This is a genomic window from Photorhabdus sp. RM96S (assembly GCF_042879335.1).
Classification (GTDB): domain Bacteria; phylum Pseudomonadota; class Gammaproteobacteria; order Enterobacterales; family Enterobacteriaceae; genus Photorhabdus; species Photorhabdus kayaii.
Map to the genome: position 1 here is coordinate 1 of NZ_JBHFKT010000036.1, position 53,239 is coordinate 53,239.

Genomic DNA, 53,239 nt, shown 5'->3' on the forward strand with positions numbered 1-53,239 from the left:
GGTCGAGTCGGATGGGAACGACTTTGGGAAGGTTGGTTTCGGCTGCAAACCCTGATAGACGGCTATTTGCTGGCTAAATCAGTTGATTTGGAGATCTGATCAAGAGACAGGGTATAGACCGGGTCCAACGGCACATAGGCCCCGCCGGCTTTCAGTATTGCCAATACTCCCACGACCATTGCCGGTGAACGTGACACACAAATCGCCACTCGCTGATCGGGCACGACACCCAATGCGATAAGCTGATGGGCTAACCGGTTAGCGCGGGTATTTAATTCAGCATAACTGAGAGCCTGATCTTCATGCACTAACGCTATCGCGTCAGGGGTTTGCTCCACTTGCTGTTCAAACAATCGATGAATACACAATGTCTCAGAATAGGCGGTTTCCGTCGCATTCCAAGTTTTCAGCAACAGTGTGCGCTCCGTTTCCGGCAGAATGCTCAATGTCCGTACCGGCGTTTCCGGGGCCTGTTCCAACGCGACTGCCAAACTCTCCAGTGCCTGTTGCATATAGCCGCATACCCGTTCCGGCTCAAACGGCTGGGCAACTTGAACGGTCAATCCCAAGGATTCACCAAAATCCTCCACCGACAGCACTAACGGATAATTGGTTCGCTCCTGCGCATCAAGAAATTCAATACCGTTTACAAGTTCATCCAACGTTGCTGAAAATGCATTATGCCGATAATTCAGCAAGCTACTAAAGAGAGGGATCTCACCTTGCACGCCACTGCAACGCTGAGCCAACGCCAGTGAAGCATGTTCGTGTTCCAGTAATCCGGCCAGCCGGGTATGGGCGGCCAGTACACTCCCCCGTACCGGGGTATCATCGATGTCCAGCCGCAGAGGCAAGGTATTGATAAACAGCCCCATTCCGTTGTCAGCCCCTTCTCCCGCCGCCATGCGCCCAAACAGCACGGTGCCGAACACCACTTGCTCTTGATCGCTGGTGTGCGACAACACCTGCGCCCAAGCCAAATGACACAACGCCGCCAGACTGACCCCCAAACGCCGGGCCTGACCACGCAGACGGTCATTCAATTCTGGCGCCAGCATCCAGTGAGATTCCGTTACCTGTGAACCATCACGATGCACCTCCGTCAATCCGAATGGCAGCGTGGGTTCGTCCACCTCCGCCAACATCTCGGTAAAGAAACGGGTATGTTCCTCCTCACTCATCCCCAACCGGGCTTCAGCCACTAAATTACGGAAAGAGACCGGGGAAGTCAGGCTGTCTTCCCGTTCGGCAAGATACGCCTGAACCTCGCCATTCATCACGTCCAACGTGGTATGGTCGCCAATCAGATGATGCAACAATTGCAGTACAGTCCAACGACCATCAGTCTCCCGCGCCACCACAAACCGCATCAACGGTGCTTCGCTCAGATCAAGACTGTAACGACGAGGATTAAAACGTTGAGCCAGTTGTTCACCAATCGGCTCATCCGCCGGGTCTAAATCCAATTCAGTCACCGATAAAGGCGCCTGACGCCAGACCACCTGAGCCGGCACAGACAACTCTTGCCAGATAAAGGCGGTACGCAGAATATCGTGGCGATCAACCACCCGTTGCACCGCCACCAGATAACGGTCTAGCAGAGTCCGATCAGCGAAGACCATCTGGCCGGCTAACAAATAGGGATCGCCTTCGTTTGCCAGTAAGTGGTGGAACAAAATACCGTCCTGCAACGGCGATAGGGCATAGATATCCTGAATATTGTTCACCCCGCCCGGCACTTGCCTGACGATGCGGTCAATGTCGGCTTGAGTCAAATCAATCAGCGGCAACATTGCCGGCGTCAACGCTGTCGTTGTCGGCGTAATGACGTTAGGCGGCACGATCACAGCTTGATGCTGCCCTAACGTTTGCGCCAAGTCTGACAACTTCGGCGACTGGAACAGATCACGCGCCGTCAGTGACAATCCCAAGTGACGCAGGCGCTCAACCATCCGTATCGCGAGCAACGAATGCCCCCCTAGGGCAAAAAAGCTGTCATAGCGACTTATCTTCTCAATGCCCAGTAATTCACGCCAAATCGCCGCCAGCGCGATTTCTGTTTCTCCCTGAGGCGCGGCGTAAACTTGGTGGACAAAGGCGTCATTGTCCGGTGCCGGCAACGCTTGATGATCCAACTTACCGTTAGCCGTCAATGGAAAAGCGTCCAGCCGTACAAAAGCTGACGGCACCATATAGTCAGGCAAAATAGCATTCAGATGAGCACGCAAGTTGTTCACCAGCCCCTTATCCGCAGGTGCCGCCACATAGGCCACCAGCCGTTTCTCCTGCCCTTCGCCACGTGCCAACACCGCCGCTTCACGCACCGTTGGGTACTCGGCCAACCGGATCTCAATTTCCTCCGGTTCAATACGGAAACCACGGATCTTAACCTGCTGGTCATTACGGCCCAGGAATTCCAGATTGCCATCCGGCAGATAACGCGCCAAATCCCCGGTGCGGTACATGCGGGCATCCGGTTGATCACTGAACGGATCAACAAGGAAACGTTCGGCGGTTAATTCAGGTCGATTAAGATAACCACAGGCTACCCCATCGCCACCCACATAAATCTCTCCGGTCACCCCCAACGGCACCGGCTGACCATACTTATCCAACAGATAAACCCGCGTGTTGGCTACCGGCCGACCGATAGGAATGCGGGCGGCTCCCGATGTTAATGCAGTGATACGGTATGTGGTCGTAAAAGTGGTGCCTTCACTTGGCCCATAGCCATTTAATAGCCGTTGTGGCGGATTGGTGTTCAGTACCCGACCGATAACATGGGGATCAAGGGCATCTCCGCCGACAATCAGGAGCTTTATCTGTGGAAGAATCGGAAGCAACTCCGTTGCTAGCTGGTTAAACAATCCGACACTCAACCACAGAACGGTCATTCGCTGACCCCGTAGAGTCTGTACAAACGCCTGCGGCGTCAACAAAGTGGCGTGATCGATAACCACTAACGCGCCACCATTGAGCAATGGCGCCCAGACTTCAAACGTACTGGCATCGAACGCCGGATTAGCGGCAAAAGCTACCCGATCCTCCGGCCCAATTTCTGCATAGCCATTATTAATAACCAACCGAACCACCGCACGATGCGGCACCAAAACCCCTTTAGGTGTGCCGGTAGAACCGGAAGTGTACATAATATACGCTAACTCGGTGCTGGAACGCGGTAAGTCAAGGTTGCGGCGATCTTGCTCATGAACCGTATCTGCCTCATCCGAGAGACGAAGCAGCGGCACAGTCAAGTTAGCCGGAATATCCGCCTGCGTATCGGTAAGCAACAACTTGGCTGAACAATCACTGATCAGCCAGTTTTTCCGCTCATCCGGCACACTAGGATCTATCGGCACATAAACGGCGCCGGCTTTGAGAATCGCTAATTGGGCTACCACCAGTTCCATTGAGCGTGCTAGCAAGAGCGCAACATAATCACCGGAATACACCCCTTGTTCAATGAGCTGACGAGCCAACCGGTTAGCGCGGGCATTTAATTCGGCATAACTGAGGGTCTGTTCGTCATACACTAATGCTGTCGCGTCAGGGGTTTTCTCCACCTGTTGTTCAAACAACTGATGAATACATAACCTCTCAGGATAGACGGTTGCCGTGGCGTTCCAAGTTTCCAGCAATAACGTGCGCTCCGCCGGAGAAAGGAGATCAATTTCCCTGACCGACTGTTGAGGGTTAGCCACCATCGCTTGCAGTACCGCATGCAGATATCCCACCTGCCGTTCCATCGTCGCCAAATCAAACAGGGCGGTGGCATAATTCAACGCCCCAACTATCCTGCCCTCCTCTTCTGACAAGCCCAGTTCAAGATCAAACTTGACAACATCAACGACTTGATCGACTGGTGAGACGGCCAGCTTCGGCAGTTCCCAGTCCGTGCTTTCATTGTTTTGCCAGGCAAATATCACCTGGAACAACGGCGTATGCGCCAACCGGCGCGGCGGCTGTACAATTTCCACCACCTGTTCAAACGGTAAATCTTGATGCTCCTGGGCCGCTAATGCGGTTTGTCGAACTCGCGCCAGCAACTCAGTCACGGTCAGATCACCCGATACATCCATGCGCAATGCCAGCGTATTGACAAAGAAGCCAATCAACGGCTCCACTTCCTGACGACTACGGCCCGCGCTCGGTGTGCCAATCACCACATCGTCCTGACCTGACAAACGTGACAGAACCACCACCCAGGCTGACAACAACGTCATAAATAAGGTGACGCCCTGCTGCTCACTCAGACGTTTCAGGGCCGTTGTTAATTCCACATCCAGATCAACCAGCACGGCATCGCCGGCAAATGACTGCTCCAGCGGGCGAGGCCGATCCGTAGGCAAATCCAACAGAACCGGCGCGTCAGCCAACATGGCACGCCAATAGTCAGATTGAGCCTGAATACGCTCAACCGACAGCCACTGACGCTGCCAGGCAGCATAATCCGGGTATTGAATCGCCAACGGCGGCAAGGGATCGGGTTGTCCGTCCATAAACGCCATATAGAGCGTGTTCAGTTCCTGTATCAGCACATTGGCAGACCAGCCATCGGAAATAATGTGGTGCAAAGTCAGCAAAAACTGATATTCGTCATCGGTGATCCGGATGAGAGCCGCGCGGATAAGCGGGCCACTTTCAAGATCAAATGATGCATGAGCCTCTTCCACGCTCAAACGCTCAAGGACTCTATCAGCATCTGGAATCCTACGCAGGTCATATTGAGATAACAGTAAGCCGTTATCCGGTTCCAACAACCGCACTTGCGGCTGACCATCAATAGAGATAAAGACAGAGCGTAACGCTTCATGACGGGCAAATAAGGTATTCAGCGCTTTTTGCCAAGCCACGATATCCAGTTGTCCAGATAAACGCAGGGCCATCGGGATATGATAAGTTTCACTGACCCCCTCAAGCTGCGCCAGGAACCACAAGCGCTGTTGCGCAAATGACAACGGTAATTCCCCTTCACGGGATATCGGCAGAATGGACGGCAGGAGCGTGTCCGACTGCCCCATCCGGGCCTGCATGACCTCCGCAAAATCCCTTAATGATGGAGATTTAAACAGGGTAGTCAGCGGCAGTTCAATACCTAAAGCAGTTACCCGATTCACCACTCGCATCGCCAGTAACGAGTGACCGCCCAAGGCAAAGAAATTATCATGCCGGCTAATCTGTTCAACGCCCAGCAACTCACACCAGACAGCCGCCAGCATCGTTTCTATCTTCCCTTGCGGGGCTTCATAGATCTGACGGGCAAACGCCTCTTCCCCCGGTGCCGGCAACGCCCGACGATCCAACTTGCCATTTGGGGTCTGCGGTAAAGTCTCCAGCCGCACAAAGGCTGCCGGGACCATATAGTCAGGTAAAACCGCACTCAAATATTCACGCAAACGGGTTGCCAACCCTTCATTCGCTTCTGCCGCCACATAGGCTACCAGCCGTTTGCCCTGCTCATCTTCCCATACCAGCACTGCCGCCTCTTGCACCGCCGGGTGTTCTTCCAACCGGGTTTCAATTTCCCCTAGCTCAACCCGGAAGCCGCGAATTTTGACCTGCTGATCGTTACGACCCAGAAACTCCAAGTCGCCATCCGGCAAATAGCGGGCCAAATCCCCAGTAACATACATCCGTGCGCCGGGTTCTGAACTAAAAGGATCGGGTATAAAACGTTCCGCGCTCAATTCCGGCAGGTTAAGGTAGCCTCGCGCCACACCCACGCCGCCAATATACATTTCGCCAACGCCGCCTAACGGGACTAACTGACCGTATTTATCCAACAGGTAAACGCAGGTATTTTTAAGCGGTCGGCCGATAGAGCAATCATCGGCTGGGGATAAAACCTCCTTACAAGTCGCCGTTACGGTATTTTCCGTCGGCCCATAGGCGTTCAACAGTCGGGGCCGGTGGACTTCCCGTACAAACCAATCCTGAATGGCGCTCTTCTTAACCGCCTCTCCACCAATGATAATGAGTCGGAGACAATCCGGTAGCGGTAATGCCTTGTTGTCTCTGGCAATCAGTTCGGACCAGAATAATGCCGGCAGAGACATCACTGTGATACGGTGCTGCCAGGCTAAGCCAATAAACGCCGACATAGACGCCAGCCAACTGTCATCACGCATGACCAACGTGGCGCCATTGCATAATGTCGAGAAACATTCCTCCACTGAAACGTCAAATGCAAAAGAAGCAAATTGCAACATCCGATCTTGCGCCGTCACCGTATAGGTCTCATTAAAGCCCAAATGACGCTGATACACCGCCTGATGTTCCACCATCACCCCTTTCGGCTGCCCGGTTGAGCCGGAGGTATAGATGATGTAAATCAGGTGTTGTGGCGTCAACGCAGCTACCTGCGGATTGTAGTCCGACTGGTCTGGCAAGGTATTCGGATCAAATACCGTCAGCCCGCTCAACGCTTCATCACCTAATGTCGCCCGTCCAGTCGCATCAGCCAACACCACTGACGGCGTTGTATCATTCAGGATATACGCCAAACGTTCTAACGGATAGGTTGGGTCCAGCGGCACATAGGCGCCACCGGCTTTCAATACCGCCAACAGCGCTACCACCATGACCGGTGAACGCGACACACAAATCGCCACCGGCTGGTCAGGTACGACACCCAATGCGATAAGCTGATGGGCCAACCGGTTAGCGCGGGCATTTAATTCGGCATAACTGAGGGTTTGCTCCTGATACACCAGCGCCGTGGCCTTTGGAGTTTTCTCCACCTGTTGTTCAAACAGTTGGTGAATGCATAACGCCTCAGGATAGGCGGTTTCCGCCGCGTTCCAAGTTTCCAGCAATAGCTTGCGCTCCGCTGGGGCTAGGATATCAATTTCCCCGATCGGCTGTTGAGGGTTAACCGCCATCGCTTGCAGCACCGCATACAGATATCCCACTTGCCGTTCCATTGTTGCCGGATCAAACAGGGCGGTAGCATAACTCAGCTCCCCAACAATCCTGCCCTCCTCCTCCGACAAGCCCAGTTCAAGATCAAACTTGACAATATCAACGGCTTGATCGACCGGTGAGACGGCCAGCCCCGGTAATCCCCATTCTGAGTTCTCATTGTTCTGCCAGGCAAACATCACCTGGAACAACGGGGTATGCGCCAACCGGCGTGGTGGTTGCACGATTTCCACCACCTGTTCAAACGGTAAATCCTGATGCTCCTGCGCCGTCAATGCGGTTTGTCGGACTCGCGCCAGCAATTCACTCACCGTCAGCTCACCCGATAAATCCATGCGCAACGCCAGCGTATTGACAAAGAAGCCAATCAACGGCTCCACTTCCCGACGACCACGGCCCGCGCTTGGCGTGCCAATCACCACATCGTCCTGACCTGACAAACGTGACAGAACCACGGACCAGGCTGACAACAGCGTCATGAATAAGGTGACGCCCTGCTGCTCACTCAGGCGCTTAAGGGCTGCCGTTAATTCCACATCCAGGTTAACCGGCACGGCATCGCCGGCAAACGACTGTTCCGGCGGGCGAGGCCGATCAGTGGGCAAATCCAGCAGAACCGGCGCGTCAGCCAGCATTGCACGCCAATAGTCGGATTGAATATGAACCCTTTCAGCCGACAGCCACTGACGCTGCCAGGCGGCATAATCCGGGTATTGAATCGCCAATGACGGTAACGAAGCCGGTTGCCCGGCTATAAACGCGGTATAGAGCGTGCTCAGTTCCTGCATCAATATATCGGCAGACCAGCCATCGGAAATAATATGATGCTGCGTCAGTAAAAATTGATATTCGTCATCGGTGATCCGGATGAGAGCAGCGCGAATAAGCGGGCCACTTTCGAAGTCAAATGACGCGTGGGCCTCCTCCGTGCTCAGGCGCTCAAGGACTTCATCAGCATCCGAAACGCCGCGCAGGTCATATTGAGATAACAGTAAGCCACTATCCGGTTCCAACAGCCGCACTTGTGGCTGACCATCAATAGAGATAAAGACAGAACGCAATGCTTCATGACGGGCAAACAAGGTATCCAGCGCCTTTTGCCAGGCCGCGATATCCAATTGACCAGACAAGCGCAGGGCCATCGGGATATGATAAGTTTCACTGACCCCATCAAGCTGCGCCAGGAACCACAAGCGCTGTTGCGCAAATGACAGCGGTAACGTCTCCTCGCGGGATATCGGCAAAATATTATCCGGTTGACCAGACCGAGTCTGCATAGCCTCAGCAAATACCCTCAATGAAGGGGACTTAAACAGGGTAGTCAGCGGCAGTTCGACGCCTAAAGCGGCTACCCGGTTCATTACCCGCACCGCCAGCAACGAATGGCCGCCCAAGGCAAAGAAATTGTCATGCCGGCTGATCTGTTCAACACCCAGAACTTCACGCCAAATCGCCGCCAGAGCCATTTCCATTTCTCCCTGAGGCGCTTCATAAACCTGACGGGCCACGGCTTCATTGTCTGGCGCCGGCAGCGCTTGACGATCCAGTTTACCGTTCGGCGTTAATGGCAATGCATCCAGCCGTACAAAGGCCGTCGGCACCATGTAATCAGGCAACTGAGCGCCCAGATGTTCACGTAAGCTATTAATCAACCCTTCATGAGCTTCCGCCACCACATAGGCCACCAGCCGTTTTTCCTGCCCGTCACCTTGTGCCAATACCACAGATTCACTCACCGCCGGATGTTCCAACAACCGGGCCTCAATTTCCCCCGGTTCAATGCGGAAACCGCGAATTTTAACCTGCTGGTCGTTACGGCCCAGAAATTCCAGATTGCCGTCCGGCAGGTAACGGGCTAAATCCCCGGTGCGGTACATGCGGGCATCCGGTTTATCACTAAACGGATCGATAAGGAAACGTTCCGCCGTCAAGTCAGGGCGATTGAGGTAGCCACGCGTCACGCCCGCTCCCCCAATATAAATTTCCCCCACCACGCCCAACGGCACCGGTTGACCATACTCGTCCAGTAAGTAAAGGCTGGTGTTGGCTATCGGACGCCCGATACTTTCAATAATCCGGTCACCTCGCTGTATCGGCAACCAGGCAGAATAGGTTGTCGTTTCAGAAGGCCCATAGAGATTGCATAGCCGCTCTATTTGTGTTTCCTGGAAAATCTGTTTAATTAAAGCGCCTTTAAGCGGCTCTCCCGCCAGATTGACAGTATGGACCGACGCCATCAGCGCCTGAGCTTGCAATAACGGTTTCATCGCAGACGGCACGGAGTTGATCAAGGTCACCGGCAGGGCATGCTGCATCAATGACAGCGCATCTTCCACCAGATAAATCGCCGCGCCACGGGACAACGGCATAAAACATTCGAAAATGGACAGGTCGAAATTCATCGACGTTGAGAAAAGCACCTCGCGGATCGCTTCCGTTTCAAAAGCCTGCTGTGCCCAGTGCAGGAAGTTAACCGTATTACGGTGCTCAATCATCACCCCTTTGGGTACTCCCGTGGAACCGGAGGTATAAATCACATAGGCCAGATGCCGCGAAGTCAGCGCAGATACCTGTGGGTTACTGTCCGGCTGTTCAGGCAAGGTATTCGGGTCCAGCACCACGAGTCCGGTCAGCGCTTCCTCGCCCAGTGCAACCCAGCCAGCCTTATCCGCCAGCACCACAGCTGGGGCAGCATCATGCAAAATATGCGCCAGACGCGCGCCGGGATAAGCCGGGTCTAGCGGCACATACGCCCCGCCCGCTTTCATGACCGCCAGCAATCCCACCACCATCGCCGGTGAACGTGACACGCAAATCGCCACTCGCTGGTCAGGGACAACACCGAGTGCAATCAACTGATGAGCCAGCCGGTTAGCGTGGGCGTTTAATTCGCCATAACTGAAGGTCTGCTCTTCATACACTAACGCTGTCGCGTCAGGGGTTTGCTCCACCTGTTGTTCAAATAATTGATGAATGCACAACTGGTCAGGATAAGCGGCTTCCGTGGCATTCCAAGTTGTTAACAACAAGGTACGCTCCGCTTCCGGCAGAATTTCCAACTGTCGTACCGGCATTTGCGGGGCCTGTTCCAGCGCTGTCACCAAACTCTCTAGCGCTTGCTGCATATAACCGCACAAGCTTTCCGGCTCAAACGGCTGCACTACTTGAGCCGTCAGCCCCAGAGCATCACCAAAATCTTCTACCGATAGCATTAACGGATAGTTGGTCCGCTCCTGTGCGCCAAGAAACTCAATACCGTTCATCAAATCATCTGACGTTACCGGCAAAGTATTGTGCCGATAGTTCAGCAAGCTGTTAAAGAGGGGGATCTCACCCTGCACGCCGCTGCAACGCTGGGCCAGCGCCAGTGATGCGTGTTCATGCGCCAATAATCCGGCCAATCGGGTATGGGCAACCTGCACACTCTCCCGTACCGGGGTCTCATCCATATCCAACCGTAACGGCAAGGTATTGATAAACAGCCCCATGCCATTGTCAGCCCCGTCTCCCGCCGCCATACGCCCAAACAGCACCGTGCCGAACACCACTTGATCTTGCCCACTGGTACGCGACAACACCTGTGCCCAAGCCAGATGACACAAGGTCGCCAGACTAACACTCAAGCGTCGGGCCTGACCGCGCAAACGGTTATTTAGCTCAGGCGCCAGCATCCGGTGAGATTCAGCCACCTGCGAGCCATCACGATGCACTTCCGTCAACCCGAACGGTAACGTGGGTTCATCCACCCCGGCTAACATGTCAGTAAAGAAACGGGTATGTTCCTCCTGACTCATCCCCAACCGGGCCTGCGCCACCAGATTACGGAAAGGCGCCGGTGTAGGCAGGCTCTCCTCCTGACCTGCCAGATACGCCTGCACTTCACGGTGCATCACTTCCATCGTTTCATGGTCGCCAATCAGGTGATGCAGCAGTTGCAACAGAATCCAACGGCCATCAGTTTCTTGTGCCACCACAAAACGTAATAGCGGTGCTTCCCTCAAATCAATACGATGCGGTCAATATCAGCCTGAGTCAAATCAATCAGCGGCAACATTGCCGGCGTCAACTCTGTGGTTGCTGGCATAATGACGTTAGGCGGCACTTTCACAGCCTGATGCTGTCCTAATGTTTGCGCCAGATCTGACAGCACCGGCGACTGGAACAGATCACGCGCCGTCAGTGTCAATCCCAAGTGACGCAAGCGTCCAATCATGCGTACAGCGAGCAACGAATGACCACCCAAGGCAAAAAAGCTGTCATACCGACTTATTTGCTCAATGCCCAATAATTCACGCCAAATCGCCGCCAGCGCTATTTCTGTTTCTCCCTGGGGCTCAGCGTAAACCTGACGGGCAACAATTTCATTGTCCGGCGCCGGTAACGCCCGATGATCCAACTTACCGTTTGGCGTCAACGGAAAAGCATCCATCCGCACAAAGGCCGTTGGCACCATATAGTCAGGTAAAATAGTACTCAGGTGAGTATGCAGGCTGTCCACCAGCCCGTTATCCTCTGATTCCACCACATAGGCCACCAGCCGTTTATTCTGACCTTCCCCCTGTACCAACACCGCCACTTCACGCACCGTTGGGTGATCGGCTAACCGGGCCTCAATTTCCTTTGGTTCAATGCGGAAACCGCGGATTTTAACCTGCTGATCATTACGGCCCAAGAACTCCAGATTGCCGTCCGGCAGATAACGCGCCAAATCTCCGGTGCGGTACATACGGGCATCCGGGTTATCACTGAACGGATCGACAAGGAAACACTCGGCGGTCAATTCAGGCCGATTAAGATAACCACAAGCCACCCCATCTCCACCTACATAAATCTCTCCGACCACCCCCAGCGGCACCGGCTGACCATAAGTATCCAATAGATAAACCCGCGTGTTGGCTACCGGTCGGCCAATCGGGATGTTGGTCGCTCCCGGTGCGACTGCATTGATACGGTATGTGGTCGTAAAGGTGGTGCCTTCACTCGGCCCATAACCATTTAATAGCTGCTGTGGCGGACTGGTGCGCAATACCTGACCGATGACATGCGGATCAAGGGCATCTCCGCCGACAATCAGGAGCCTTATCTGCGGCAAAACAGGAGACAATTCCTCTGCTAGCTGGTTGAACAATCCGACGCTCAACCACAGAACAGTAATTCGCTGAACTTGTAAAACCTGTACAAATTCTGGCGGCGTCAGCAAAGTGGCGTGATCAACAACCACTAACGCGCCACCATTAAGCAACGGCGCCCAGACTTCAAACGTGCTGGCATCGAAAGCCGGGTTAGCGGCAAAGGCCACTCGGTCATCGGGTTCGATTTCAGCATAGCCATTGTTGATCACCAGCCGGACCACCGCACGATGCGGCACCAATACGCCTTTAGGTATCCCGGTAGAGCCAGAGGTGTACATGATATACGCTAACTCAGTGCTGGAACGCGGTAAGTCAAGGTTAAGGCGATCTTCCTCGTTGTCCGTATCTGTCTCATCTGAGAGACGAAACAGCGGCACAGCCATATCCGCCGGAATATCCACCCGCGTATCGGTGAGCAGTAACTTGGCTGCACAATCACTTATTAGCCAGTTTTTCCGCTCATCCGGCACATTGGGATCTATCGGCACGTAAACAGCGCCGGCTTTAAGAATTGCCAACTGGGCCATCACCAGTTCTACTGATCGAGCGAGCAAAAGCGCGACATGATCACCGGGACATACCCCTTGTTCGATGAGCTGACGAGCCAACCGGTTAGCGCGGGCATTTAATTCGTCATAACTGAGGGTCTGTTCTTCATACACTAATGCTATCGCATCAGGCGTTTTCTCCACCTGCTGTTCAAACAACTGATGAATACATAACGCTTCAGGATAGGCGGTTTCTGTGGCGTTCCAAGTTTTTAACAACAACGTATGTTCCGCTTCCGGCAGGATTTCCAATGCCCGAACAGCCATATCCGGGGCTTGCTCAAGGGCCTCCACCAGACTTTCCAGCGTCTGTTGCATATAGCCGCATACCCGTTCCGATTCAAACGGTTGCACGACCTGCGCGGTCAGTCCCAGTGCATCGCCAAAATCCTCCACCGACAGCACTAACGGGTAGTTAGTTCGCTCCTGTATGCCAAGGAATTCAATACCGCCAATCAGTTCATCTGATGCTGCCGATAAAGCATTATGCCGATAGTTCAGCAGGGCACTAAAGAGTGGCGTACCGCTGGCAACCCCGCTGCACCGCTGAGCCAGCGCCAATGACGCATGCTCATGCGCTAATAATCCGGCCAATCGGGCATGGGCAGCCTGTACACTTGCCCGTACCGGGGTTTCATCGATATCCAACCGCAATGGCAAGGTATTAATAAATAACCCCATGCCGTTGTCGGCGCCATCTGCTGCCTGCATACGCCCAAACAGCACGGTGCCGAACACCACTTGTTCCTGACCACTGGTACGCGACAACACCTGTGCCCAAGCCAAATGACACAATGCCGCCAGACTGACCCCTAAACGCCGAGCCTGACCACGCAGACGGGTATTCAACTCAGGTGCCAACATCCGGTGGGATTCCGTCACCTGTGAGCCGTCGCGGTGCACCTCTGTCAACCCAAATGGCAGCGTCGGTTCATCAACGTCTGCCAGCATCTCGGTAAAGAAGCGAGTATGTTCCTCCTGACTCACCCCCAGTCGGGCCTGAGCCACCAGATTGCGGAAAGGTACCGGAACAGGCAGGCCCTCCTCCTGACCCATTAGATATGTCTGGACTTCGCGGTGCATCACTTCCATCGTTTCATGGTCGCCAATCAGGTGATGCAGCAATTGCAGCAGTATCCAACGGCCATCGGTTTCCTGCGCCACCACAAAACGCAATAACGGCGCTTCGTTCAGGTCGAGACGATGATGACGCGGATCAAACTGCCGGATTAACTGCTCACTGACCGGACCATCAACCGGGTTTAATGTCAGTTCAGTCACCGATAAAGTGGCCTGACGCCAGACCACCTGTGCCGGCACTGACAATCCTTGCCAGATAAAAGCGGTACGCAGGATATCGTGGCGATCAACCACCTGTTGAACCACCGCCAGATAACGATCCAACAGCGCCCGATCAGCAAAGGCCATCAGTCCTGTCAACAGATATGGGTCGCCTTCGTTTGCCAGTAAGTGGTGGAACAAAATACCGTCCTGCAACGGCGACAGAGCATAGATATCCTGAATATTAGCGATCCCGCTCGGCACCTGCCCGACGATGCGGTCAATGTCAGCCTGAGTCAAATCAATCAGCGGCAACATCGCCGGAGTCAGGGCCGTAGTTGCTGGCGTAATAACGTTAGGCGGTACGATCACAGCCTGATGCTGTCCCAACGTTTGAGCCAGATCTGACAGCACCGGCGATTGGAACAGATCACGCGCCGTCAGTGTCAATCCCAAGTGACGCAGGCGTTCAACCACCCGTATCGCGAGTAGCGAATGACCACCCAGAGCAAAAAAGCTGTCATACCGGCTTATCTGCTCAATTCCCAGTAATTCACGCCAAATCGCCGCCAGCGCAATTTCTGTTTCTCCCTGAGGCGCTTCGTAAGTCTGACGGGCAAAGGCTTCACTGTCAGGCGCCGGTAGTGCACGACGATCCAATTTACCGTTCGGCGTTAACGGAAACGCATCCAGCCGCACAAAGGCTGACGGCACCATATAGTCAGGCAAAATAGCTTGCAGATGAGCACGCAGACTGTTCGCCAGCCCGTCATGGGCTTCCGCCACCACATAGGCCACCAGCCGTTTATCCTGCCCTTCCCCTCGTACCAACACCACCGCTTCACGCACCGCTGGGTGCTCTGCTAACCGGGCTTCAATTTCCCCCAGTTCAACGCGGAAGCCGCGGATTTTAACCTGCTGATCGTTTCGGCCCAAGAATTCCAGATTGCCGTCGGGCAGATAACGCGCCAAATCTCCAGTACGGTACAGGCGAGCATCCGGGTTATCACTGAACGGATCGGTAAGGAAATGCTCGGCGGTCAATTCAGGCCGATTAAGATAACCACAGGCCACCCCATCTCCACCCACATAAATCTCTCCGACCCCCCCTAACGGCACCGGCTGACCATAGGCATCCAGCAGATAAACCCGCGTGTTGGCTACCGGTCGACCGATCGGGATATTGGTCGCTCCCGGTGCGACTGCATTGATTCGATATGTTGCCGTAAAGGTGGTGCCTTCACTTGGCCCATAGCCATTTAATAGCTGTTGCGGCGGACTGGTGTTCAGTACCTGACCGATAACATGGGGATCAAGGGCATCTCCGCCGACAATCAGAAGCTTTATCTGCGGCAAAACCGGTGACAGTTCTGCTGCCAGCCGGTTAAACAACCCGACACTCAACCACAAAATCGTTATTTGCTGAATTTGTAAAGCTTGTACAAACGCCTGCGGCGTCAGCAAAGTGGCGTGATCAACAACCACTAATGCGCCACCATTCAGCAACGGCGCCCAGACTTCAAACGTGCTGGCATCAAACGCCGGATTAGCGGCAAAAACCACCCGATCATCTGGTCCGATTTCAGCATAGCCATTATTGATAACCAGCCGGACTACCGCACGATGCGGCACCAAAACTCCTTTGGGTGTCCCGGTAGAACCGGAGGTGTACATGATATACGCTAACTCGGCGCTGGAACGCGGTAAGTCAGGATTGATGCGATCTTCTTCGCCGCCCGAGTCTGTCTCATCCGAGAGACGAAGCAGCGGCACAGCCAGGTTAGTCGGAATATCCGCCTGTGTATCGGCGAGCAGCAATTTGGCGGAACAATCACTTATCAACCAGTTTTTCCGTTCATCCGGCACACTGGGATCTATCGGCACGTAAACAGCACCGGCTTTGAGAATCGCCAATTGTGCCACGACCAGTTCCATCGAACGCGCTAGCAGAAACGCAACATGATCACCGGGACACACCCCCAGTTCAATGAGCTGACGAGCTAACCGATTGGCGCGGGTATTCAGTTCCATATAACTGAAAGTTTTATCTCCCGCTATCAGTGCCATTGCCTCTGGGGTTTTCTCCACCTGTTGTTCAAACAACTGATGAATGCATAACGCCTCAGGATACGTGGTTTTAGTAACGTTCCAGGTCTCCAGCAACAACCTACGTTCAGCCTCAGGCAACAAATTAAGCTGCCCCACGGGGGTTTCATCACTCATCCTTTTTGATGACGCCAGCACCTGCAAATGTTCATTCATCCGCAGAATAACTTCTTGGCTCAGGCGATTTTCATCATAGATCCAACGAAAACCGCCCTGCGAATTTATCTGGAACGTCAATAATTCGCCGGCTACCGTCTGATCACAGGGTTTGTCATCCTGTATCACAGAAATGGCGATCTGCCACGGTCGGCTTGTTCTTAATGCCGGGATAGACCGCAGTGAAGGAGAACGGGAAAGAAGATCACGACTAAATGTGCGGTGCCGCGCCAATCGGACAAGCTCGTTATCAATCCAGTCAGCTGCCACAGACCACGGCTTATCAAACGCCACCTCAACAACCATCGGCACCACCGATGACAACCCGGTCAATATATTTGGTTTATCTTCTGCCCCATCCACACACCAGCCGATTTGGAGTTCAGTCTGCTGAGTCAAGCGCGCAAGATAGATAACGAATACCTGCAACAGTGTCTGTAATGGATCTTCTCCAGCATTTTTTAGCCATGGAGGCTGCCAAGGGCTGATTCCCCATCGGGGTTCTGCTTGTTTCCCCATCATTTCAAAAGGCAACTGGAGTGGTTGCAACGAGGCAAGACGCTCATACCAAAATGGTTCACTGGGTGCGAGTGTTTGAAGGGTATTTTTTACATTCTGCGCTTGTTGTGAGGAGAGCAAAGGAAGCTGTTTGCCTGGCCTAAGTTCCGATATATCGGCAAGTTCTCTGGCAGACAACAAATGACCTTCAAGGGTGGCGAATCCCCCAATCTGCACATCCTCACTACCAGTCGTCACCTGCCAGGCATCCTCCTCCACACTAATCAACGTACCGGGTCCCCCCTCAGAGCACGTGTTCAACCGCTGAAGCCAGGAAATTTGTACCGGGCCCTGCCTCAGTAACAGTTTCGGGCAACCCAATGGATTTAAATAATTCTCCCCAAAATCTAATGCCCGCACTAAAGCTGACAGAACTTCTCCCGACTGCTCCCAACATAAATATCCCCCCCAGTCGGGGCGACGTGACTGAGCATAAAAACTCCGTTGCGAAAGATCCTGAAGGTAAGTCACCAGTGCGTCGCGCCCCAGATTCTTCAGTAGTTCAACAAATCCTTTCTGAGCAGCTTGGTAACATTTCAGATTCAACGAGAAAGCATTATCCTGTTCTTCAATCGATACCGGCCATTGCACGGCAATATCGCCGACATCCACACCGCCTTCAATACAGTGCCAGGAGATAGCGTAATGTGTTTCCCTCGCTAACAACGCCCAAGAGGTTGCATGACTGCCCGCATAGCGTGGCAGGGGACTATTATGATAATTAAAAGCCCCGCCACGAATTTGTTCAATGAGCGACATCGGCAGGATGATTGGGTTGACGATTGAGAAAAGCCAATCGACAGGCTGTAATGTGATTTGTTCCTGTAATGCATCAACCGAGTTCACACAAGCAATCCCTTGCTGGGCAGCCCACGTTTGTAGAACAGTATCAGTAGGTAGCACTGCTTGTATGGTATGTCCAGCCGCCAGAATTTGCTCGGCGCAAAACACCGCCAGGGTTGTTCCTCCTACCACAACACATTCTCGTGATGGAATCGATGTATCATACTTATTATGAGTTATATTTTCACATGACATCTGAGAGAGGACTTCGTCTTTAAGAACATTTCCATCTGTAGCAATGTTACCTTTCATCTATTACCTCAACGAATTTGTTAGAAATTTGAAAACTGTCATACCCGACAGCCATCACCAATATTTCTTTCTTACTTCTTACCCCAAAAAAAATAAATACGGACGTATCCAACATCAATTCAAAATATTAAAAAACCGTGCCATCGCTCGATTAACAATGACCAATTAGTCATTTTTTATGCTAATTCCCCTAATAACCGAACAAATAATCAATCTTAATTAAAAAAAATAAAACACCCTATCCTTGTTCCTATTAAGGACATTATTATATTCAATTACCGTAAAGAAACATTACAACGTACAATTAATATCACCACATATTATTTCACAATAATAAAATAATGTGACATATATAATAATTAACCCAATAAGATATTGATTGTAACGAGATGTATTCAAATTAGATCGTTTTGTGATGTTATTTTTCTGACGCCAAGCGATATTTACCAACACCTGGTGCAAACTGGGATAAAGCTTAATATTATTCAATTACATACTCCTCCCAACATATATCCGTCATCTTTCAAGTTGCCTCTTTGTTGGCTGCACTCACCCCGGTCACATAGTTCTCTATGCTCCCGGGGATTCGCTCCCTTGCCGTCGCGATGCATCTTGAAATCCATAGGGTATATACCCGTCATCTTTCAAGCTGCCTCTTTAGTTGGCTGCACTCACTCACCCCGGTCACATCGTTATCTATGCTCCCGGGGATTCGTTCCCTTGCCGTCGCGATGCAACTTGAAATCCATAGAGTATAAACAATTACCTCTAAACAATTACCCCTAATAAGTAAGGCTTTTAATTATCACAAGCCTTTAAAATAAACTCAATATATTCTAAAGCGAGCTCATGAAATTAAGGCTAATTAAATTAGCCTATATCACCACCCAAAAACACATTACCATGATCACATCTTCAATTATCTTCTCATAATTATCTATTACAATAAATATTCCCAATAATAATGGCAAAATTAAAAATATAATTTTGATACCAAAGCAATCAACAAAACAAAATAAAATCAACAATAAAATCCGTTTGAGATCACAAAATATAAAATAGCAACAATAATAACAAAGAAACCTAAAAAAATAACTCATATAGGAATGATAACTTCCCTTATTCTATTTTAATGCATAAAAAATCCGGTATAATAAATACATACCGGATTATCACACTAGAACTAAATAATTGAGTACTTCCTTAATATATCAGTATTACGAAGCCCCCTCATCACAACTGATTGCCATCATCCTATTAACAGCCTGAGCTAAAGCGGTTTTATTCTCATTATCTTCCAATAAACTAAAATGGTTACCCGGAGTAGCAATCAACTTAAGTGAAGTATCAGGCATGACCCGCTCCCAACCTAACGACGGCTCTATATTCACGGACTCCGACTTTTCATCCATCACAAAAGAAACAGCAGGAGAAGGTTCTACCGCATAGAACTGATGCAGCGTTATTGCTAATGCTGGCGGCTCATAATCGGCAACGATTTGCGTGTAACGTTCGATCTGCTCCCAATGTTTTGCGATCACATCAGCACGCAGATTGACGGGATATAACGCCAATTCTTGTGCTGCTTCAATAAACTGCACCAAATTCAACTCATCAATTCGCCGGTACAATGCTGCAATCTTTTCTTTGCATTCCTCCCCTGATTGCCGGGCCAGCTCAGTAAAGCAATGGTATTTGGGCTGCATAGCCTCCTTCCCAAAATAATGAGGCGCAGGCGTATCAATTAACCCCAAGAAATTGACCATTTCACCGGCACTCAAAAGCCGCTGGACAACGGCATAAGCCAATACCCCACCGGAAGAGTAGCCACTTATCCGATACGGGCCTACCGCTTGTACCGCTTTCATCAAGGTGATCATTCTGGCTGCCTGCTCTTCCATCGTTAACATCGGTTCTTCACTGATGGATGGCCAAGGCAGCGCATAAATCGGATAGCCCGACGGGATATGTTGAGCCAGCCCGAAGACATAAGAATAATCACCCATGCCACTGGGAACAAAGAACAGTGGCAATCCTGTTCCATCAGGTCGCACCGATATAGCGCTGCTTCGCGGCTGAGACAATAAATCTGAGGTGATTTTAGTTGCCAATTCGGACAACACCGGGAATTGGAACAAAGCATTCAATGTAAAAATCAAACCCCGACCGGCAGCAAGATTCATCATTCGCATGGCAAGCAGTGAGTGGCCGCCCAACGCGAAGAAATTGTCATACCGGCTAACCTGCTCAATCCCTAGCAATTCACACCAAATCGCGGCTAATACGGTCTCCGTTTCGCCTTGTGGCGCTTCATAAGCCTGACGAGCAAACGCTTCATTGTCCGGCTCCGGTAGCGCACGACGATCTAATTTACCGTTCGGTGTCAATGGAAAAGCGTCCAGACGCACAAAGGCTGACGGCACCATATAGTCAGGTAAAATGGCAGTCAGGTGGGTACGCAGGCTATTCGCCAACCTCTCATCCGCTTGCGCCACCACATAAGCAATTAAGCGTTTGTCCTGCCCTTCACCCAACGCCAGCACCACAGATTGACTTACCGCAGGATGTTCCACCAACCGGGCCTCAATTTCACCCGGTTCAACCCGGAAGCCACGAATTTTCACCTGTTGATCATGGCGTCCCAGGAATTCCAGATTGCCATCCGGCAAGTAGCGAACCAGATCTCCGGTTCGATACATCCGTGCATTTGGATTATCGCTAAACGGATCAGTCAGGAAGTATTCCGCAGTCAGTTCAGCACGGTTGAAATAACCCCGTGCGACACCCGCGCCCCCAATATACAATTCCCCCACAACGCCTAACGGTACTGGCTGCCCCTGAACGTCGAGCAGGTAGACACGTGTATTCGGTAGCGGACGGCCTATGATATTGGCCTGCCCCATCCCCTCGTTTAGGCAAGATGTCGTCGTGGTAATCGTGGCTTCTGTAGGGCCGTAGCAATTCGCCAGAACAGGGTATTCACCGTGAGTCGATAGCCAACGTTGTAACTCATGATCAGGTATCGCTTCACCACCAATGCAAATAATCCTTAAGCCCTGATAGATATCGCCTTTATTAACATTTGATATTACCCGCCAGAATTGGGCTGGTATCGCCATGTAGGTAATTTTATAAGACTCGCACAGACGCCAGAACGCCTGCGCACTCAAGAGCCACTGATTTGTCCTTAAGACTAATTGTGCCCCCTGTGTTATTGCGCAAAATATTTCTGATGCACAAACGTCAAAAGAAGGGTTGCAAAATTGCAATAGACGGTCAGATGCGTTAAGCGACCACTTCGTGTTCAGCGAAGTAATTTGACTGACCAATTGTCTATGTTCAACCATTACGCCCTTTGGTGTGCCAGTCGAACCGGAGGTGTAAATCACATACGCCAGATGCCGTGAGGTCAGTTCAGGTATCTGAAGATTGCTGTCTGGCTGGTCAAACAATGTATTCGGATCAAACACTGTCAGACCGGTAAGCACATTCTCACCCAACACTGTACGCCCAACAGCATCAGCCAATAAAATAACCGGTGAAACATCAGCCAAAATATACGTTAGACGTTCACCCGGATAATCCGGATCTAACGGCACATAAGCTGCGCCAGCTTTCAGCACCGCCAACAATCCCACCACCATCGCCGGTGAACGTGCCACGCAAATCGCCACCCGCTGGTCCGGTTCTACACCTAGCGTAATTAGCTGATGGGCCAGCCGGTTAGCGCGGGCATTTAATTCAGCATAGCTGAAAGTTTGCTCCTCATACACTAACGCTGTTGCGTCAGGGGTTTGCTCCACCTGTTGTTCAAACAATTGATGAATACATAACAGTTCAAGATACGAGGTTTCCGTCGCATTCCACGTTTTCAGCATCAACGTACTTTCAATTTCAGGTAGGATGTTCAATGTCCGTACCGGCGTTTCCGGGGTCTGTTCCAATGCCGCCGCCAAGCTCTCCAATGCCTGTTGCATATAGCCGCATACCCGTTCCGGCTCAAACGGTTGGATAACTTGAGCAGTCAGCCCCAGTGCGTCACTAAAATCCTCCACCGACAAGGCAAACGGATAGTTGGTAAACTCCTGCGCACCAAGGAATTCAATACCGTCCATCGTTTCATCCAAAGGATCTGGCTGATCATTATGTCGGTAGTTCAACAGGGCGCTAAACAGTGGAATGCCATCCTGTACACCACTACAACGTTGAGCCAGCGCCAGTGAGGCATGCTCATGTTCCAACAATCCCGCTAACTGGCTATGTACTGCCTGTACACTATCTCGCACCGGCGTATCATCCATATCCAGCCGCAACGGCAAGGTATTGATAAACAGCCCCATGCCGCTGTCAACCCCTTTCCCAACCGCCATGCGTCCAAATATTACGGTACCGAACACCACCTGTTCCTGTCCGCTGGTACGCGACAACACCTGCGCCCAAGCCAGATGACATAAAGCCGCCAGACTGACCCCCAAACGCCGGGCTTGACTGCGTAAACGGTCATTCAGCTCAGGTGCCAACATCCGCTGCGATTCCGTCACTTGGGAGCCATCACGATGCACCTCCGTCAATCCGAACGGCAATGTAGGTTCATCCACCTCCGCCAGCATTTCGGTAAAGAAGCGGATATGCGCTTCCTGACTCACCCCCAGCCGGGCCTGGGCTACCAAATTGCGGAAAGGTGTCGGTGTTGGCAGGCTCTCCTCCAGTCCGTCCAGATAAGCTTGTACTTCACGGTTCATCACGTCCAGCGTGGTATGGTCGCCAATCAGATGATGCAGCAATTGCAGTACCATCCAACGGCCATCCGTCTCCTGTGCTACCACAAAGCGCAATAACGGTGCTTCGCTCAGGTCTAGACGATGGTGGCGGGGATCAAAACGCTCAGCCAATTGCCCGCTAACTGATCCATCGGCTGGGTTCAGTGTCAATTCAGTCACCGATAAGGATGCCTGACGCCAAACCACTTGGGCAGGCACTGAAAGCCCTTGCCAGATAAAGGCGGTACGCAAGATATCGTGTCTATTTACCACCTGTTGCACCGCCGCCAGATAACGGTCCAGCAAAGTCCGCTCAGTAAAGACCATCTGACCGGTTAATAAATAGGGGTCCCCTTTGTTTGCCAATAAGTGATGGAACAGAATACCGTCCTGCAACGGCGATAAGGCATAGATATCCTGAATATTGGCAACTCCGTCCGGCATTTGCCCGACGATACGGTCAATCTCTGACTGAGTTAGATCAATCAGTGGCAACATTTCCGGTGTCAACGCCGTGGTTGCCGAGGTGATGACGTTAGCTGGCACGATTATGGCCTGATGCTGTCCCAACGTTTGGGCCAAATCTGACAGCACCGGCGACTGGAACAGATCACGCGCCGCCAATGTCAACCCCAAATGACGCAAGCGTTCAATCATGCGTACAGCGAGCAGTGAATGGCCGCCCAACGCAAAGAAGCTGTCATATCGACTAACCTGTTCAATCCCCAGTAATTCACGCCAAATCGCCGCTAGCGTCATTTCCGTTTCGCCTTGTGGCTCGACGTAAACCTGACGGGCAACGGCTTCACTGTCCGGTGCCGGTAGCGCCCGACGATCTAGCTTACCGTTCGGCGTCAACGGAAACGCATCCAGACGCACAAAAGCTGACGGCACCATATAATCAGGCAGAATTTTACTCAGGTGAGTACGCAAGCTATTCACCAGCCCGTCATCCGCGAGTGCCGCTATATAAGCCACCAGCCGTTTGTCAGGCCCATCACCTAACGCCAACACAGCCGCTTCACGCACCGCCGGGTGCTCTACTAAACGCGCCTCAATTTCCCCCGGTTCAATGCGGAAGCCGCGAATTTTAACCTGCTGGTCATTACGGCCCATGAACTCCAGATTACCGTCCGGCAAATAGCGAGCCAAATCCCCAGTTCGGTACATGCGGGCATCCGGGGTATCACTGAACGGATCGACAAGGAAACGTTCGGCGGTTAACTCAGGGCGATTGAGATAACCTTGGGCGACCCCATCACCACCGACATAAATCTCACCGATCACACCTGGCGGTACCGGCTGACCGTAAGCATCCAGCAGATAAACACGCGTATTCGCTATCGGCCGGCCAATAGGTATCCGGCTCGCTCCTTGCGGTAACGCCTCGATAGGATACATGGTGGTAAAGGTGGTTCCTTCACTCGGACCATAGGCTTGCAAGAGTTGTTGTGGCGGACGATTATCCAGAACCTGAGCAATCACCTGTAAATCGGGTATATCTCCCCCGAAAATCAGGATCTTAATTTGCGGAAGAATGGGAGATAACTCTGCCGCCAACCGGTTAAACAACCCGATAGTCAGCCATAGAACTGTGATGCGGTGCTCCTGTAAAGTCAGCACTAGCTCCTGCGGTGTCAATAAAGTGGCGCGGTCGATAACCACTAAAGCCCCCCCATTAAGCAACGGTGCCCAAACTTCAAACGTGCTGGCATCGAAAGCTGGATTAGCTGTAAAGGCAACCCGATCCTCCGGTCCGATGTTGGCATAGCCATTATTGATGACCAGCCGGACCATAGCACGATGCTGTACCAAAACCCCTTTGGGTGTGCCGGTAGAGCCGGAGGTGTACATAATATACGCTAATTCGGCGCTGGAACGCGGCAAATCAAGGTTGACATGATCTTGCTCTCTGTTCGTACTTTTCTTATCCGCGAGACGCAACAGCGGAATAGTCAAGTTAGCCGGAATATCAGCCCGTGTATCAGTAAGCAGCAACCGGGCGGAACAATCACTTATCAGCCAATGTTTCCGCTCATCCGGCATACTGGGATCAACCGGCACGTAAACAGCGCCAGCTTTGAGAATCGCCAATTGGGCCACCACCAGTTCTATCGAGCGTTCTAACAGGAGCGCAATAGGGTCATTCGGACGAATTCCCTGTTCGATTAACTGATGAGCCAGTCGGTTAGCGCATGTATTCAGCTCCGTATAGCTTAAGGTTTTATCGCCCGCTATCAGCGCCGTCGCCTCTGGGGTCTTCTCCACTTGCTGCTCAAACAACTGATGAATACATAATGCATCAGGATAGGCGGTTTCCGTGGCGTTCCAAGTTTCCAGCAACAACCTGCGTTCCGTTTCAGGCAGGATGTTCAACCCCCGTATCGGTGTCTCCGGCGCTTGCTCCAAAGCTTCTACCAGACTCTCCAGCGCCTGTTGCATATAACCGCATAGGCTTTCCGGATCAAACGGTTGTACGACCTGAGCCGTCAGCCCCAGAGATTCACCAAAATCCTCCACCGACAGCACAAATGGGTAGTTGGTTCGCTCCTGTCCACCAAGAAATTCAATACCACTGATCAGTTCATCTGACGTTGCCGACAAAGCATTATGCCGATAGTTCAACAGTGCGCTAAAGAGTGGCGTACCGCTGGCAACCTTGCTGCAACGCTGAGCCAGTGCCAGTGACGCATGCTCATGCGCCAATAATCCGGCCAGTCGGGTATGGGCGGCCTGTACGCTGTCCCGTACCGGAGTCTCATCGATATCCAGCCGCAACGGCAAGGTATTGATAAACAATCCCATGCCATTGTCAGCACCGTCCCCCGCCTGCATACGCCCAAACAGCACCGTACCAAACACGACACTCGGCTGACCGCTGGTACAAGACAACACCTGTGCCCAAGCCAGATGACACAGCGCCGCCAGACTGACCCCCAAACGCCTAGCCTGACTACGCAAACGGTCATTCAGCGTACTCGTCAGCATCCGATGGAATTCCGTCACCTGCGAACCGTCACGATGTACCTCCGTCAATCCAAACGGCAACGTAGGTTCATCCACCTCCGCCAGCATCTCGGTAAAGAAGCGGGTATGCTCTTCCTGACTGATACCCAGCCGGGCCTGCGCCACCAAATTGCGGAAAGGAACCGGCACCGGCAAGCTCTCTTCCTCACCCATCAGATACGCCTGAACTTCGCGGTGCATCACTTCCATCGTTTCATGGTCACCGATCAAGTGATGATGCAGTTCCAGTAACAACCAACGACCATCCGTTTCCTGCGCGATAACAAAACGCAGTAACGGGGCTTGACTCAGGTCAAGACGATAATAACGCGGATCAAAACGCCGGGTTAACTGGTCACTGACTGAGCCATCAGCCGGGTTCAGTGTCAGTTCCGTCACTGACAATGGGGCCTGACGCCAGACCACCTGCGTCGGCACTGACAATCCTTGCCAAATAAAGGCGGTACGCAGAATATCGTGTCGATCAATTATCCGTTGAATCGCCGCCAAATAACGATCCAACAGCGCCCGGTCAGCAAAAACCATCTGGCTAATTAACAGATAGGTATCACCTTCATTCTCCAGCAGATGGTGGAACAAAATGCCATCCTGCAACGGCGACAGCGCGTAGATATCCTGAATATTCGCCATCCCGCCCGGGACTTGTCCGACGATACGATCAATGTCAGGCTGAGTTAAATCGATCAGCGGCAACATCGCCGGTGTCAATACCGTCGTATCCGGTGTAATACGGTTGTCAGGCACCCGGATTTCATCATGCTGAACCAGAGACTGCGCCAGAACACAGAGTGTTGGATGTTGGAACAGTGTTTGTACCGATATCCCCAGACCGATACGCCGCAATCGTTCAATCATGCGTACGGCGAGCAGTGAATGACCGCCCAATGCAAAGAAGCTGTCATATCGACTAATCTGCTCAACGCCCAGTAATTCACACCAGACAGCCGCTAACATCGTTTCTATCTTCCCTTGCGGGGCTTCATAAACCTGACGGGCAAACGCCGACTCCCCCGGTGCCGGCAACGCTCGGCGATCTAGCTTGCCATTCGGCGTCTGCGGGAAGCTATCCAGACGTACAAAGGCTGCCGGTATCATATAGTCAGGTAAAACTGCTTTCAGATGTTCACGCAAATCAACCGCCAAACCCTCATTCGCTTCCGCCGCCACATAGGCCACCAGCCGTTTGTCCTGCCCGTCATCCAGCGCCAGCACCATCGCCTCTTGCACCGCCGGGTGTTCCACCAGCCGAGTTTCAATTTCCCCCAGTTCAATCCGAAAGCCGCGAATTTTAACCTGTTGGTCGTTACGCCCCAGGAATTCCAATTCACCGTCCGGCAGATAACGAGCTAAATCTCCGGTGCGATACATCCGGGCATCGGACATCGGATTAAAGGGGTCCGGTATAAAACGTTCCTCGCTCAATGCCAGCCGGTTCAGATAACCCCGTGCCACCCCCACACCGCCAATATACATTTCTCCAACGCAGCCCAATGGCACGGGTTGCCTGTTTCTATCCAGTAAGTAGACGCGAGTATTCCTAATCGGCCGACCGATAGAACGATCATCTGCCGGGGATAATATTTCTTTACAGGTCGCCGTCACGGTATTTTCCGTCGGGCCATACGCGTTCAATAGCCGGAGTTGGTAGGTTTCCTGCCTAAACCAATCCTGAATGGCGTTCTTTTTGACCGCCTCACTGCCAATGATGATCAGCCTGAGACCATCCGGCAGCGGCAACCCGTTATCTCTGGCCGCCAGTTCAGACCAGAACAGAGTCGGCAAAAACATCACCGTGATACGGTTTTGCCGGGCTAAGGCAATAAATTCCGCCATTGAAGCCAGCCAGCTATCGTCGCGAATAACTAGCGCGGCTCCGTTACATAATGACGAGAAGCACTCTTCCACTGAAACATCAAACGCAAAAGCAGCAAATTGCAACACCCGGTCTTGCTCGGTGACGGCATAGAGTTCATGAACACCCAGATAACGTTGATACACCGCCTGATGTTCTACCATCACCCCTTTCGGCTGCCCGGTTGAACCGGAGGTATAAATGATGTAAGCCAAGTGCTGTGGCGTCAACGCCGGGACCTGCGGGTTACTATCCGGCAGGTCAGGCTGGATATTCGGGTCGAGTACCGTCAACCCGACCAGCGCCTCGTCGCCCAGTGCAGCCTGTCCGGTCGCATCAGCCAATACCACTGATGGGGCAGTATCATTCAGGATATACGTCAGACGCTCCCCCGGATAAGTTGGATCCAGCGGCACATAGGCCCCACCGGCTTTCAGCACCGCCAACAATGCCACCACCATAGTCGGGGAGCGAGCCACGCAAATGGCTACCGGCTGATCCGGTGTTACGCCAAACGCAATCAGTTGATGAGCAAGGCGATTGGCGCAGGCATTTAATTCGGCATAACTAAGCGTCTGCTCTTGATACACCAGCGCCGTCGCATCAGGGGTTTTCTCCACCTGTTGTTCAAACAACTGATGAATACATAACGCGTCAGGATACGGATTCTCCGTGGCGTTCCAGGTTTCCAGTAACAACGTGCGTTCGGTTTCCGGCAGGATGTTCAGTGTTCGTACCGGCGTCTCTGGTGCCTGCTCAAGGGCCTCTACCAAACTCTCCAGCGCCTGCTGCATATAACTGCACAAGCTTTCCGGATCAAACGGTTGCACCACATGAGCAATCAACCCCAGCGTGGCGCCATCGTCCTCCACCGACATTCCAAAGGGATAGTTAGTGCTCTCCTGTTCGCCCAGGAATTCAATCCCCTCTATCGTTTCATCCAAAGGATCAAGCTGATCATTATGTCGGTAGTTCATTAAGGCACTAAAAAGTGGCGTACCGCTGGCAACCCTGCTGCATCTCTGAGCCAACGCCAGTGAAGCATGCTCATGTTCCAACAATCCCGCCAGCCGGGTATGTACGGCCTGTACACTATCGCGTACCGGCGTATCATCCATATCCAGCCGTAACGGCAGGGTATTGATAAACAGCCCCATACCATTGTCAGCCCCTTCTCCCGCCGCCATGCGCCCAAATAGTACAGTGCCAAACACTACTTTCTCCTGACCACTGGTACACGACAGTACCTGTGCCCAGGCCAGATGACACAACGCCGCCAGACTGACCCCCAAACGTCGGGCTTGGCTACGCAGACGGTCATTCAAGCTGGCCGTCAGCAGTCGATGGGATGCTATCTCCTGAGAGCCATCACGATGCACATCCGCCAGTCCGAACGGCAGCGTAGGCTCATCCACCTCCGCTAACATGTCAGTAAAGAAGCGGATATGCGCTTCCTGACTCACCCCTAGCCGGGCTTGAGCCACCAAATTGCGGAAAGGAGCCGGGTCAGGCAGGCTATTCCCTTGCCCGGCAAGGTACGCCCGCACTTCACGGTTCATCACTTTCATTGTGGTATGGTCACCAATCAGGTGATGCTGCAATTCCAGTAAGAACCAGCGGCCATCGGTCTCCTGCGCCACCACAAAACGTAACAGCGGTGCCTGACCCAAATCGAGACGATAATGACGGGGATCAAAACGTCGAGCCAGTTGATCGCTAACCGGCCCATCAACCGGGTCCAGCGTCAATTCAGTCACTAATAAGGATGCTTGACGCCAGACTACCTGTGCCGGCACTGACAACCCTTGCCAGATAAAGGCAGTGCGCAGAATATCGTGGCGATCAATCACCTGTTGCACTGCCGCCAAATAACGATCTAGCAGAGACCGGTCAGCAAAAGCCATCTGGCTGACCACCAGATAGGGATCACCTTCGTTTGCCAATAAATGGTGGAACAAAATACCGTCCTGCAACGGTGACAGAGCATAGATATCCTGAATATTAGTCATCCCACCCGGCACCTGCTCGACGATACGGTCAATCTCAGCCTGAGTCAGATCAATTAGCGGCAACATTTCCGGGGTGATTTTCGTCGTCGCTGACGTAATCACATTCGATGGCACCACCATAACCGGGTGCTGCCCCAATGTTTGCGCCAATTCAAACAACACTGGCGACTGGAACAGGTCACGCACTGCCAACGTCAACCCCAAGTGACGCAGGTGTTCAACCATCCGCACAGCCAGCAACGAGTGGCCGCCCAACGCAAAAAAGCTGTCATACCGACTGACCTGTTCAATCCCCAGTAATTCACGCCAAATCGCCGCCAGCGCCATTTCCATCTCTCCTTGTGGCGCAACATAAATCTGGCGGGCAAACGCCTCTTCGTCCGGTGCCGGTAACGCCCGGCGATCCAGCTTACCGTTCGGGGTTAACGGGAAAGCATCCAGACGCACAAAAGCTGACGGCACCATATAATCAGGTAAAATGGCACTCAAGTGATCACGCAGAGTAATCGCCAGCCCCTCATGGGCTTCCGCCGCCACATAGGCCACCAGCCGTTTGTCCGATCCATCACCCAGCGCCAACACAGCCGCCTCACGCACCGCCGGATGCTCCACCAGACGATTCTCAATTTCTCCCGGTTCAATGCGGAAGCCGCGGATTTTAACCTGTTGGTCATTGCGGCCCAGAAATTCCAGATTACCGTCCGGCAGATAGCGGGCTAAATCCCCGGTCCGGTACATACGCGCATCCAGTTGATCACTAAATGGATCTGTCAGGAAACGTTCCGCAGTCTGGTCAGGGCGATTAAGATAGCCACAAGCAACCCCATCTCCCCCCACATAAATCTCACCGATCGCACCTGTCGGCACCGGCTGACCGTAAGCATCCAGCAGATAAATACGTGTATTGGCTATCGGTCGGCCAATGGGGATACGGGTCACTCCCTGCGTTAATGCCACGATAGGATACATAGTGGTAAAAGTGGTTCCCTCACTGGGACCATAAGCCTGCAAGAGTTGTTGTGGCGGGCGATTATTTAGAACCTGAGCGATCACCTGTAAATCGGGTATATCTCCCCCGAAAATCAGAATCTTTATCTGCGGCAGAACCGGAGATAACTCTGCCGCCAGTCGGTTAAACAACCCGATAGTGAGCCACAGCACTGTGATGCGGTGAGCCTGTAAAACCGGTACTAACTCCTGTGGTGTTAATAACGTGGCGCGGTCAATAACCACTAACGCCCCGCCGCTGAGCAACGGTGCCCAGACTTCAAACGTACTAGCATCGAAAGCCGGATTAGCCGTAAAGGCAACTCGGTCATCCGGTCCGATTTCAGCATAGTCATTATTGATGACCAGCCGGACCACCGCACGATGCGGTACCAAGACCCCTTTAGGTGTACCGGTAGAACCGGAGGTGTACATGATATACGCTAACTCGGTGCTGGAACACGGCAAATCAGGGTTGAGGCACTCTTCCTCTCTTCCGTCCGTGTCTGATTCATCCGAGAGACGCAACAGCGGAACAGTCAGGTTAGCCGGAATATCAGCCTGTGTATCGGTGAGCAGCAACCGGGCGGAACAATCACTTATCAGCCAGTTTTTCCGCTCATCCGGCATACTGGGATCAACCGGTACGTAAACGGCGCCGACTTTAAGAATGGCCAACTGGGCCACCACCAGTTCTATCGAGCGCTCTAACAGGAGCGCAATATGATCACCGGAACAAGCTCCTTGTTCGGTTAACTGATGCGCCAGCCGGTTAGCACGGGTATTCAGTTCCGTATAGCTTAGCGTTTTATCTCCTGCTATCAGCGCTGTCGCCGCTGGAGTTTTCTCCACCTGCTGTTCAAACAACTGATGGACACATAACTGATCTGGATAGACGGTCTCCGTCGCGTTCCAAGTTTCCAGCAACAAGGTACGCTCCGCTTCCGGCAGGATCTCCAATACCCGAACGGGCATTTCTGGCGCTTGCTCCAGCGCTTCCACCAGACTCTCCAGTGCCTGTTGCATATAATCGCATAGGCTTTCCGAATCAAACGGCCGCACGACTTGAGCGGTCAGCCCCAGCGTAGAGCCACCGTCCTCTACCGACAGCACAAACGGATAGTTAGTTCGCTCCTGTTCGCCCAGGAATTCAATCCCAGCCATTGTTTCATCCAAAGGATCTGGCTGCTCATTATGACGATAGTTCAACAGGGCACTAAAGAGCGGCGTACCGCTGTCAACTCCACTGCATCGTTGAGCCAAGGCCAATGGAGCATGCTCATGCTCCAACAATTCAGCCAGCCGCAGATGCGCCTCCCGCACACTGTCCCGTACTGGGGTTTCATCGATATCCAGCCGCAGCGGTAGGGTATTGATAAACAACCCCATTCCTTCCCCCACAGCCATGCGCCCAAACAGGACGGTACCAAACACCACTTTCTCCTGTCCGCTGGTACGCGATAATACCTGTGTCCAAGCCAAATGACACAACGCCGCCAGACTGACGCCCAAACGTCGAGCTTGAGTGCGCAGACGGTCATTTAGCTCAGGAACCAACATCCGGTGGGATTCCGTCTTCTGAGATCCATCACGATGCACGCCCGTTAACCCGAACGGCAACGTTGGCTCATCCACTGCCGCCAACATATCGGTGAAGAAACGGGTATGCGCTTCCTGACTCACTCCCAACCGGGCCTCAGCCACCAGATTACGGAACGGCACCGGCGCAGGCAGATTCTCCCCCTGTCCGGTAAAATAGGCCTGCACTTCACGGTGCATCACTTCCATCGTTTCATGGTCGCCAATCAAATGATGCTGCAATTCCAGTAAGAACCAGCGGCCATCGGCTTCCTGAGCGATAACAAAATGCAGTAGCGGCGCCTGACTCAAGTCAAGACAATATTGAACAGGATCAAAACGCCGGGTTAACTGATCAATGACTGGACCGTCCGCCGGGTCTAGCGTCAGTTCTGTCACGGGCAACCGTGCCTGACGCCAAACCACCTGCGCCGGAACGGATAATCCTTGCCAAATAAACGCCGTCCGCAAAATGTCATGGCGATCAACCGCCTGTTGTACCGCCGCCAGATAACGTTCCAGCAAAGACCGGTTGGCAAAGGCCACCGGATAGAGCACCAGATAGGGGTCGCCTGCCTGTTCCAACAGGTGGTGGAACAAGATACCGTCCTGCAACGGCGACAACGCATAGATATCCTGAATATTGGTTATCCCGCCCGGCACTTGCTCGACGATGCGGTCAATGTCAGTCTGACTCAAATCAATCAGCGGCAACATCTCCGGCGTCAGCGCCGTAGTTGTCGGCGTGATGACGTTAGGCGGGACTATCACAGCCTGATGCTGTCCCAACGTTTGCGCCAACACTGACAGCACCGGAGACTGGAACAGATCATGCGCCGTCAGTGTCAAACCCAGGTGGCGCAAGCGCTCAATCATCTGCACGCCGAGTAGGGAATGACCGCCCAACGCAAAGAAACTGTCATGCCGGCTTATTTGTTCAATGCCCAATAACTCACGCCAGATGTCCGCCAGAGTGATTTCAGCCTTCCCTTGTGGGGCTTCATAAATCTGACGGGCAAAATCGTCTTCCCCGGGCGCAGGCAACGCCCGGCGATCTAACTTGCCACTTGGGGTCTGCGGGAAGCTATCCAGACGCACAAAGGCCACCGGCACCATATAGTCAGGCAAAATGGCACTCAGGTATTCACGCAGATCAGCAGCCAATCTCTCATTCGCTTTCGCCTCCACATAAGCCACCAGCCGTTTGCCCTGATCGCCATCCAATGCCAGCACCGCTGCCTCTTGTACCGCCGGGTGTTCCGTCAATCGGGCTTCAATTTCCCCCAGTTCAATTCGAAAACCGCGAATTTTAACCTGCTCATCGTTACGGCCCAGGAATTCGAGGTCACCGTCCGGCAGGTAGCGGGCCAAATCACCAGAGCGATACATCCGTTCGCCGGATACCGGACTAAAAGTATCCAACATAAAACGTTCCACGCTCAACGCCGGCCGGTTCAGATAACCTCGTGCCACCCCCACGCCACCAATATACATCTCACCTACACAACCTGCGGGGACCAGTTCGCCATATTTGTCCAACAGGTAGATACGGGCATTTTTAGCCGGTCTGCCGATAGAACGGGCATCCTCTGGGGATAACACCTCCTTATAGGTCACCGTCACGGTGTTTTCCGTCGGGCCATAACCATTCAACAGCCGAGGCCGATGGCCTGCTTGTCTAAACCAGTCCTGAATGGCACTCTTTTTCACCGCCTCACCCCCAATGATGATGAGCCGGAGACAATCCGGCAGCGGCAATCCATTATCTCTAGCGGCCAGTTCAGACCAGAATAAAGTCGGCAGTGACATCACCGTAATACGATATTGTCGGGTTAAGGCAATAAATTCCGGTATCGAAGCCAGCCAGCTATCATCCCGGATAACCAGTGTGGCGCCGTTGCATAGTGACGAGAAGAAATCCTCCACTGAAACATCAAACGCAAACGCGGCAAATTGTAATAGCCGGTCTTGTGCGGTGACGGCATAGGTGTCATTAAAACCCAGATAACGTTGATAAATCGCCTGATGTTCCACCATCACCCCTTTCGGCTGTCCGGTTGAGCCGGAGGTGTAAATCACATAGGCCAGATGCTGTGGTGTTAATGCCGGGATCTGCGGATTGTTGTCGGGCTGGTCAAGTTGGATATTGGGATCAAGTACCGTCACTCCTACCAACGCCTGTTCGCCCAGCGCCGCCCGGCCAGCTTTATCAACCAGCACCACTGACGGTGCACTATCGCTCAGGATATATGCCAGACGTTCCCGCGGATAAGTTGAATCCAACGGCACATAAGCCCCACCGGCTTTCAGCACGGCCAGCAATGACACCACCATCATCGGGGAACGTTCCACACAAATCGCTACCCGTCGGTCCGGTGTGACGCCCAGCTTAATCAATTGATGAGCCAGCCGGTTAGCACGAATATTCAATTCCGCATAACTGAGGGTCTGTTCTTGATATTCCAACGCCGTGGCGTGTGGGGTTTGCTCTGCCTGTTGTTCAAACAATTGATGAATACATACCGGGTCAGGATAAGGGGTTTCCGTGGCGTTCCAGGTTTCCAGTAGCAAGGTACGTTCAGCCTCAGATAACACATTAAGCTGCCAAATAGGAATTTCCTCTCCCTGCCTTTTTGACGCTGCCAGCATCTGTAAATGTTCACCCATGCGCAGAATCACTTCCGTGCTCAGGCGATTTTCATCGTAAATCCAGCGAAAACCGCCCTGCACATTGATTTGGAGCGTCAGCAATTCGCCCGGCACCGTATGATCACACGGTCTATCCTCCGCTATGACAGCAATGGCAATTCGCCACGGCCGGTGGCTTGTCAACGCCGGAATAGCCCACAATGAAGGAGTGCGCGCGAGGAGATCTCGACTAAATGTGCGGTGCCGGGCCAACCGGGCCAGCTCACCATCCAGCCAATTCGCTACCACATGCCAGGGCTTATCAAACTCCATCTCAACGACCATTGGCACCACCGGTGCCAAATCTGCCGACTTATCGTTTACCCCATCCACGCACCAACCGATTTGGAATACCGTCTGCTGAGTCAAACGCGCAAGGTAGATAACGAATGCCTGCAACAATGTTTGTAATGGTTCCTCTTCACCGTTTTTTGGCAACGGGAGCTGCCAGTCGCTTATTACCCAACTGGGTTCTATTTGCTCTCCGGCGGTTTCAAAAGGTAATTGGAGGGGTTGCAAAGCAGCAAGACGTTCGCACCAAAATGATTCACTGGATGTCAACGTCTGGGGAATATTCTTTACATTTTGAGTCGGTGGTAAAGTGTCATTTACGTTGGTTATATTTTCTGACGTCTGAGAGAGGAGTTCAACTTTAAAATCACTTCCTGCTTGAGCGATACTATCTTTCATTTACTACCTCAACGAATCTGTTAGAAATTTGAAAACTGTCATTTCTGACAACCATCACCAATATTTCTTTCTCACTTCTTGCCCCCAAGAAATAAAAACGGACACATCTGATATCAATTCAAAATATTCAGATACGGGATGCTATAGCCCCGTCAACAACAAGCAATTAACAATTTCTTGACATTAATTTTCCTGACAACGGAATAAATAATTTATTTTATGCTCCGGAATAAGACATTCCATTTTTGTTCCCGTTTTTTAGATAAGTTCGATTAATTGACTGCAATTTTAATTGGCTAATATTGAATTCCATCATTTAAAATGTAACCGTCAACTGCATTTAATTATGCATAAATACCAAATCACCATTGTATGTTATCTATTCTCTATTAATATCTAATTGAAATTATTTCAAAAACAAATGATATATTTATAAAGATAAAATAAATAAATTATCAAAAAAGTTTACTTTGATAATTACTTATAAAATAAATTCTTTATCTTAATAATTAACTAATAGTTCAATTACAAATGTATACCCGTCATCTTTCAAGTTGTCTCTTTGTTGGCTGCACTCACTCACCCCGGTCACATAGTTATCTATGCTCCCGGGGATTCGCTCCCTTGCCGCCGCGATGCATCTTGAAATCCATAGGGTATAACTTATTCAACATTTACAAACCATCCTATATATTCAATTATTTGAAAATATAAGGCTGGGTTAAAAGTAATTCATAACACACTATTTTTCAACAAATAAATAATATCATTAATGTAAATACCGTAAACGAACCAATACAAATTCAAATTAAATCCATTATATTTTTTTATAATAATAAGATTATAAAGTCGATATAAATGTGATTATATTTAATATCATATAGAAATAATTTAAAACTAGAAATAGCTTTATTACATACTATCTTACAATAAATATTATTGCTATAAAACAATAAGATATGCAATAAATCATTAATTACAAGACAATATCACCCAAGTAAATCGTTCTACAAGGTAATTTACTTGATGCCCTGAGACATTTATCAATTTATAATTTCATTTCGATATTGTTTAATTTCCAGACAGCAGAGAAATATATAGACATTATATTGATCAATATTAACAATGAAAATATATGTCTATTTATTTATAAACTTTACATTAATTATTATTAATAATTAATGATAATAACAATGAAACATATTTTTATATATAGCAAAGAAAATTCATAAAAAATAAAATAAGATTAGATTAAATTCCAATAGCAAAACTTGACTAAATAACCTATAAATAAACTAAAGTGGTCACCCGGAATAGCGATTAACTTAAGCAAAGTATCAGATATTACCTGTGCCCAACCTAACGACAGATCGATATTTAAAGGCACTGACTTTTCATCCGGCACAAAAGAAATAGCGGGAGAAAATTCTGATACAAAGTCACTGATAACGCTCGATCTGCTCCCAATTTTTGGGATCACATCAGCTCACAAATTTGCGGGATATAATACCCAGTTGGGTTCTGTTCACCCTCCGGCCTGTTTCGAAAGGTAACTAAGGGATTGCAAAACAGCAAGGCGCTTACACCAGAATGAGTCACTGGAGGTAAATGTCTGGAGAATGCTCTTCACATTCTGAGTGGGTGGTAAAGGGTCATTCATGACTTTAATAAATTTGTTAAAAATTTGAAAAATATCATTCATGACAATTATATCCCATATTTTTCTATTAACTTCTTTCTCTCCAAAAAAAATAAAAACGGATATATCTGGCATCAATTCAATATATTCATAAACTGAATACCATGCCCAGATTAATAACAATAAATTAGCAACACCCAATTAACATTTTTAGGATAATATTGATTAATTGACCGCAATTATTATTAGCTTTAGCTTGCGCCCACCTATGAAAATGACATATATTTAAATTAAAGCCTATGCTCTTAATACCGATTATTATTAGTTGACTCTGCAATACATCATCTTGCGGAAAGGCTTTTCTATATTAACAACGTGAGAATGGAATCCCGTAAGGGAAAATTACAATGAATAGGGAAAATATATCCGCCGATGCAGATACATTGTCATCTGCGCTTAACTGTTGCCGATTATTGTTGCAATTAGCTAAAGGTGAGGCTCAGGAACCACAGCCTCTGCTCCCCCATAACAAACTGAAACCTGCGATAAAAGAGTACGGCAAGGCACATGATGTTGATCTGGCATTATGCCGTTTAAAATTCCCCAAAATGACTCCCAAGCTGCTGCCCCTAGCCTTTCGCGACAAACAGGGGGGATTTATTGTATTAGCGCGCCTTTCCACTGATCAGGCCCTGATCCAATCTCCTTATGCCGTTTCACCCGAAATACTCTCCATCAACGAGCTAGCAGCCAGATGGAGCGGAGAGGTGATCCGGTTAGGGGAAGCTTCCCTCAGATTCGATGTCTCTTGGTTTATACCCGCGTTTATCCACCATCGCCACCTCCTCGGCGAGGTGCTGCTTTTTTCCCTGATGCTTCAGCTACTTGCCCTAATCACTCCTCTGTTTTTCCAAGTGGTGATGGACAAAGTGTTGGTGCACAAAGCGTTGTCGACCCTAGACGTATTGGTGATAGTGCTGGCAGTGGTCGGGCTGTTCGAGGTGGTGCTCCGGGGGCTACGCGAATACCTCTTTGCCCACACTGCCAACCGCATCGATATCACCCTAGGGATCAAGCTGTTCCGGCACCTACTCGGCCTGCCCCTGCTTTACTTCAAACACCGTCAAGTGGGCGCTATCATCACCCGGGTGCAGGAGCTTGATAGCATTCGTGACTTCCTGACCGGCTCCATGCTAACCCTGAGCGTGGACCTCGCCTCCACCTTCGTCTTCTTCGGGGTCATGGCCTGGCTATCGCCGTCCCTAACCTGTATGGTACTGGCGGTATTGCCCCTCTATTTTCTGCTAGCTTGGCTGAGCTCCAAACCACTGCAACAACGCATCGAACAACAGTTCCAAACGGCTGCCCTCAATACCTCATTCTTGAACGAGTCCGTCAGCGGCGCTGAAACCATCAAGAGCCTAGCGGTAGAACCCAGGATGCAACGGCGCTGGGAATCCCAAACCGCGAGCATGGTCGAAGCCGGTTTCCGCACTCAGACCCTCAACAGCTTCATCAGCCACGCGGTTATGCTACTACAGAAGACGACCGGCGTCGGGATCATCTGGCTGGGCGCCAACATGGTGATCTCTCTGGAACTCACCATAGGTCAACTGATCGCTTTCAACATGATGGTGTCCCACATCAACCAACCCATCACCAAACTGATCGACCTGTGGCAACAGTTTGTCCAAACCCGGGTCGCCGTCGACAAGCTCGGTGACATACTCAACCTGCCCGTCGAACAGGAGCAGGGGAACATCCGTCCTCAGCAGCCACTCTCCGGTGATCTGCAAATACGCAACCTAGTGTTCCGCTACCAGCCCCATCAAGCCCCGGTGTTGCAGGGGGTTACCCTGCATATCAGGTCCGGCGAGAACCTGGGCATAGTCGGTCCCTCCGGTTCGGGTAAGAGTACGCTGGCCCGCTTATTACAGAAGCTCTACGCTCCGGACGAGGGGGAGATCTTGATCGACGGCACTCCCCTACACCAACTGGACCCCGGCTACCTGCGCAGCCAGATTGGGGTGGTACTACAGGAGAACTACCTGTTCAACCGTAGCGTACGCCACAACATAGCATTTAAGGACCCCTCCGCCTCGCTGGAGAACGTGATGGCCGTCGCCAAGCTGGCCGGCGCACATGACTTTATCCTGCAATTACCTCTGGGCTATGACACGGTACTGGCCGAGGCCGGCAGTTCCCTATCGGGAGGACAGCGCCAGCGCATTGCCATCGCCCGCGCTCTGATGGCTAACCCCAAAATATTGATCTTCGACGAAGCGACCAGTGCCCTCGATGACGAATCCCAAGCGCTGATCCAGGCCAACATGGCCGAGATCGCGCTAGGGCGCACCGTCATCATCATTGCCCACCGCCTGTCCACGGTGCGTCACTGCGATCGCATTATCACTTTGGAGCAGGGCCTTATCACCGAATCAGGCAACCATCACCAACTATTGGTCAAGGGCGGCTGCTACGCCAGGCTGTGGCAGATGCAACAGGAATTACGAAAGGAGACGGAGCCATGTCATTCAAGAAACACCTAAAAACCGTCCTCCGGGCTTGGCAGCGGGAGCGTAACGCGCCCAAAACGACGAAGCGCACCCGCGACGAGTACGAGTTTCAGCCCGGCTACCTGGAGATCGTTGAACGACCTCCCGCGCCTTGGGCAAGGTGCACGGCAATGGCGCTGACCCTGTTTCTGTTGGTGGTTCTACTCTGGTCCATCATCGGTCGCCTAGACATCCATGCCAACGCGACAGGCAGGCTGCTGGTGTCCAGCCACTCTAAAGTGATCCAATCCCTTGAAGCCGGCGAGATTGTGGCGATTCACGTGCGTGACGGACAAAGGGTGAAGACTGGGGATCTGCTGATCAAACTCAACCCCATAGGAGTCGAGGCCGAGCTAAAGGAGCTACAGGAGCAGCTTAACTTCAAGCGGCTGGAGATGGCTAGACTACAGGCCCTGCTAACCGATACCCCCATTGAGCATTTCGCCGTACAGGAAGGTATGCCACAGGCACAGGTCGAGCTAGCCAGAGAGCACCTGATCAGTATCTGGAAAGAGGTGGTCGCCAATCTAGAAAGCCTGGACAGCGAGATGAGCGTCAACCAAGCGAGCCAGAGTGCACGTAACGCCGATATCACCGCGCTGGAAAAGCTGATGACCAATATCAAAGTGCGCCTTGAAGCCAGTCGTACCTTAGCTGCCAGCCAGCTATTGCCCAAAGTCGAGCTACTGGAGCAAGAGAAAGAGAAGCTGGAAATCGAACGCACCCTTTCTCAACAGCATGCCGAGCTGACCGTCCTCAAGGAGCAATATCAGGTACTGAAAGAGAGCCGGGACCGCTACCTGGCCAAGACCCGCCGGGAATATTACGACCAGCTAAACGAAACTCAGACCGCTATCGCGGTCATGACACAACAGTTGATAAAGGCTGGCGAGAGGCGGCGGCTGCAAAGCCTGCGGGCACCGGTTGACGGCGTAGTGCAGCAGCTAGCGATCCACACCTTGGGAGGCGTAGTGCAATCGGCCCAGCAACTAATGGTTATCGTGCCCGATGATACCTCTCTGGAAGCCGAAGTGATGGTGTTGAACAAAGATGTGGGGTTCGTGTACGCCGGTCAGCTGGTGGAAATTAAGGTCGACGCCTTTCCCTATACCCGCTATGGCACTATACGGGGTAAGGTCGCCCACGTCTCCAAGGATGCGGTCAAGGATGAGCAGCTAGGTCTGGTATTCCCCGCCCTGATCCAGATGGAGCGCTCCTCTATCGCAGTGGACCAGCATGAGGTACCGCTACAGGCAGGCATGAGTGTCACCGCGGAAATCCGTACCGGTGATCGGCGGGTGATCGACTACCTACTCAGCCCACTACAACAGTACCAGTCCGAAGCATTGAGGGAACGATAATGTCAACCATCGAATCTATTCTGTCGGAACCGATCATCGTCGACGCGTCTAAGGCGGTAGCGGATGGCGGCCTCCTGGCCCTGACCCATGCCGCCCGCCATTTCAACTTGGCGGTGGAACCGGAACAACTAAGCCACCGTCTCGGACGCCCCCAAGGGGTCTCAGATAGCCAGGACTTATGCCGCTGCGCCCAGTGGATCGGCTTGAGGGCACGCCACATCTCCACAGATATGAGCCGTCTCGATACCCTGCCCCTTCCTATCCTGCTGGATACGGAACAGGGCTGGCAGGTGCTAGAGAGAGTCGAAGGCGAGTTCATTACCTTGTATCAGCCAAGCGTGGGTAAGATATGTCGCTATCCCCGAACCCTCTTCGCTAGCCATTGGCAAGGCAGCGCCGTGCTGCTGGCGGAGGCGACCGAACCGCAGAAACGGCAGCGGTTTGGCTTCGTCTGGTTCGTGCCTTCCATCCGCAAACATGTCAGCCAGTTTAGGAACGTAATCCTAGTGTCTCTGATGCTACAGGTGATCGCCTTAGTGACCCCCATACTGTTCGAGAACGTGATCGATCGGGTGCTGGTCAGCCGCAGCCTATCGAGCCTGCAAGTGCTAGGAATCGCCATGTTGGCTCTGGCTTTGTTCGAACCCGTCTATGGTTTCCTTCGTTCCTGGCTATTCACCAACTTCGCCAGCAAGGTCAACTCCGAGCTCTCCGGCCGCCTCTATCAGCACCTAATGGCCTTGCCTATGGGCTATTTCCAACAGCGTCAGACCGGTGAGATCATCGCCCGGGTGCGCGAGATGAACCAGATCCACCAATTTCTCACCGGTTCAGCGCTGACTATGGTGCTGGATTTGGCCTTCGTCGGCCTGTTTGTCGCCGTGATGTTCTCCTACGCCACCGAGCTAACTTGGCTGGTGCTCGGTTCTCTCGTGCTCTACTTCCTGTTCTGGCTAGGTGTCGGGCCCGTACTGCGTGCCCGGGTATTGCGAGAGTACGAGCTAGGGGCCGACAACACCGCTTTCCTTACCGAGTCAGTCACTGGCATTGAAACCATCAAAACCAACGCCACCGAAGCTGGCTTCCTACACCGCTGGGAGCGGCAACTATCTGCCTTCGTCCGCGCCTCATTCCGCGCCAAAGTGGTGGGGATCTTGGCTGGTCAGGGAATCGATCTCATCCAGAAGCTAACCTCCGCCCTGCTACTACTGTGGGGCGTTACTCTAGTCATGGAGGGCAAACTCAGCCCAGGGGAGCTGGTCGCTTTCAACATGCTCTCGGAACACGTGACCCAGCCGATTCTGCGTCTGGCCCAAGTCTGTCAGGATTTCCAGCATACCCTGATCTCGATGCGCAGGATTGGCGACATTCTTGATGAGGAGGGGGAAAGTGGCAGTGGCGGCCTGGCCTCCGTACCCAAGCTACAGGGAGGGGTGAGTTTCAGAGGCGTACGTTTTCGTTACAACGAGGATGGTCAGGAGGTGTTACGCAACCTCAATATCGAGATTCATCCCGGCGAATTCATCGGTATCACAGGGCCATCCGGCTCGGGCAAATCCACCTTGGCTCGGCTGTTGCAGCGCCTCTATGTACCTCAGCACGGCCAGGTGTTGGTGGATGGGATAGATTTAGCAATCGCGGATCCGGTGGCACTGCGCCGCAACATGAGCGTCGTGCTGCAAGAAAGCGTGCTGTTTGCTGGCAGCATCGCCGAGAACATTCGTTTATGTCGGCCCCAGGCCAGCGATACGGAAGTGTATGAAGCCGCGACTTTGGCCGGTGCCGACAGTTTTATCAAGGCGCTGGACCGAGGCTATGAGACCCAAGTCGGCGAGCGTGGCGGTCAACTCTCCGGGGGGCAACGCCAACGCATCGCCCTAGCCCGAGCACTACTGACCAATCCGGGAATATTGCTACTGGATGAAGCCACTAGCGCCCTGGACTACGAGTCGGAAGCGGCGGTAATGACCAACCTACAACGCATTGCACAGGGCCGCACAGTGATAAGCGTCGCCCATCGCCTTAATACCCTGCGCCATGCCCATCGAATTCTGGTGATCGACCAAGGTCAAGTGATCGAACAGGGCAGCCATGAGCAACTGCTCGCCTTGAACGGGCTTTATGCCCGACTGTGGACCTTGCAGATGAAGGATTTTTAGATCACAGGCGGCCAACCGTGTCCGCCATAACCATTCTTGCAATGTTGTAACCCATAAATACCAAAGTAGGATTTTCCTAAGGAGAACCATTATGCCCAGTAACAGCTATCAATCGCTGCTCGCGTCCGCGCAAGCGACCTTTAGAGAGATGAGGAGCAAACCGAAAATCCAAATGCTGGTTCAAGAGATCAAGAAGGGGTTCCGTGAAAATGGTCGCAAGTGGAGTCCCGAATTGCTCCAGCAACAGAAAATGCTGGAACGGGCGCTGGAGAGCAACGCTTATTGGCGCTACAGTAATGACAGACCGGTCGGCATCAGTAGCCTCGACAAAAGCGAGCAACAGGCATTTGTCAGTTATATCAAGACACTGACGACACGCATCACGACAGTCGACATCTTGGTACAAGGCAATGAGAAAACAGCGCTATCTTCGCAAACGGATGACGCCCTGGGCAATGCCGAAGCTTTCCGGATGCTGCCCAAGGATTTTGCGCAACGTTATGGCACCCGCGGCAAGCTTGGTGCGCGGCTGACCATCAACGTTAGCAAGGCGCATTTCAACTTACTTGCCCGAGCGTTGCCCCAGTTGTTCAATGATGACAATCGCGGCTGGCTGGAACAGGCCAAGATCATGGGGCCGAAAAATCTGGGCAGCCGTACCGACCAAGCCGTGATCTACCTTTCCAGAGCCGGGGTCGAGCATGCTCAAACCATCAGCGCAAAGCTTAGCGAACTGTTACCGGCGACAGCCTTTGTCGAACACACCCCGACTGGTATGTATCGCGTGGGCAAAGGCATTTCCTACTCTGAAACAGCCGAGGGTGGATCGAGCAGTCACGGTCAGTCCCGAGCACAACTGATTGCCGCAGCGGGTACACAGTCCTTACTTACCGATATTCCAATCGAGAAAGCCCTGACGTATACCTTGCAGACGCGCGGATACGATGTACACATTCCGGCGTTGCTCTCACAAGCACTACGGGATAGCGAGCTCAAGGGGAAGCTGGTGCCCATGAGTGGCGGTTTTGAGCCTCGTCAGAGCAGCGCCGACATCCATCAGTTCACCGCCGATCCTGTGTTATTCGCCAAATCCAACACCATCAGTGCCGAGACATTAATCAAGTCGGGGAGTCTCCCGGCGGAAGGGAACGCCCAGCTAGTGAAAATCCGATCAGGCTTGTACGAGCTCGAATACACCGATCGAGGTGCTAATGATGATGTAGCAACAAGCGTTAACAACATACCAGCATATTTTCTCAACTACGACAGCGCCGACCAGGCCAATGCATCACCAGCCTACGTAGACATTCCTAAGCATGAGATCGCGGAGAGCTTTCTATTTACTGGAACGCTATCGGGCGGTTCGGTGGTGGTGACCAGCCTTGATGCCAATACCTACCGGGTCTATCACGACGGCCGAGTCAACAGTTCGCTGCTATACGATAACGTGGTGATGGCAGTGGACTACAAAGATTACCGGGTAGCTGCTACCACCAAAAGCCTCGCCGTGGCGTACATGCAGTATGTCAATGGTGAATGGCAATTGGTGTTCCAGCGCCAGGAGTATCAGCAAGACGGCCAGATGAGCTGGACAAAGCTGCGCGGCGGTGAAGAACCGCTCTCGATCCAGATCGCGGACAGCCAAGTGGTTAAACGCAACCAAGCTCAATTCGCCACTTACCGCGAGCAGGTTCATCAACAACTAAAGAAAGTCGCTGCCCAGTTCGGGGTGTCAGTCGAAGGGATCACCGATGGTGTATACACAGAGGGTGAATTTTCTCCTGATCATCCAGCAATTGCCGCGTGGATTCAGTTACATGCCGAGGTTGACGATAGGATCAACGCGGATATCAAGCAGCTAGTAGACAAACGAAGCAAACTCTATGAAGAGCAACGCAATACCTCTCAGCACAACCTGATCGACCAACAGATAAAACAGATTAATATCACTCTGGAGTATTACAAGGCGCAATACGATACGGTTCTGCGTGAAGCGGGCTTCGTCGAACAAAGCTGGTTATGGCAGCAGATCAAGTCCAAGGACGGCATGGCTGCCGTAGTGCGGATCGACAATACGCCCATCCAGAACGGTGGACCGGAGCATACCAGTAGCGTGGGCGAGCGTTATGCGATCGCCGAAGCTTACCAACATCGTGTGTATGGCACCACGTTTACCGATGGTCAGCGTAACTTCCGCGATATTAGCATCCCTGGGATGTACGATAGGATGTCAGCCTTGGAGATGAAGATCCTGTTTCTCAAAGGCCAGCTCACTTCTGAGCAGCAAGGTGCCTTGAGTGCTCACATTACTGAAACCAGCCAGGCAGAGTACATCGACAAAGTATTGAAGTGGACGGCAGTGTACAGCGAGGGTTTTCATCGCGCCGGTAGTAGCTTCGACCGTCTGGTGCCACAGGACTTTTACCTGTCGCTGGTCGGCGACAAGTCCGGCGGCCGTTGCTACCCCTTGGTCAGAGCGATGGCGGTGGCGCTGGCTAACAGCGGCGAAGCGGGTATCAACAGTCTGGTGGAAAAACTCTTCCTGGCTGCCGCCGATCCCCACGCAAACAATTCCACGCTGCTGAAAAACAGTCTGATCAAATTGCACTCCGATAACGTTGAGGCCGTACAGGCGTCAACAGCAAGGGGACAGGTTACATTGTCCGAAGTGGTTTCCCTGCTGAAAAAGGCGACCAAGACCTCGACGTTCGCGCTCAATACCCCAAATCACTCGATGATGGTAGGAAGTATGGTCGGACTCGAAGGACGTCGTTACTATTTCTATGATCCGAATGTCGGAATTTTTGCCTTCAACAATACAAGCCGCTTCCTCGAAGCCATGAAGCACCACTTGGTGGGACGCAAGCTAGCCGCTCACTACGGTTCGCTTGGCGGCGAGTTGACCCCTATCTTCAACTTGGTGGAGATCGATGCCAGTAAGATGGCAAAAGTGCCGGTGGGTAACGATCTGAACGTGGCCGACCTGACTCGCCCCGATGAACTCACTACGGTCATAGAGCAACGGCGGCAGGTTGAGCAAGCGGTTAACACCCAAGTACGGATTGCCAAGGACACCCGGTTGCACACGGCATTGGCGACCCTCGATGCCGAACAGTGGGGATCAAGGTTCGCCGAGGCCAGTACACGGATCGCCCAAGAAAACAACCTTGATCAGCGCTGGATGCCAGTGATTGGCAATACCGAGGACCAAGGCAAAGGCCACTATCGAATCCAGTTCATCAATCGCGACCAACCCGAGGAGACCCGTTGGGTGAGCAGCGGCGATGCCACTTTTATCGAATTCCGCCGCTTTGTCGATGAACATGTGCTCACCCTAGGCCAACATTTCACCTTCGAACACGGCCAGATACAGCCCAAAGGTGGTATCGGCGAAGCAGCTCCAGTTGATGGGCTAAACGCCGGGTTTGCGATACAGTCATTGATCCAATGGTTTACCGACAAGAACCGCAATGATGCGGCACGTGGGATCGCTTCGCCTGATCTGTCCACCGCGCTCAAGGTCCACAGCTACATCAACTTTGTCCAGATGGCTCACAGTGGCGTACAGGACGTGACTAAAGTCAGCGAACTGGTGCGTACGGCGTTGCGCGGCGAAGTGGTGGCCGCCGAAACTTCACTCAAGGACTTTACCTCCATCCTGGGGCACACCGTCAATGAAGGCGCAGGCGTACTGTTTGGCGGCGCTATGGTCGGCCTGGATGCTTATGAGCTGGCCCACGCTGAGAACGATGTTCAGAAGGCGGTGTTCGGTACCCAGCTTGCGTTCGACTCGGCTAGCTTCGTCACTGGTACAGCCGGGGTGGGGGCTGGTTTGGTCGGTGCCTCAACAGCGGGCGCTGTGCTCGGTTCTGGAGGAGTGATCCTTGGCGGGCTCGCAGTGGGCTTTACGGCACTGGCGCAAGCCTTTGGTGCGGTTGCCGAGGATGCCAAGGCGGTAGGCCATTACTTCAACACGCTCGACAATGCCTATAAAGGCAATGGATATCGGTATGACAACGAAAAGAAAGTGCTGGTGCCCCTGGCTGGGGCTGTGATTAAAACCCTTGATCTGCGCAAGAATCAGATCGACTTCGACAGTCAGTACATTTACCGCACCCATTCGGGCTTTACCGGTTCAGGAAGAATCAATTATTTCTTCTGGATCGGCGACTTTCCAAAGATGGTCCATGACCGCAGCCAAGCAATCGAGGTGCGCAGTGGAATTGGTTACAAGGACGTTTCCCACAAACTCGACCACAGCGACAGCAATGTGCTGATCCTGCCCGGTACCCCAAAGTCCTTCATCAGTTACGAATACATGCAGCTCCCTGGCGCAACTACGCGTCATGATGCCGGTTTTGATGTGATCCGCAGGCTTGAAGAGGATAAGCGGTTCGACTACGACTTCTACATCTTTCCGGGGGAGGTGACGATTCGTAGGATTCATCAAGAGTATGTGGCGACACCAATCGAAGTGGTGCTCGACCAGCGCAACCGGCAACTGATAGTGCCCGAGCTACCCAAGGAATTGCATGGCTACTTGCATTACGAGATCAAGGGTGCCGGTGGCGAGTACCTGATCGGGCTGAACGAAAGCGCCAACGTGAAGCTCACGAGCGATGTCCCGCATAATCTGGTCGGCAGTGCGCCGTCGCGCTGGATCATCGACAGCAGCCAGCTCGCCAGTGACAGTATCAGTGTGTCGAAGAACCGGCTGGTCGTTGGTGGAGTGGTGGTCGAACTCGATTCAGATCGGAAAGAGCAAGTGCTGGTAGTCAACTGCAAGGGCGAGGTGCGCGAAGTTGACTTCTCCAACTTGACAACTCAGGTGGTAAGCGAAGATGCGAGCAAGTGGCAGGTGCCGGGCCATAGCATCGAGCAGCATCTGAGCGATCTAGCCAAGGCGCATCAGTTGCACGGGCAGTACGTGGTGGTGGAGAACTACAGATACAACGAGCGAAATGTCGGCCGGGCGTTCTACGACGTAGCCAAAGACCGCATGCTGTTCACCGACACCCCCCACAAACAAGCCAGGCATGCACAACTGGGTGCAGTGATGGGCGACCATGCCTATTTCTACGACGCCGATAATGCGGCGGCATGGCGGGTAGACATCGCCACGGGACAGGTCGACGCTCAGTTTGAGCCTTGGTTCAACCAGAGTGCAGGCCAGATCTGTCGGCTATGGCAAGAGGGGAATGCGGTCTATCTGGCGCGCCGTTATCAGCTAAAAGGGAAGGAAGCTGAACTGAGCTATCGGCTCCTCGGTGACCGAATGGAGTTGGTCAGTGCGGTGGGTGATGATGCGCTCCTCCAGCTTTCGGCCCGTACCGGCCTGCATAGTGATGAGCTCAAAACTATACTTCAAGGCTACGAGAACAATAGCATTCAACGTGAAACTCCGATGTATACGCTGGGCGCACGGTTGATCCAGCCGACCAGTGCGGCGCTGGTCACGGTGTTCGGCGTGGATGCGGCTGGCGTGGCACATCTCTACTGGATACGCACCGGCGATGGTACGCTGATCAAACCGAATCTGGCACCACCGGCGGATCGGACCTTGCACTTCGAAGCACACGAACAGGCCCACAGTGCCTGGCCGATCCCGGCCGACTTAGTGCTAGCGGAAAGTATGCCTCAGCCCGGCGGCAAGGAAGTGGAAGTGTTCTTCTTTTACAGCAAGGAACAAAAAGTTCTGTTCCGTCAGGAAGGCCCCGGACAGATGGTTCTCGACGCCAACCATCCCAGCGCATTACGCATCAACACGCCAGCGTTGGCTAATCTGGTCAATCTGAACGGAAGCCTGCTCGCCATCACCGAAGATGGGCGTGTGGCCCGGCTCGACGCGCAGGGGCAGCTTAACTATGAAGCGGTTAACGAGCATTGGCTCAAGGGGCGTACCCACTGGTGGCAGGATCTGGCTAACATCACCGACAGCACTACCACTCTGGCGGTGTTTGGAGTCAAGGGCACCGACGGCAATAGCCTGCTGCCGGTGTGGTACCACAACGGCCAAGTAGTGGTGGCTTCAGCGGCACTACAGGGCAAATCGTTGCAATTTCTGGGATTCGAAACAGATGGCGCCTCCGCGCGGCTCTTCGAACCCGAAAGCGGCAAGCTATATCGCCAACCAGCCATGACCGCGAATGCGTTAGCCACGGCTTTTGGCGGCGCCAATCTGATACTTAGCGCCTCGGCGCGACTTCCTACTGCCAGTGAGTTGACACCTAAGTTGCATCTCAAGGAAGCGCGACAGGTCGATACCGGCATACGTCTGATCACGGTCAAGGGCGAAATCTTGCTGCGAACCAACAACGGCGAGTTACAGCTAGTTGGCGTTGACAAAGGCTGGCAACAAAACAACTTAACCCAACTGCCACAGGCGCTCACCAAACTCGCCGACCAGTGGCAGGCCAAAGGGATACTGACCTTGCAGGACAACAAGGAACTAGGCTGGTTCGATATCGACAGCGGTCAGGTATTTTGGGGTAATGGAATCCCTGTCTCGAACAATCTGCGCTTTGTGGGGATCGCCGCTGGTGAAAAGACGGCATATGTGTACAGCCCGATGACTCAAGCTCTGTACCAAATCAAGGACGGCAGTGCACAGATGCTCAATAGGTTCACAAGCGTGGAGCGTATCGGTTCTTCCCTTCTACTTCAAGGCGGGGTTGTAGAGGACAGCAAGGACGATCTGACGCCACCGCTCATTGATGGTGTCGACAGCGTGGTACTGCATGGCGGCACCGATAGCGATACCTACCGCCTCAGCCGGGCGATATGGTCCCATTACCGTACGATAGTCATCGATAACGACGACCAGGGCCAAGCCTTAGACCGCCTGATCCTACCGTTGGTTGATCCGGAAAGCATCCTGGTGAACCGCCACGATGACGACTTGATGTTAACCGATTCCAGCAACGGAACGGCCCTGATAGTGCGTCAGGTATTTGACAGTCAGGCTATGTCCCATCGGCATCTGCAAATCGAGCTGGAAGGTTCCTCGTCGGTGATCAACGTGGACCACCTGGTCGAGGGATTTACCCAATGGAATTACACCAAGGAAGGTCTGATGGAACTGTCTTGGGCCAGCAAGCAACCCGTCATCACAACCCATGCCGTTGTCGCTGTCCCGGACACAGAGGGGCCGAGCCTGGTGAAGCTGAGTGGGGCTATGGCTTCGTTCCCTGATACCGGTGGTGCCCGCGACCACCTACCGCAAATCCGTCCAGCTTCGCAGGCTATGCTGACGTCATCACTGATCTCTTAAAGGTCACACGAGAAGCAGCAGAAGGGGCGAAATGCCCTTTCTGTCCGTTTAGTTGTGCCTTTTAGAAACTGTCTAATTGACAGAGGACTCTTAATATTGAGGGAGGAGCTTTTGTAAATAAGAAGTTAGATTTCTAATCTAAAATGAAAAATATAAGCAGATTTTAAAACTGAAATATAATCCATGTGATGATTTAGCATGTATTATTACATATGGCTTTATATTCCTCAGTAAATACTTTCCTATTTTATAAAATAAAATCCTAACATTAACAAGATTAAAATAAATATTTTTAACTTCAAAATTTTGACAAATTTTATAAAAGCGATACACTTAATGTGCAAGTTATTAAATCATGCAAATTATAAAACTATTAAAGAGGGTATTTTTATGTTCAAGAAATTATTGGTAGTCGGAGCATTAGTATCAGGTATTGCATTAACTGGAGGAATTGGGGTTGCATCAGCAAACGTAGATATTAATTGGAGCAACTGTTATAATTCACCTATATCCTATAACGATAGCACGCGTATATATACTAAATATGTTGTTAAAAATGGTGGTCAATCTTCTTTTTCTAATAAATATACAGAGAATGGGATTACATGGTACTTTAAAGGTATAAAAAAATTAGATAATTGTGGATCAAATTATCATGTCGGTAAATATGAAGGTAGAAGATAATAAAACTCTACCGAGAAGCCTCATTAGAGGCTTCCAAACCGCTGACAAACCTCGTTAAAAATAACGAGGTTTTTGCTTTTATCATGAATAATAATATTTCTTATTTTTCCTTATTAACCTTTTCCTACTGCCTTTCAAAACGCTATTAATAAGAACAAAAATGCCGATCTTGAATATCGGCATTTTGCTATAAAAGAGAAGATTAATTTAATGCTTTAACGCTTCAATTTTATCCCGGCTCAGTCCGGTACTGGTGACAATAATGTTCAAACTCACGCCATGCCGTAATAAGGCACGAGCCGTTTCCAGTTTACCTTCTTCTCGACCTTCCTCTCGGCCTTCCTCTCGGCCTAGTTCAATACCTTGCTTGATACCTTGCACGCGCCCTTTTTGTTCAAGCTGTTCTGCAATAGTCATCAACATCGTTTCATGCTCCGGAGATTGTTACTTCAGTCTGACCGGTTTCAGCTTCGCCGGGAAAACGTAAAAGTCCCTTGTATAGCCATCATCCTGAATAAGAACAAAAATGCCGATCTTGAATATCGGCATTTTACTGTGAAAGAGAAGATTAATTTAATGCTTTAACATTTCAATTTTATCCCGGCTCAGTCCGGTACTAGTGACAATAATGTCCAAACTCACGCCATGCCGTAATAAGGCACGAGCCGTTTCCAGTTTACCTTCTTCTCGGCCTTCTTCTCGGCCTAGTTCAATACCTTGCTTGATACCTTGCTCGCGCCCTTTTTGTTCAAGCTGTTCTGCAATAGTCATCAACATCGTTTCATGCTCCGGAGATTGTTCAATCAGTTGATGGACAAAATGTGAGAGATCCAGCGTATGTCCATTCAGTAAAATATAGCGTAACACCACATTGCGCTGCTCGGTTGTATTATACCCTGCATTCAACAGTTCCACCAATTGGAGGAGCCATTCCTGCATATCCCGGCAGCGGATGTGTTTTTGCACCAGCTCCATCAGGGCAACGCCTTTATGTGTCAGGATCTCTTCATCGCTGAGCACGCTGACGTCCACCAACGGAAACGCCTGGCGGTATAAGCGAGCAGCCTGTTCGGGGAGCGTAAAACAATCCAGCCACCGGTTTGAGTAAGGATACGGCCGAACCTCACCATGATAAAACAGCAGAGGCGCCACCAAAGGGAGTTCAGTATGGCCTTTTTTCAGGTGAGCCGCCATGGCTAACATGGCATAATACATCAGCCGCCAGGCCATCAATGGGTCAGGGGTGGATTGATGTTCAATCAGGCAATAGATATAACCTTGCCCCCGGGCCGTTTCAACCGAATACAGAACATCACTGTGCAGTTGACGTAAATGCTCATCCACAAAACTGCCGGGCTCCAGTTTCAATGTGGCTAAATCACACAACAACTGGATTTCTTCGGGCAGATAAAGGGATAAGAACTCCCTGGCCGTTTCGGGCTGCGTTAAAAAATGTTTGAATAATGCGTCATGGTGAGGCCGTTTTTCTTTCTTTGCCACAATCCGTTTCTCTTCTTATCAGGTAGTCATTACTACTCATTGTCAAGGTATAATATCTCTGGAAAACCTGCAACCAAGTTACAAAAAACATCTTCCCATATTTCCTCAGGTAGATCTTTACCGAATGCATTAATAGAAGAGCCTAAAGAATCAAATACCAAAAAAGAAAAAATAAGGAAACATTATATTTACAACAACTACTCAATGAAAGCCATTCATTTAAATGAGTTTTTAACTTGTATTCGCAATAACCACTTTATCAAAATATCGATTACTTATATTTACGCCAATAACAATAAACTTATCAAGCATCGAAAAAAACCAAAATGTTAATTTATAGAAAAATAATTACATCATACTTTTCTTAAATGAAAAAATATATCCAGAAAATAAATGAAGAATTAATATTTTCATTGAAGAAAATTTATAACGGATTTTGCTAATAATCCTACGTCTTAAAACATACTAAAAAAGTATTCTTACAAGTAAAAATAAACCTTGACTTATAATTTCAATTGTATATTTTTAGTGCATAATACTATTTTAAGCTAAATTCAAAACAACAGGTTACTCATTATGGATGCTTTAGATGAATTTTACGAAAGAAATCCTTCGGCCAGAGGATACTTGGATAACAGTAACAATGAAGAAAGAAAACTCCTAAAAATTCAAATGGATAAACA

Annotated in this window: 10 protein-coding genes and 1 pseudogene; 5 read left to right on the plus strand and 6 right to left on the minus strand. The window is 51.6% G+C overall.

The window, feature by feature from the left end; translation table 11 throughout:
* Nucleotides 1-62: 62 nt before the first annotated feature.
* The 4 genes from ACGF49_RS18790 to ACGF49_RS18805 all read right to left on the minus strand — a co-directional run bounded on the left by ACGF49_RS18790 (nucleotide 63) and on the right by ACGF49_RS18805 (nucleotide 35,388).
* Nucleotides 63-10,892 carry an amino acid adenylation domain-containing protein gene (locus ACGF49_RS18790; protein ID WP_387492256.1) on the minus strand — a complete coding sequence of 3,610 codons (10,830 nt, stop codon included), beginning with the start codon at nucleotides 10,890-10,892 and terminating at the stop codon, nucleotides 63-65.
* 26 nt (nucleotides 10,893-10,918) lie between these two features.
* The gene (locus ACGF49_RS18795) at nucleotides 10,919-17,797 is read right to left on the minus strand and encodes an amino acid adenylation domain-containing protein (protein WP_334223449.1); all 6,879 of its coding nucleotides are present in this window, start codon (nucleotides 17,795-17,797) and stop codon (nucleotides 10,919-10,921) included.
* A gap of 485 nt (nucleotides 17,798-18,282) precedes the next feature.
* Nucleotides 18,283-18,438, minus strand: a complete 156-nt coding sequence (locus ACGF49_RS18800; RefSeq protein ID WP_271859555.1) for a hypothetical protein — start codon at nucleotides 18,436-18,438, stop codon at nucleotides 18,283-18,285.
* A gap of 576 nt (nucleotides 18,439-19,014) precedes the next feature.
* Nucleotides 19,015-35,388 (minus strand): amino acid adenylation domain-containing protein, encoded by a 16,374-nt coding sequence (locus ACGF49_RS18805; RefSeq protein WP_387492260.1) that lies wholly within the window; start codon nucleotides 35,386-35,388, stop codon nucleotides 19,015-19,017.
* Nucleotides 35,389-37,434: 2,046 nt separating this feature from the next.
* Between ACGF49_RS18805 and ACGF49_RS18810 the strand changes: the two genes are divergently transcribed.
* The 5 genes from ACGF49_RS18810 (at nucleotide 37,435) to ACGF49_RS18830 (ending at nucleotide 51,056) form a co-directional block, all read left to right on the plus strand.
* Entirely contained in the window at nucleotides 37,435-39,576 is a 2,142-nt protein-coding gene (locus tag ACGF49_RS18810; protein WP_113044133.1) for a peptidase domain-containing ABC transporter, read from the plus strand.
* Nucleotides 39,555-40,943: an HlyD family type I secretion periplasmic adaptor subunit gene (locus tag ACGF49_RS18815; RefSeq protein WP_262978138.1), complete on the plus strand. Its 1,389-nt coding sequence runs from the start codon at nucleotides 39,555-39,557 to the stop codon at nucleotides 40,941-40,943. The genes ACGF49_RS18810 and ACGF49_RS18815 overlap by 22 nt, the downstream gene beginning before the upstream one ends.
* The gene (locus tag ACGF49_RS18820; RefSeq protein ID WP_387492263.1) at nucleotides 40,943-43,102 is read left to right on the plus strand and encodes a type I secretion system permease/ATPase; all 2,160 of its coding nucleotides are present in this window, start codon (nucleotides 40,943-40,945) and stop codon (nucleotides 43,100-43,102) included. The genes ACGF49_RS18815 and ACGF49_RS18820 overlap by 1 nt, the downstream gene beginning before the upstream one ends.
* Nucleotides 43,103-43,193: 91 nt before the next feature.
* Nucleotides 43,194-50,372 (plus strand): TcdA/TcdB pore-forming domain-containing protein, encoded by a 7,179-nt coding sequence (locus tag ACGF49_RS18825; protein ID WP_387492266.1) that lies wholly within the window; start codon nucleotides 43,194-43,196, stop codon nucleotides 50,370-50,372.
* Between the two features lie 390 nt (nucleotides 50,373-50,762).
* Nucleotides 50,763-51,056: an LCI fold-containing protein gene (locus ACGF49_RS18830; protein WP_113044146.1), complete on the plus strand. Its 294-nt coding sequence runs from the start codon at nucleotides 50,763-50,765 to the stop codon at nucleotides 51,054-51,056.
* Between the two features lie 207 nt (nucleotides 51,057-51,263).
* On the opposite strand, the pseudogene ACGF49_RS18835 reads toward ACGF49_RS18830, so the two are convergent.
* Both ACGF49_RS18835 and ACGF49_RS18840 read right to left on the minus strand, forming a co-directional pair.
* A pseudogene (locus ACGF49_RS18835) lies at nucleotides 51,264-51,500 on the minus strand (ISNCY family transposase); the annotation flags it as partial.
* Between the two features lie 129 nt (nucleotides 51,501-51,629).
* Nucleotides 51,630-52,556: an Rpn family recombination-promoting nuclease/putative transposase gene (locus ACGF49_RS18840; protein ID WP_387492270.1), complete on the minus strand. Its 927-nt coding sequence runs from the start codon at nucleotides 52,554-52,556 to the stop codon at nucleotides 51,630-51,632.
* Nucleotides 52,557-53,239: the final 683 nt, after the last annotated feature.

Bases quoted from the DNA above. Each gene is read 5' to 3' on its own strand.
- ACGF49_RS18795 (WP_334223449.1), bottom strand. From the start codon at position 17,797: ATGAAAGGTAACATTGCTACAGATGGAAATGTTCTTAAAGACGAAGTC.
- ACGF49_RS18800 (WP_271859555.1), bottom strand. From the start codon at position 18,438: ATGACGGGTATATACCCTATGGATTTCAAGATGCATCGCGACGGCAAG.
- ACGF49_RS18805 (WP_387492260.1), bottom strand. From the start codon at position 35,388: ATGAAAGATAGTATCGCTCAAGCAGGAAGTGATTTTAAAGTTGAACTC.
- ACGF49_RS18810 (WP_113044133.1), top strand. From the start codon at position 37,435: ATGAATAGGGAAAATATATCCGCCGATGCAGATACATTGTCATCTGCG.
- ACGF49_RS18815 (WP_262978138.1), top strand. From the start codon at position 39,555: ATGTCATTCAAGAAACACCTAAAAACCGTCCTCCGGGCTTGGCAGCGG.
- ACGF49_RS18820 (WP_387492263.1), top strand. From the start codon at position 40,943: ATGTCAACCATCGAATCTATTCTGTCGGAACCGATCATCGTCGACGCG.
- ACGF49_RS18825 (WP_387492266.1), top strand. From the start codon at position 43,194: ATGCCCAGTAACAGCTATCAATCGCTGCTCGCGTCCGCGCAAGCGACC.
- ACGF49_RS18830 (WP_113044146.1), top strand. From the start codon at position 50,763: ATGTTCAAGAAATTATTGGTAGTCGGAGCATTAGTATCAGGTATTGCA.